General features: G+C 68.0%; 44 protein-coding genes and 1 tRNA gene (2 of these 45 only partly in view). 13 read left to right on the top strand and 32 right to left on the bottom strand.

Going from position 1 to position 57,671, the window contains the following annotated elements; all coding sequences use genetic code 11:
* The 14 genes from C8D93_RS12020 to C8D93_RS11955 form a co-directional block, all read right to left on the bottom strand.
* Positions 1-1,473, bottom strand: the 5' portion of a protein-coding gene (locus tag C8D93_RS12020; RefSeq protein WP_110265571.1) for an acyl-CoA dehydrogenase family protein. Its footprint begins 186 nt before the window's first position; only the first 1,473 of its 1,659 coding nucleotides appear in the window; it begins with the start codon at positions 1,471-1,473; the stop codon falls past the left edge of the window.
* A gap of 34 nt (positions 1,474-1,507) precedes the next feature.
* On the bottom strand, positions 1,508-3,829 hold the full coding sequence (locus C8D93_RS12015; RefSeq protein WP_110265442.1) for an efflux RND transporter permease subunit: 2,322 nt from the start codon (positions 3,827-3,829) through the stop codon (positions 1,508-1,510).
* Positions 3,830-4,055: 226 nt separating this feature from the next.
* The gene (locus C8D93_RS12010; protein WP_110265441.1) at positions 4,056-5,180 is read right to left on the bottom strand and encodes a DUF5938 domain-containing protein; all 1,125 of its coding nucleotides are present in this window, start codon (positions 5,178-5,180) and stop codon (positions 4,056-4,058) included.
* Positions 5,181-5,204: 24 nt separating this feature from the next.
* A complete protein-coding gene (locus C8D93_RS12005; protein ID WP_110265440.1) occupies positions 5,205-6,017 on the bottom strand; it encodes an alpha/beta hydrolase in 813 nt (270 codons plus the stop codon).
* A gap of 4 nt (positions 6,018-6,021) precedes the next feature.
* Positions 6,022-6,792: a glucose 1-dehydrogenase gene (locus tag C8D93_RS12000; RefSeq protein WP_110265439.1), complete on the bottom strand. Its 771-nt coding sequence runs from the start codon at positions 6,790-6,792 to the stop codon at positions 6,022-6,024.
* On the bottom strand, positions 6,789-7,733 hold the full coding sequence (lipP1, locus tag C8D93_RS11995) for a LipP1 family hormone-sensitive lipase (RefSeq protein ID WP_110265438.1): 945 nt from the start codon (positions 7,731-7,733) through the stop codon (positions 6,789-6,791). The genes C8D93_RS12000 and lipP1 overlap by 4 nt, the downstream gene beginning before the upstream one ends.
* A 40-nt stretch (positions 7,734-7,773) precedes the next feature.
* On the bottom strand, positions 7,774-9,813 hold the full coding sequence (locus C8D93_RS11990; protein ID WP_110265437.1) for an acetoacetate--CoA ligase: 2,040 nt from the start codon (positions 9,811-9,813) through the stop codon (positions 7,774-7,776).
* Between the two features lie 21 nt (positions 9,814-9,834).
* Positions 9,835-10,293: a DUF3237 domain-containing protein gene (locus C8D93_RS11985; protein ID WP_110265436.1), complete on the bottom strand. Its 459-nt coding sequence runs from the start codon at positions 10,291-10,293 to the stop codon at positions 9,835-9,837.
* Positions 10,294-10,308: 15 nt separating this feature from the next.
* Positions 10,309-11,139, bottom strand: coding sequence for a hypothetical protein (locus C8D93_RS11980; protein WP_110265435.1), 831 nt, complete (start codon positions 11,137-11,139; stop codon positions 10,309-10,311).
* 4 nt (positions 11,140-11,143) lie between these two features.
* Positions 11,144-11,959 carry a glucose 1-dehydrogenase gene (locus C8D93_RS11975; protein ID WP_110265434.1) on the bottom strand — a complete coding sequence of 272 codons (816 nt, stop codon included), beginning with the start codon at positions 11,957-11,959 and terminating at the stop codon, positions 11,144-11,146.
* Positions 11,960-12,026: 67 nt separating this feature from the next.
* Positions 12,027-14,282, bottom strand: coding sequence for a hydantoinase B/oxoprolinase family protein (locus C8D93_RS11970; RefSeq protein WP_110265433.1), 2,256 nt, complete (start codon positions 14,280-14,282; stop codon positions 12,027-12,029).
* Between the two features lie 16 nt (positions 14,283-14,298).
* Positions 14,299-16,431: a hydantoinase/oxoprolinase family protein gene (locus C8D93_RS11965; RefSeq protein WP_110265432.1), complete on the bottom strand. Its 2,133-nt coding sequence runs from the start codon at positions 16,429-16,431 to the stop codon at positions 14,299-14,301.
* A 21-nt stretch (positions 16,432-16,452) separates the two neighbouring features.
* Positions 16,453-16,887 carry an acetone carboxylase subunit gamma gene (locus C8D93_RS11960; RefSeq protein WP_211307312.1) on the bottom strand — a complete coding sequence of 145 codons (435 nt, stop codon included), beginning with the start codon at positions 16,885-16,887 and terminating at the stop codon, positions 16,453-16,455.
* A gap of 29 nt (positions 16,888-16,916) precedes the next feature.
* Entirely contained in the window at positions 16,917-18,881 is a 1,965-nt protein-coding gene (locus C8D93_RS11955; protein ID WP_245903896.1) for a hydantoinase/oxoprolinase family protein, read from the bottom strand.
* A 312-nt stretch (positions 18,882-19,193) separates the two neighbouring features.
* On the opposite strand from C8D93_RS11955, the gene C8D93_RS11950 reads away from it, so the two are divergent.
* On the top strand, positions 19,194-20,375 hold the full coding sequence (locus tag C8D93_RS11950; RefSeq protein WP_146216584.1) for an OmpA family protein: 1,182 nt from the start codon (positions 19,194-19,196) through the stop codon (positions 20,373-20,375).
* 63 nt (positions 20,376-20,438) lie between these two features.
* Positions 20,439-21,686, top strand: a complete 1,248-nt coding sequence (locus C8D93_RS11945) for an OmpP1/FadL family transporter (RefSeq protein ID WP_170124011.1) — start codon at positions 20,439-20,441, stop codon at positions 21,684-21,686.
* Positions 21,687-21,692: 6 nt separating this feature from the next.
* On the opposite strand, the gene C8D93_RS11940 is transcribed toward C8D93_RS11945, so the two are convergent.
* From C8D93_RS11940 to C8D93_RS11910, 7 genes are all read right to left on the bottom strand, one after another.
* Positions 21,693-23,741, bottom strand: a complete 2,049-nt coding sequence (locus C8D93_RS11940) for a TonB-dependent receptor family protein (RefSeq protein WP_170124010.1) — start codon at positions 23,739-23,741, stop codon at positions 21,693-21,695.
* A gap of 132 nt (positions 23,742-23,873) precedes the next feature.
* Complete coding sequence (locus tag C8D93_RS11935; RefSeq protein WP_110265428.1) at positions 23,874-25,991, bottom strand: PQQ-dependent dehydrogenase, methanol/ethanol family; 2,118 nt, start codon at positions 25,989-25,991, stop codon at positions 23,874-23,876.
* A gap of 68 nt (positions 25,992-26,059) precedes the next feature.
* Positions 26,060-27,436: a DUF1329 domain-containing protein gene (locus C8D93_RS11930; protein ID WP_110265427.1), complete on the bottom strand. Its 1,377-nt coding sequence runs from the start codon at positions 27,434-27,436 to the stop codon at positions 26,060-26,062.
* A gap of 114 nt (positions 27,437-27,550) precedes the next feature.
* Entirely contained in the window at positions 27,551-29,647 is a 2,097-nt protein-coding gene (locus C8D93_RS11925) for a DUF1302 family protein (protein WP_110265426.1), read from the bottom strand.
* Between the two features lie 118 nt (positions 29,648-29,765).
* Positions 29,766-30,725, bottom strand: a complete 960-nt coding sequence (locus C8D93_RS11920; RefSeq protein WP_170124009.1) for a WD40/YVTN/BNR-like repeat-containing protein — start codon at positions 30,723-30,725, stop codon at positions 29,766-29,768.
* An 82-nt stretch (positions 30,726-30,807) separates the two neighbouring features.
* A complete protein-coding gene (locus C8D93_RS11915) occupies positions 30,808-32,202 on the bottom strand; it encodes a DUF1329 domain-containing protein (protein ID WP_110265424.1) in 1,395 nt (464 codons plus the stop codon).
* Between the two features lie 149 nt (positions 32,203-32,351).
* Positions 32,352-34,805 (bottom strand): efflux RND transporter permease subunit, encoded by a 2,454-nt coding sequence (locus C8D93_RS11910; protein WP_110265423.1) that lies wholly within the window; start codon positions 34,803-34,805, stop codon positions 32,352-32,354.
* 375 nt (positions 34,806-35,180) lie between these two features.
* Between C8D93_RS11910 and C8D93_RS11905 the strand changes: the two genes are divergently transcribed.
* On the top strand, positions 35,181-36,527 hold the full coding sequence (locus C8D93_RS11905; RefSeq protein WP_146216583.1) for a hypothetical protein: 1,347 nt from the start codon (positions 35,181-35,183) through the stop codon (positions 36,525-36,527).
* Here the strand turns inward: C8D93_RS11905 and C8D93_RS11900 are convergent.
* The 3 genes from C8D93_RS11900 to C8D93_RS11890 all read right to left on the bottom strand — a co-directional run bounded on the left by C8D93_RS11900 (position 36,509) and on the right by C8D93_RS11890 (position 40,033).
* The gene (locus tag C8D93_RS11900; protein ID WP_110265421.1) at positions 36,509-39,208 is read right to left on the bottom strand and encodes a winged helix-turn-helix domain-containing protein; all 2,700 of its coding nucleotides are present in this window, start codon (positions 39,206-39,208) and stop codon (positions 36,509-36,511) included. The genes C8D93_RS11905 and C8D93_RS11900 overlap by 19 nt on opposite strands.
* Positions 39,209-39,335: 127 nt before the next feature.
* A complete protein-coding gene (locus tag C8D93_RS11895; RefSeq protein ID WP_170124008.1) occupies positions 39,336-39,542 on the bottom strand; it encodes a SlyX family protein in 207 nt (68 codons plus the stop codon).
* A gap of 62 nt (positions 39,543-39,604) precedes the next feature.
* Entirely contained in the window at positions 39,605-40,033 is a 429-nt protein-coding gene (locus tag C8D93_RS11890; RefSeq protein WP_110265419.1) for a hypothetical protein, read from the bottom strand.
* A 143-nt stretch (positions 40,034-40,176) separates the two neighbouring features.
* Here C8D93_RS11890 and C8D93_RS11885 point away from each other — a divergent pair.
* Positions 40,177-40,251 (top strand) — tRNA-Val (locus C8D93_RS11885).
* Between the two features lie 78 nt (positions 40,252-40,329).
* Here C8D93_RS11885 and C8D93_RS11880 read toward each other — a convergent pair.
* Positions 40,330-41,406, bottom strand: a complete 1,077-nt coding sequence (locus C8D93_RS11880; RefSeq protein ID WP_110265418.1) for a WD40/YVTN/BNR-like repeat-containing protein — start codon at positions 41,404-41,406, stop codon at positions 40,330-40,332.
* Positions 41,407-41,578: 172 nt separating this feature from the next.
* On the opposite strand from C8D93_RS11880, the gene C8D93_RS11875 reads away from it, so the two are divergent.
* Complete coding sequence (locus C8D93_RS11875; protein WP_110265417.1) at positions 41,579-42,652, top strand: GlxA family transcriptional regulator; 1,074 nt, start codon at positions 41,579-41,581, stop codon at positions 42,650-42,652.
* Positions 42,653-42,673: 21 nt separating this feature from the next.
* Entirely contained in the window at positions 42,674-43,348 is a 675-nt protein-coding gene (locus C8D93_RS11870) for a nitroreductase (RefSeq protein ID WP_110265416.1), read from the top strand.
* Positions 43,349-43,424: 76 nt separating this feature from the next.
* On the opposite strand, the gene C8D93_RS11865 is transcribed toward C8D93_RS11870, so the two are convergent.
* Together C8D93_RS11865 and C8D93_RS11860 are read right to left on the bottom strand one after the other, a co-directional pair.
* Complete coding sequence (locus tag C8D93_RS11865; protein ID WP_110265415.1) at positions 43,425-43,673, bottom strand: hypothetical protein; 249 nt, start codon at positions 43,671-43,673, stop codon at positions 43,425-43,427.
* Positions 43,674-43,747: 74 nt separating this feature from the next.
* Complete coding sequence (locus C8D93_RS11860) at positions 43,748-44,029, bottom strand: helix-turn-helix domain-containing protein (RefSeq protein ID WP_110265414.1); 282 nt, start codon at positions 44,027-44,029, stop codon at positions 43,748-43,750.
* A gap of 108 nt (positions 44,030-44,137) precedes the next feature.
* Between C8D93_RS11860 and C8D93_RS11855 the strand changes: the two genes are divergently transcribed.
* The 4 genes from C8D93_RS11855 (at position 44,138) to C8D93_RS11840 (ending at position 47,363) form a co-directional block, all read left to right on the top strand.
* The gene (locus tag C8D93_RS11855) at positions 44,138-45,172 is read left to right on the top strand and encodes an AraC family transcriptional regulator (RefSeq protein ID WP_110265413.1); all 1,035 of its coding nucleotides are present in this window, start codon (positions 44,138-44,140) and stop codon (positions 45,170-45,172) included.
* A gap of 80 nt (positions 45,173-45,252) precedes the next feature.
* Positions 45,253-45,801: a nuclear transport factor 2 family protein gene (locus C8D93_RS11850; protein WP_110265412.1), complete on the top strand. Its 549-nt coding sequence runs from the start codon at positions 45,253-45,255 to the stop codon at positions 45,799-45,801.
* Between the two features lie 9 nt (positions 45,802-45,810).
* Positions 45,811-46,791, top strand: coding sequence for an enoyl-CoA hydratase/isomerase family protein (locus C8D93_RS11845; protein WP_110265411.1), 981 nt, complete (start codon positions 45,811-45,813; stop codon positions 46,789-46,791).
* Positions 46,788-47,363: an ACP phosphodiesterase gene (locus tag C8D93_RS11840; protein ID WP_146216582.1), complete on the top strand. Its 576-nt coding sequence runs from the start codon at positions 46,788-46,790 to the stop codon at positions 47,361-47,363. Before C8D93_RS11845 ends, C8D93_RS11840 begins: the two co-directional genes overlap by 4 nt.
* Positions 47,364-47,368: 5 nt before the next feature.
* Here the strand turns inward: C8D93_RS11840 and C8D93_RS11835 are convergent, their stop codons facing one another.
* The 4 genes from C8D93_RS11835 to C8D93_RS11820 form a co-directional block, all read right to left on the bottom strand.
* Positions 47,369-50,134, bottom strand: a complete 2,766-nt coding sequence (locus tag C8D93_RS11835; protein ID WP_170124007.1) for a bifunctional diguanylate cyclase/phosphodiesterase — start codon at positions 50,132-50,134, stop codon at positions 47,369-47,371.
* A 170-nt stretch (positions 50,135-50,304) separates the two neighbouring features.
* Positions 50,305-52,710 carry an amidohydrolase family protein gene (locus C8D93_RS11830; protein WP_110265408.1) on the bottom strand — a complete coding sequence of 802 codons (2,406 nt, stop codon included), beginning with the start codon at positions 52,708-52,710 and terminating at the stop codon, positions 50,305-50,307.
* Positions 52,711-52,833: 123 nt separating this feature from the next.
* Positions 52,834-53,817, bottom strand: a complete 984-nt coding sequence (gene arsS, locus C8D93_RS11825; protein ID WP_110265407.1) for an arsenosugar biosynthesis radical SAM (seleno)protein ArsS — start codon at positions 53,815-53,817, stop codon at positions 52,834-52,836.
* Positions 53,814-54,149 (bottom strand): arsenosugar biosynthesis-associated peroxidase-like protein, encoded by a 336-nt coding sequence (locus C8D93_RS11820; RefSeq protein WP_110265406.1) that lies wholly within the window; start codon positions 54,147-54,149, stop codon positions 53,814-53,816. Before C8D93_RS11820 ends, arsS begins: the two co-directional genes overlap by 4 nt.
* Before the next feature lie 121 nt (positions 54,150-54,270).
* Here C8D93_RS11820 and rimO point away from each other — a divergent pair, with 121 nt between their 5' ends.
* The gene (gene rimO, locus C8D93_RS11815; RefSeq protein WP_110265405.1) at positions 54,271-55,659 is read left to right on the top strand and encodes a 30S ribosomal protein S12 methylthiotransferase RimO; all 1,389 of its coding nucleotides are present in this window, start codon (positions 54,271-54,273) and stop codon (positions 55,657-55,659) included.
* Here the strand turns inward: rimO and C8D93_RS11810 are convergent, their stop codons facing one another.
* Positions 55,660-56,367 carry a TetR family transcriptional regulator gene (locus C8D93_RS11810; protein WP_170124006.1) on the bottom strand — a complete coding sequence of 236 codons (708 nt, stop codon included), beginning with the start codon at positions 56,365-56,367 and terminating at the stop codon, positions 55,660-55,662.
* Positions 56,368-56,515: 148 nt separating this feature from the next.
* Here C8D93_RS11810 and C8D93_RS11805 point away from each other — a divergent pair, with 148 nt between their 5' ends.
* Both C8D93_RS11805 and C8D93_RS11800 read left to right on the top strand, forming a co-directional pair.
* Positions 56,516-57,394, top strand: a complete 879-nt coding sequence (locus tag C8D93_RS11805) for a metal-dependent hydrolase (protein WP_110265403.1) — start codon at positions 56,516-56,518, stop codon at positions 57,392-57,394.
* Positions 57,395-57,525: 131 nt separating this feature from the next.
* On the top strand, positions 57,526-57,671 hold the 5' end (the start) of the coding sequence (locus C8D93_RS11800; protein ID WP_110265568.1) for a flavin-containing monooxygenase. Its footprint extends 1,405 nt past the window's final position; 146 of the gene's 1,551 nt are visible here — the first part of the coding sequence; the start codon lies at positions 57,526-57,528; its stop codon lies beyond the right edge, outside the window.

Below are 57,671 nucleotides of genomic sequence, written 5' to 3'. Positions count from 1 at the left end.
GCGCAGCTCCAGCGTCGTGACGTCATCGAAGGCCGACGACAGCCAGCCGATCTCGCGGTCGAGATCCGCATGCGCGCCCTTGGCCGCCAGCAGCTCGGCGAAGAAGGCCTCGCGCGTCTCCGGCTCCTTGTTCAGCGCACGCAGCACGTCGATGCACTGGATGTTGCCGCTGCCCTCCCAGATCGAGTTCAGCGGCGCCTGCCGGTACAGCCGCGGCAGGTTGCTTTCCTCGACGTAGCCGGCGCCGCCGAGACATTCCTGCGCCTCGTTGATGAAGGGCGGACAGCGCTTGCAGATCCAGTACTTGCCGATGGCCGTGGCGAGGCGTGCGAACGCTGCCTCGCCGGCGTCGCGCGGCGAGGCGTCGACGGCCCGCGCCACGCGCAGCGTCAGCGCGGTGCAGGCTTCCGAATCGAGCGCCAGGTCGGCAAGCACGTTCTTCATCAGCGCATGTTCGGCCAGGCGCTTGCCGAACGCCTTGCGATGCCGCGCGTGGTGGAGCGCCTGCACCAGCGCCTGGCGCATCAGCGCGCTCGATCCGATCATGCAGTCCAGCCGGGTCAGCGCCACCATCTGCAGGATAGTCGCCACGCCGCGGCCTTCCTGGCCGACGATCTCGGCCCGGGCATCGTGGAACTCGACTTCGCTCGAGGCGTTGCTCCAGTCGCCGAGCTTGTCCTTGAGACGCTGGATGCGGATCGCGTTGCGGCTGCCGTCGTCGAGGACCTTCGGCATCAGGAAGCAGCCCAGACCGGCGCCCCCCCCATCAGACGATGTATAGGCCAGCACCAGCCAGGCATCGCACATCGGCGCCGAGAAGAACCACTTGTGGCCGACGATGCGATAACTGCCGTCCGCCTGGCGCACGGCGCGCGTGCTGTTGGCGCGCACGTCGGAACCACCCTGCTTCTCGGTCATGCCCATGCCGATCGTGCAGCCGGTCTTCTCGGCCATCGGCATCACGCGCGGGTCGTAGTCGTAGCTGTTGATCTTCGGCAGCCAGCGCTGGGCCAGCGCGGTGCCGTGGCGCAGAGTCGGCACGGCCGAGTGCGTCATCGTCAGCGGACAGCCGGTGCCGGCTTCGGCCTGCGCGTGCATGTAGGACAAGGCCGCGCGCGCGACGTGGGCGCCGGGCTTGTCCTCGTTGCGCCACGCAAACGCATGCACGCCGTACTGCATGCCCAGCTGCATCACGCGATGGTAGGCCGGATGGAACTCGACCTCGTCGAGACGGTGCCCGTAGCGGTCGAAGGCGCGCAGCTTCGGCTTGTTCTCGTTGGCGACATAGCCCTGGCGCATCAGCTCGCCGCCCGCCACCACACCGAATGCCGCCAGATGCGCCTCGGCCCAGCCGCCGCCTTCGCGCGCGACCCCTTCGCGCAAGACCGTGTCGGTGCCCCATGCGTCGTAGTCGCCGAGCGGCGGCGCCTGGTTCTCGACCTCGTGCGTGAAGAACGGGCTTTCGGGGCTCATGACAGGCTCCTGCGGACCGGTGGAGCGACTATCTTCACACAGGCCGTGCGCCCGCCGGCTGCCGTTGCGCGGACGCGCGGTCGGCACGCATCAGCAGGCCCGGCAGGAACAGCAGGTCGAACACCAGCGCGATGCCGATGATCATGGCCGTCATCAGGCCCATGGTCGCATTCACCGCGAAATTCGACTGCGCCAGGATCAGGAAGCCCAGGGCCAGCGCCACGGTGGTCACCAGCAGCGCCGCGCCCACGGTGGAGAACGCGTAGCGGATCGCCGCCGCCGTGTCCTCCCCGCGCTGCCGCCGCGCGTACAGGTACTTGCTGAAGAAATGGATGGTGTTGTCGACGACGATGCCCAGCGTGATCGAGAACACGCCGGCGGCGGCCAGGTTCACCTTGCCGTCGACCAGCCCCCAGACGCCGAAGGCGATGGCCGCCGGAAACGCGTTGGGCAGCAGCGACAGCAGGCCGAACTTCACCGACCGCAGCGCGACGATCAGGGTCAGGGCGATCAGCACGATGGCGATCAGCGAACCGCGCAGCATGCTGTAGATGTTGTTCTGGCCGATGTGCGCGAACATCAGGCTGACGCTGGAGCCCTGCGCTGCGAACTCCGGCGCGTTCTGCTCGAGCCACGCGGCGGCGCGCTGCTCGAAGGCGATCAGGCCGCGCGAGGCGACGTTGTTGATGCTGACGCTGACGCGTGTCGCCGACTTGTCGAAGGTGATGGCGTCGTTGAGATCCAGCCCCTGCGGCAGTGACAGCTCGTAGAGCAAAACATACTGCGCGATCAGCTCGCGATCGTCCGGAATCCGGTAGTACGCCGGATCGTCGCCGTGCATGTTGCGGTTCAGGCGCTTGACCACGTCGGTGAAGCTGGCCACGTGCGTCACTTCGGGCTGCTGCTCGAGCCAGGTCTTGAACGCCTCCACCTTGTGCAGGTAGGCCGGCTCGTTGATGCCGTTGGGCGCACCGGCATCGAGCGAATAGGCCACGCTGTCCACGCCGGTGAGGTTGTCCTGCACGAAGTCGAAGGCCGTGCGGATCTCCAGCGGCGGCTTGAAGTAGGCGACGGTGTCGTCGTTGAGTTCGTTGCGCGGCATGAACGCGATCAGCACCAGGGCGACGGCGCTGGTGCCGAAGAAGAACAGGCCGTGACGCGCGAGGATGCGGTCGGCCAGACCGGCCAAGTGCAGCTGCTGGAACTGCGTCTGCGCGCGCACCCGCGCCGGCAGCCACAGCATCAGCGTCGGCAGCACCACCAGCGCGAAGAACATCGCCGCGAACACGCCGAAGCCCACCACCGTGCCGAGTTCGCGGAACGGCGGCGAGTCGCTGCTGTTGAGCGAGAAGAAGCCGATGGCGGTCGTCAGGCTGGTGAGGAACACCGGCGCGACGTTGATCTCCAGGGCATGGCGCATCGCGTCCGGCTTGGCCATGCCGCGGCGCAGGTCGTTGAGGTAGTGCACGAGGATGTGCACGCAGTCGGATACCGCCAGCGTCAGGATGATCACCGGCGCCGACACGTTGATCTGGTTGACCTGATAGCCCAGCCAGCCGAGCACGCCGACGGTCGCGACGATGCTGGCGATGATCACCGCACTGGTCACCGCCACCGCCCCCACGGATCGCAGGAACAGCGCCAGCAGCACGACGACGACGAGGAACATCGCCGGCACCAGCGTGCCGGCATCCGCCTCGGCCAGCTCGTTGAAGGCGTGGTTGACGACGACCTGCCCCATCAGGTGGATGTCCAGGTGCGGATAGCGCGCCTCGAAGTCGTCGCGCAAGGCGCGCGCGGCCTGCATGACCTCGAGGTTGACCTCGCTGGTCTCGCGGCTGTCGCCCGGCATCTCCAGGCGCACGTTCACCGAGGCCACGTGTGCGCGCCGCGACAGCAATGCGCCGGCCAGTGCCGGCTCGGCCAGGGCGATCTCGCGCAACTGCGCGATGTCCGTGTCGCTGAGCGTATCCGGGTCGGGGACGAGGTCATTGACCAGCAGGTCGTCCGCCTCTGCGACGGCGTGCTGGAAGTTGGTGATCGAATCGACGCGGATCGAGCGCGGCAGCGTCCACCCGGCCTCGGTCAGTTCGCGCAGGGCCTGCAGCGTGTGCCGGGTGAACACCTCGCCATCGTCCGGGGCGACGACGAAGGCGATGTTGTCGGCCTTGGTGTACGACGCCTCGATCTGGTCGTTGGCAACCAGGTAGGGATCATCGTCGGAGAAGAAGATGCGGTAGCTGCCTTCGAACCACAGATCGCGCGCGCCGGCCGCCAGCACCAGCAGCGACAGCAGGCCGACGACGAACAACACCAGCCGATACCGCACGAGTGCGGCGGCGATACGCGCTTCCATGGACGAAGCCTCCCCGGAGAAGGCTTACATACTATCCGGTATGCATGCTCCTTGGGGGCATAACGCCAGCTCCCCTCGCCCGCAAAGCGGGAGAGGGGTTGGGGGATAGGGCCGCGAAGCGGTTGCGCAACGTTTCCCGGTGACGAACGAACGGCGCTGCGCACCGCCCTCTCCCGCCCTCCGGGCACCCTCTCCCGCAAGCGGGAGAGGGATTCAATGCGCCGTGCTACGGCGCGGCGCGTGTCACCACCGGCGCCGACACCAGGCCGAAACTCTGCAGCACACCGAGCAGCTCGCGATGGCCGAAGGCCTGGCAGCCGGAGGCGAAGCCGTAGCGCTTCGGCGGCGCCTGCAGCAGGTGGTGCGCGGTGTAGGCCTGCAGCAGGCCGGTCTGCTTGTAGTTGCAGTTGCCATGGATCACGCAGTGCACGTGCGCCAGCGGTCCGCTGCCATGCACCGAATCCACCGAGATGTTGATGCGCGGATTCTCGCGTGGCGGCATGCCGGACTGCAGGCTCGCCGCCATGTCGGACAGCGCCTTCTCCTGCTCGGCCTTCGGCAGCTTCTTGATCTTCTCCTCGATCACGCTGGTGATCTGGACCACGCCCTCCATCACGCTGCGCTCGAAGACGCCGCCCATGGCCTTGCAGGTCGACACACGCGGATCGTTCTTGAACCAAACCGGGTGCGCCGTGCCGCCCCAGGGCAGCGCCATCGCCACCGCGTGCTGGCCGGGCACCATGGCCTCGACCTTGGCATCGGGCGCCCACTGCACGTACTGGTTCTGTTCCAGGTGGTAGAAGTTGGCGGTGAGGATGCTGAAGATGGTCTGCGTGGAGGCGTAGGTCGGAAAGCCCTTCCACAGCACCAGGATGTCCAGGGTGTCGATGCCCGGCGTTTCCAGGCAGATGTTCGCGGCGATCTCGCCGGTGGTGTACATCTGCGCGATGCCCGGCGTCAGCAGCAGGTTCTTCTTGGCGAAGGCTGCGCCCCAGGTTTCCTCGGCGTGCATCATCCAGTTCTGCTCGCCGTTGGTATCGGTGTAGTGGCAGCCGGCGGCGAGGCTCGCCTCGACCGCCTCCGGGCCGTACTTCATGAACGGCCCGACCATGTTGCACACCACCTTGGCACCCTTGAACAGCTTGGTCAGCGCCTCGGTGCTGTGCTCCACCTCGGCGACCTCGTAGTCGGCGTTCTCGATGCCCGGCACCTTGTCCATCACCTCCTGCGTGCGCTTGGCGTCACGGCCCGCGGCGATGAACGGGATGCGGTACTCGCGCAGGTACTCCGCAACGAGCCGACCGGTGTATCCGCTCGCACCGTAGATGACGACGGGCTTCTTGCTGCTCATGGGGCACTCTCCTCTTGTATCGGTTCAGGAACGGGCAGCGGAAGCAGGCCCAGTGTGGACATCCAGCCACGCGCGCAGGCCGTCGGCAGCCTCGCGCCAGCGTGTATCGAGCATCACGTCGTGCGCGAGCCCGTCGATCAGTTGCGGCTCGACGTCATAGGCGCGCGCGGTGTCGCGCACCTGCTGCGACAGGAACACCGTGTCCTGTTCGGCACCGAGTACCAGCAACGGCACCCGGCGGACACGCGCGGGCCGCGGCCGGGCGAACGCGAGCATGTCGAGAAAGCCGAGGTACGACTCGTCCTGCAGCTTCGCGGCGTAGCGATCGAGATCGGCCGCCGGCAGGTCGGGCGAGAAGAAATGCTCGCGCGCCTTGTGCGGCGCGTCGACCATGGGCCACAGACTCAACCGCAGGTTCATCTGCAGGAAGGTCAGCGGATGCCGGCGGATCAGGCGCAGCACCGTCGGCAGCACGCCGGCCGGCGGCACCGACGCCAGGATCGCGGCCGCCGGGGCGTCGTGATCTTCCAGATACCGCTGCACGACACAGCCGCCCATCGAATGGCCGATGACGACCGGTCGACGCGGCAACGTGTCGGCCACCTGCGCCACGTCATCGACATAGTCGTCGATGCGCGTCCAGCGCAGCTTGTCGCGGCCCTCGCTGTTGCCGTGTCCGCGCAGGCTCAGCGCGTACGCCGGCCAGCCATGCTCCGCGAAGTACGGCAGGAAATGCTCGTCCCAGCACCAGGCACCGTGCCAGGCCCCGTGCACGAACAGCAGCGGCGGCCGTCCGTCGTCGTGCTGCGGCAGCCGCGAGAGGACTTCCAGTCGCATGCGCTCAGGCGGTCATGCCGCCGTCGACGACCAGGTCGGAGCCGGTGACGTAGCTCGACTCGTCGGACGCGAGGAACAGCACGGCGGCGGCGATCTCCGCGGGCTGGGCAAAGCGGCCGAGCGGAATGCGCGCCAGCGTGCGCGCGGCAAAGGCCTGGGCATCCTCGGCAGCCATGCCGGCCAGTGCACCGGCGACCATCTGCGTCTCGGCAAAGCCGGGACAGACATTGTTGATGCGGATGTTGTACCCGGCGCGTGCGCAGTGGATCGCCGCGGACTTGGTGAAGATCCGTACGCCGCCCTTGCTGGCGTTGTAGGCCGGCACGAGCTGCTCGCCGATGAGCCCCTCGATCGACGCGATGTTGACGATCGAGCCGCCCCTGCCCTTCATGCGCGCGATCGCCGCCTGCGTGCCGTACATGACGCCGGACAGGTTGATGTCCAGCGTGCGCTGCCACTCCTTCGGTGTGAGCTGCTCGACATCCATGATCGCCGCGACGCCGGCGTTGTTGACGAGCACATCGACGGCGCCGAAGGTCTTCTCCGAGAGATCGAGCACGCGCGACCAGTCATCGACATTGGTCACGTCGTGCGTCGTGAACGCGGCGCGCTTGCCACTGGCGTCGAGGTCCAGCGCCGCAGCCTTTCCGGCGTCGGCGTCGACGTCCGTCATCAGCACCTGCGCGCCCTCGGCAAGCAGCCGCTGCGCCGCGGCGAACCCGAGGCCGCGCGCGGCGCCGGTGACGACGCAGACCTTGCCGGCCACACGGCTCATTTCAGCGCCTCAGCCATCTCGCGGGCCAGGGCCTCGATCGCCGGCGTCGCCGCCGGAATCGCGCCGTCCATCGACACGAAGCCGTGAATCTGGTCGGGCAAGGCGGTGAACTTCACCGCAACCCCCGCGCTGCGCAGCTTCTCCGCATAGGCGACGCCGTCGTCGTGCAGCGGATCGAAACCGCAGACGAGGATGCTCGCCGGCGGCAGTTCCTTGTGCGAGGCCGCGAGCAGCGGCGCGAGCCGCCAGTCCTGCAGCGCGGCGGCATTGTCCCCGACGTAGTGACCGACGAAGTACTGCATCAGCTTCGCCGTCAGGAAGTAGCCATCGGCGTTGCGCTTGGCGCTCTCGGTCTCGGCGATCTGCACGACCGGGTAGATCAGCAACTGGTAGCGCAGCTTCGGTGTGCCGGCATCGCGGGCCATCAGTGCGACGACGGCGGCGAGGTTGCCGCCGGCGCTGTCTCCCGCGACCGCCATGCGCTGCGCATCGACCTTCAAGGCGCCGGCCTGTGCGACGACCCATTGCGTCGTCGCCCAGCAATCGTCGACGGCGCCCGGAAACCGGGCGTCCGGCGCGAGCCGGTACTCGACCAGGACCACCGCACAGCGCGCCGCGTTGGCGAGGATGCGGCACAGATTGTCGTAGATCGGGATGTCGCCGATCACGAAACCGCCGCCGTGGAAGTACAGGCACACCGGCAGGATCTCGTCCGCCGTGCTGCCGTGGGGACGGTAGACGCGCACCGGCATCGCGCCACCGGCACCCTCGATCTGGAAGTCGGTGACCGATGCCACCTCCGGCTTCGGCCCCTGCATCGACAGGAAGGCCTGTTGTGCGAGTGCGCGCGCGTCGGCCGGCGGGAGCTGGTCGAGGGTCGGCGCTCCGGAGGCGGCCATGAGGTCGAGTACCTGGCGGGCCTGGGGGTTGAGTTCGCTCATCGGGTCTCCGTGCTGAAGGAAGGAAGGTCGTGTCTGCGGATCACGCGGCACCCGCGCGCCACTGGTAGTCGATCGACTCCTGCGCGAAGCGCACGAACCAGTCGATGGCGCTCGGGTTCATCATCGCGTCGCGGCTGGCCGCCTTGGCCAGCGGCCAACCCATCAGGATCTTGCGCACCGGGATCTCCATTTTCTTGCCGGTGAGCGTGTACGGAATCTGCTCGACGGTGTAGATGCGGTCCGGCACGTGTCGCGGGCTGCAATTCTCACGCAGCGCGGCATTGATGCGGTCACGCAAGCCGTTGTCGAGCGCGGCACCGGGCTTGAGCTTGAGGAACAGCGGCATGAAGAACTTGCCGCCCGGCAGTTCGCAACAGACGATCAGACTGTCGGCAACCTCCGGAATCTGTTCGACCGTGCGGTAGATCTCCGCCGTACCGATGCGCACGCCGAAGCGGTTGAGCGTCGAGTCGCTGCGACCATATATGTAGCATCCGCCCCGCTCGTTGATCTTGATGAAATCGCCGTGGCGCCAGACGCCGGGGAACACGTCGAAGTAGGCCTCGTGATAACGCTTGCCGTCGGTGTCGTTCCAGAAGCACACGGGCATCGACGGGAACGGCGTGGTCGCGACCAGCTCGGCAACCTCGCCGGCCGGCGCCTCGGTCCCGTCGTCGCGCCAGGCGTGCACGTCCATGCCGAGCATCCGCGTCTGGATCTCGCCGGCATGCACCGGCAGCGTCGGCGAAGCGCCGACGAAACCGCTGCAGATCTCGGTGCCGCCGGACTGCGAGGTCACCCAGAGATCCTTCTTCACCGCCCGGTAGAACCAGTCGAAGGTCTCCGGCGTCGACGGCGCGCCGGCGACGACGATGCTTTCCAGCGCCGACAGGTCGAACTTCTCGCCGGGGCGCAGGCCGGCCTTCTCCATCATCTGCACGAAGGTCGGGCTGGCACCGAAGCTGGTCGTGCGCGTGTCGGCCGCGAGCTGCCAGAGGAAATCGGGATTCGGATGCGCGGGGTTGCCGTCGTAGAGCACCGCGGCGCTGCCGGTCAGCAGCGCCGCCAGCAGCAGGTTCCACATCATCCAGCCGGTGGTGCTGTAGAAGAACATGGCCCCGCCGGGCTTCATGTTCAGGTGGAAGTGCATCAGCTTCAGGTGCTCGAGCAGCACGCCGACGTGACTGTGCACGATCGCCTTGGGCAGGCCGGTGGTCCCCGACGAGAACACGATCCAGATCGGGTGGTCGTAGGGCACGCGCGTGAAGCGGAACTCCTCGCGCGGCACGTCCGGCTGCTCGATCAGCTCGGCCCAGCGCACGACGTTGGCGAGTCTCGGCGCCGGCGTGCCCGGGTTGAGGTAGTCGAGCCAGATGACCTGCTTGAGCGTCGGCAGCGCGTCGATGATCTTGCGCACCTCGGCTTCGCGCTTGAAGTCCTTGCCGCCGAAGCGGTAGCCGTCGGCGGCGAACAGCAGCTTGGGCTCGATCTGGGCGAAGCGGTCAACGACCGTCTGCACGCCGAACTCCGGCGCTGCCGACGACCAGATCGCGCCGATCGCCACCGTGGCCATCATCGCCACCGCGGTCTCGGGCACGTTGGGCATGTACGAGACGACACGGTCGCCGGGCTCGACCCCCATCGCGCGCATCTGCGTGGCGAGGATGCGCACCTGGCGACCCAGCGTCTGCCAGTCCATGCGCGCCAGCGGGCGCACTTCCGAGCAATGATGGAACACCGTTTCGCCGGGTGCCGCCCGGGTCTCGTGCCGCAGCAGATGCTCGGCGTAGTTGACCAGGCTGCCTTCGAACCACTTGCCGCCGGGCATGACGCGCCGGTCGAGCACGCGAAGATACGGCTGGTCGGACTGCACGTCGAAGTATTCCCAGATCGACGCCCAGAAGTCCTCCGGCTCGGACACCGACCAGCGCCACAGCGCGTCGTAGTCCTCGAAGCTGCGATGCTTCTTGCGGTCCAGCCAGTCCATGTACCGCGCCACGTGCGAGGCCTTCGCGAAATCCGGCCGCGGCGTCCACAGCCACTCGCCCTCCTCCACCTTGCGCTTGATGCTCTGCGCCATTTCGTCAGTTCTCCTGCGAGCTCAGCCGACGGTGTAGATGTCGTAGCTGACGCTCAGCGTGTCCAGTTGCCCGACGCCGACGCCCACGTGGAGTCGTCGCGCCAGGTCGGCATATGCGGGATGGGTGCTGCGCAGACGCGGCGTGGTGCGCAGCTCCAGGCGCGTGGGCGGATCGCCGGCAAGAAACCGGGCATGGGCGTCCGGGCCGAGATCGGCGATTCCCTCGTAAGCCAGATCGATCAGCGCGCCGTCATCGGTCTCTATCACCGCCTTGACGTTCAGCAGACCGACGCCGTCCGGCCGCAGCGTGAAGAAGTCCGCGCCCTCCGGGCGCAGCTTGCCGGTGATGCGCGGGCCCTTGACCACGCCGCCGGTCACCCAGAAGTTGACGCGGATGCCCTCGACCACGGGGCCGATCACTTCCGGCGGCGCCAGCGTGGCCTCGTAGCTGAACAGGTGCTCGGTCTTCAGCGCATGCATGCGTACTCTCCCGGTTCAACCGCGAAGCTGGCCGAGCTGCCGCAGCACCTGTTCGGGCTGCGTGGGCTCGGGAATGCGGACGTGGCGCAGCGGTGCAGCCGGGCCGGCGTCGCCGCCGTCCCACACCGATGCCGGCAGGCGCAGCACCGTCGGTACCGTCAGCGGCGCATCGGCCACGGCGAAGGCGAAGGCGGCCGGCAGATCCGCCGCGCCCGTCCCCTGCGGACAGGCCAGGCCGACGGCCCACTGGTAGCCGGCGGCAACATTGAGCACGCTCTGGTACAGCGCCAGCGTGTCGGCTGCGGGCATCGGGCCGCTGCCTTCGTCGAGCAGCAGGGCGTCGAGGCCGGCGGAGGAGAACCCGCGCAGGAAATCGGCGACATGCAGTGCCGCCGCGTCGATCATGTCCTCGTCCGCGGCATCCTCGGGCGGCGCGCCGTGCGCGAGCTGCCATGCATGGCCAATGGTCGCGCGCGGCGACGGCAGGCGCAGGCACAGCGGCGCGTTCGGCAGGGCGCTGCGCAGCGCCACGACCCACTCCACCAGCAGTGCGCGCAGCGATTCGTCGGCGAGCAGGGTCTTCAGCGCATACCCGCCGCGCGAGCGGGCGGCCATCGCCGTGCGCAGTTCCAGCCGTGCCGCGCAGGCGGCGTCGACGATGCGCATCGCATCGAGTTCCAGCACGTCGGAGCGCAACAGGTCCTGCGCCTTGCGCAGCCAGGCCACGCCGGCAGTCACGTCCAACCACGGTGCGTCCGCGCCGAACAGGCGCGCGCAGTAGTCCGTACCGTCGATCCACAGCCCCGGTGTGGCGCCCGGCTGCAAGCGCGAGATCAGGGGATTCATCGCCTCAGGCCGCGACCACGCCGCCGTCCACCGACAGCTCCGCGCCGGTGACCCACTTGGCGGCGTCGCTCGCCAGATAGATCACCGCGGCCGCGACGTCGGACGGCTCGCCGAAGCGGCCGATCGGATGCAGTGCGAGCAGCGCCGCCTCGGCGCCTGCGCGGTCCGGGGCGACACCGAGCTCGACGATGCCGTCGAGCAACTGCTCGCCCATCGCCGTGAGGATCAGGCCCGGGTGCAGCGAGTTCACGCGCACACCGGAACCGAGCCGCCCGCACTCGACGGCGGCGGTCTTGGTCAGCGTGCGCACCGCGCCCTTCGACGCACCGTAGGCGCCGTGCGCGATCACGCCGATCATGCCGGCGGCCGAGGACAGGTTCACGATCGAGCCGCCGCGCCCGGACGCACCGCCCGGCGACATCGCCTGGATCGCGTGCTTGCAGCCGAGGAAGGTGCCGGTGACGTTGACGTCCTGGATGCGGCGGAAATCCTCGACCGTGCAGGCTGCGAGCAGCGCACCGGACTCGACGCCGGCATTGTTGACGAGGATATCGATGCCGCCGAACGCCTCGATCGTGCCGGCGATCGTCGCCTGCCACTGCGCCTCGTCGGTGACGTTGTGCACGAAACCCCGTGCCTGCGCACCGGACGCGCGCAGCAGCTCGACGGTGGCCTTCGCACCGTCGTCGAGAATGTCGCTGACCGCGACACGGGCGCCCATCGCCGCCAGTGCCTGCGCGATCTCGCGACCCAGTCCCCGTGCCGCTCCGGTGACCAGCGCGACCTTGCCGTCGAGCCGGAATGCCTTCTGATAGTCCACGCTGCGCTCTCCTCGTTGTTGTGATGCGGCGTTGCAGTTCCGACGTCCGGCAGGCCGCGCCGCGGCGCTAGCCCTTGCCGCCGCGGCAGGCTTCCAGTTCGGCCTCGAGCTGGGCGATGCGCACGTCCTTCGGGTTGGGCATGAACACGCCCTGGATCTGGTCGGACGGCGTCTTCACCCGCATCATGCCGGGGATGCTCGCCCAGGTTTCGGTGTTGTCGTCCCAGCTGCCGAGGTACGGCACGTCGGTGGGCGGCTCGGGCGTGACCCAGTCCTTGCAGAACGCCTCGAAGGGCTTGCCGCGCTGGATGCGCGCCTTGCGTTCTTCGGCACGCGCCTTCTCGGTCGCCTCGACGTCGACGATCAGGTTCTCGCGGTCGTAGACGACGCGGTAGATGTCCCAGGCGTTGTCGTGGCTCATGAGATCCTCGCGCAGGTCCTTCATGACCAGCTCCGGATCGCGTTCGAGCACGTCGCCGTAGCCGCCGCCGGAGCCCTGGCAGATCATGTAGATCTCGCCGTCGTTGCACAGCTCGAAGGTCATGCCCATGTCGTTGCTGGAGTACTTGCCGCCCGGGATCGGGCGCTCGTTCATCAGCCGGACGATGTCGAACTCCTCGACCACCTTCGGGTTCTTGTCGAGCTCCTCGAAGATGTTGATGCCCTTGATCTTCATCAGCTGGTAGCTCGGACACGAGTAGCCCCCGAACAGGCCCTGCGCCGACGGGAACTTGGACCCCTCGCAACCCGTCATGAAGCCCCACATGCCGGAGCCGCGCGCGGTGGCGATCTGCTCGTAGCCCATGCCGCCGCGGTACTTGCCGAAGCCGATGCGATCCTTGGCCAGACGCTGGGCACCGAGACGGATGATCGGCGTGTCTTCCTCGTTGATCTCGTGCTCGCCGGAATCGCACATGAAGCCGAATACCGGCGAGATGCTGTGCTCGCCGTCGGCGTGGCTGCGCGCGCCCTGCCCGTTGCCGTTGATGTCGCCGCAGAAATTGCCGGTGGCGTCGCCGTGCTGGGTGATGCCGCCGTAGATGAACGTGGCCGCCTGGTCGTACTGCGAGGCGATGATCGCCGAGTACCGGTGCGGCACCGAGTAGTTCAGCTTGTTCATCGGAATGGTCCAGCAGACGCAGGCCTTGAACAGCGGCATCAGGCTCATCGCCTGCGGCATCTCGCCTTCGGCATCGATGATCGTGTTGCGGTCGGTGATGACCTCGATCGGCGAGAGCACCGCCATCGTGTGCGGCAGGTCCGGCCAGACGTTCTGCAGCAGGCCGGTACACAGCGCCGCCTTGAACGAGGCGATGTTGGTGTTGACCGAGCGGTTCATGAACTGCGGGGCCGTGCCGCGGAAATCCATGATCAGCCGATCGCCCTTCTTGTGGATCGCCAGGCTGATCTTCTGCAGCACGTTCTCGCGCAGCGAGGAATCCATGAACTGCAGCACGCGCGTGGTGCCGTCCGGCAGTTCCTTGATGCGCCGGCGCATCTCGGTCTCGGTGTCCTCGAGATGCATGCGCAGCGTCGCGACGAAGGCATCCTTGCCGAACTGCTCGATGATGCTGATCATGCGTTCGCGCAGGCGCATCGCCGCGTGCAGCTTGACCTTCATGTCCTCGAGCTGCAGCTTGGGATCGCGCACCGAATTCTGCAGGAAGGTGACGAGATCGCGCTTGAGCTGGAAGTTCTCGACGACCTTGAACGGCGACATCTTGATGCCTTCGTCGTACTTGCTCTCCGCGGCTGCCGGCAGGCCGCCCGGCTCGCAGGCGCCGTTCTCGCCCTCGTGCACCGTCGACGACACCCAGCAGACCAGCTCGCCCTTGTAGAACAGCGGCAGCATCATCGACTGGTCGGTGTTGTGGATGCCGCCGTAGCGCGCATCGTTGTGGATGAAGCCGTCGCCGTCGCGTACGCCGACGGTCGGATCGTCCACCCAGTACTTGATGATGAAGCGGATCGGGTAGAAGCAGCAGGCGGCGAACGCGATGATGCCGTGCGGCGCGATCATCGCCAGGTCGCCCTGCGCGGTGTAGACGCCGGTCACCAGATCGCCCCACTTGGCCCCCGGCGCGGCGCCCATCTGGTTGACCATCTGGAAGCCTTCGGACAGCGCCGCGTTGATCAGGCCGCGGATGTGATGGATCTGGTGCGGGTCCGGGTTCTTCGCGATGGCGGCCTGCTCCATCTGCGAGCGCTCGGTGAGCGTGTGGTTGCGCATGATCTCGGGATCGGGCCCGAGAAACAGCCGGTGTTCGGCGAGGAACTGATCGAGCAGGGCCTTGTCTTCGGCGGAAAGCTTGACGTCATCCATGGGGGTTCTCCTCGATTCAGTGGCCGCCGCGCGTGAACCACACGGCGCCCTGGGCCGCGGCGTAGTAACGCCAGCCCGGCTCGACCAGATAGGTGGTGGCGCGCGTGGTGACCAGCGCCGGTCCTTCGATGCGCGTGCCCTCGGCCAGCGCCGACTCGTCGTAGAGCGGCGTATCGACCGGCTGGTCGTGGCCGACGAAGTGACATTGGCGGCTGCCGACGGGCTGGACGCTCTGGCCGGCGCGGCCGTCGTCCTGGATGCCGCCGAAGGCCATGCGCCGCTGCTCGACATACGAACAGACGCGGATGGTGTTGATGCGGATGCCGGTTTCCGGCGACTGGCTGCCGGCGCCGTAGCGTTCGCCGTAGCGGGTGTGGAACTGATCGATCAGCCGCAGCACGTCGCGCTGGCTGTGCACACGGTTGAGGTCGGTGACCACCGCGGTCTGCACGCGCTGGTTGCCGTAGCGCATGTCCAGCTCCAGCCGGTAGCGGATGTCCTCTGCGGCGAAGCCCTGGCGCGTCAGGTCCTCGCGGCCTCGCTGCTCGAGCGACTCGACGTGCGCGTTGAAACTCGCGTAGTCGTCGAAGAAGCGCTTCTGCGCCGGGTCGAACAGTACCGTCCAGGTGCTCACCTCGTGGATGTGCATCTGGTTGGTGCTGCCGGCGCCCACCGCCGAGAACACCGCCGAGAACGGCGGCGCAAGGATGCGGTCGATGCCCAGCACCTCGGCGATGCCGCAGGCGTGCAGCGGCCCGTTGCCGCCGTAGGCCAGCACGGTGAAGTCGCGCGGCTCGTAGCCCTTGGTGCGCAGCTCGGTGGCGATGCCGTTGGCCATGTTGGCGTCGACGGTCTGCTTGACCAGCTTGGCGACGTCGGCCAGCTCCATGTCGAGGTCGTCGCAAAGCTCCTCGAAGGCCTGCCTGGCACGGCGCGGGTTCAGCGGAATGTGGCCGTTGGCGTAGTTCTTCGGATCGAGATAGCCGAGGATCAGGTCGGCGTCGGTCACCGTCGGCTTCATGCCGCCGCGGTCGTAGCAGGCCGGGCCCGGGTCCGAGCCGGCCGACTGCGGTCCGACCTTGACGGTGCGGAACAGGCGGTCGTAGCTGCAGATCGAGCCGCCGCCGGCGCCCAGCGTCTGCAGATGCACCATCGGGATCGACACCAGCCAGCGGTCGATCACCGGGTTGAAGTCATAGTGCTTGACGCCGCCCTGGTCGACGATGCCGATGTCGAAGCTGGTGCCGCCCATGTCGGTGGCGACGACGTTGCCGAGTCCCGCCGCCAGCATCAGGTGCTCGCTGGCAGCGATCCCCGATACCGGACCGGAGTGCACGGTCTGCAGCGCGTCGGTGGAGTTGAGCTGCGCCATGCCGCCGGAGTTGTGGTTGACCAGCATCGGCTTGTCGTAGCCCTGGCCGCGCAGGTTCAGTTCCAGCGTGCCGAGACCGTGGTACATGGTCGCGTGCAGGTAGGCGTCCATGATCGTGCTCTGCGAGCGCGCGTACTCGCCCTTGCGGCCGGCCACCTGGTGACCGAGCAGCAGCGGGATCGCGCCGAGCAGATGGCCCGGGTACTCCTCGAGGAAGATCTCGCGCACGCGCAGCTCGTGCACCGGGTTCACCACGCTGTTGGTGAACGACACCACCAGCGCCTCGGCACCGGCGTCGACGAGTTCGCGGATGCGCAGGCGCACATCGTCCTCGTCGAGCCGCCAGAAGACCTGGCCGAGATAGTCGATGCGCTCGCGTACCTCGCGGATCATCGGAATCGGCACGATGGGATCCGGACGCTTGGCGTTCGGGATGTCCATCTGCTCTTCTTCCGGCAGACCCTCGCCGTAGCCGCGTGCACGCGACAGCGGAATCGTGTGCTTGAAGCCGCTGGTGACCAGCACGCCGATGCGCGGCCCCTTGCGCTCGATCAGCGCGTTGGTGCCGAGCGTCGTCGCGTAGCGCACCGAGTCGACCTGCGACAGCAGGCCGCCGACCTCGACGCCGAGCTCGCGGCAGGCCTCGGTCAGCGCCTCGTTGAAGCCCTGCGCCAGGTTGTGGTGCGTGGTCAGCGCCTTGGCCTGCACCTGCTGGTCGCCCCAGGCGACGAAGCAGTCGGTGAAGGTGCCGCCGATGTCCACGGAGACTCTTTTCATTTGCTGCGTCATGCGGGTCTCCTAGCCGTGCTTGTGCCCGGCGTGCGCGTGCAGCGCGCGGCCCGCCTTGACCTTGGCCAGCGCCAGGTCCGGCCCCATCGGCGACTCGGTGATCTCCTGCCGGTCCTTCCACTGCGCCTTGAGCGCGTCGATGTCGAGCTCGATGTCGTGCAGCGGTGGGTGGCCCGGCGGCAGGTACTCGGCCTCGAACATCGTTCCGCAGTTCGGACAGTAGTACTCGAGAATCCGGCACCACTTCGGATCGGGCGAATAGGTGCGTTCGTAGAGCCTGGTGTCGAGCAGCGGCTTGTGGATCTCGCGCGGATCGCGGTCGTGCACGAGCAGGCCGCGCTTGTAGTTCTCCCGCGCCGGACCGATCTCGTGCGAGCAGCGACGGCACTCCCACTTCTCGCTGTCGAGATCGATGCGCAGATACTCGGTGATCAGCACTTTCATTGAGGGTTCTCCGTGAGACGGTTGCGCGACTAGGTCCGGGTCAGCAGGACGTCGTGCGCCTCGTTCACCTCGAAACGCCAGCCACCGTCGAGCAGCGCGGTGAAGAAGTCGTCCTCGATCACCGCCGGCCCCTCGCCGCTGGCGCCACCGGCCAGGTGGGCCACGCGGAACAGCGGCAGCTCGGCGCCGGCAACGGTGCGCGAGCCGGCGGCCTTCGCGACGGCGCGGGTCTTGCCGAAACCGCCCTTGAGCTGTGCATGCGTGATCGGCTTGACCGCGAGCAGCGACAGGACGATGCGCGACTTGGCCGAGACGTCGGCCGGCCACGACGGCTCGGCGCCGAGCGCGCGATCCTCCTCGCCGCCGACCTTGAGCGTGAACTGCAGGCTGCAGTCGTCGAGCTCCGCGCCTTCGGCGAACATGCCGCGGCGCGCCCGCTCCACGAGCTGGTCGCGCACGGCCTCGAAGCTCTTTGCATCGGCCTTGGGCAGCGGCAGCTCGTATTCGTGGCCGACATCGGAGAAGCCGATGCCGAAGGCCGAGAACACCGGCGCCAGCGCCGGCACGATGATGCTGCGGATGCCGGCGGCCGCGGCGACGCGGCACGCCAGCAGCGGACCGGCGCCGCCGAACGCGGCGAGCACCGTGTCGTCGCCAATCGTCGCCTGGGCCTTGAGCGCCGCTGCGATCTTCGCCACCCAGGCCTCGATCATCGCCTCGGCCGCCGCGTCGACATCGATGCCCAGCGGCTTGGCGACGTGTTCCTCGATCGCCGCCCGCGCGCGCGCGGCGTCGATCTTCAGCTGCCCGCCGAAGTAGGTCGCCGGATCGAGCAGGCCACGGACCAGCACGGCGTCGGTGATGGTCGCCAGCGTGCCGCCGAGACCGAAACAGGCCGGACCGGGGGCACCGCCGACCGATTCCGGACCGACGCTCACGGCCTTGCCGCCACCGACCTTGATGATCGAACTGCCGCCGACACCGACGGAAACCACCGCGGACAGCGGGAAGGAGGTGGTCACGCCCTCGACCTGGCCACGGCTGTCGACGCGCACCTGGCCGTCCTGCACTTCGAGGATGTCCGTCGTCGTGCCGCCGACGTCCATCGACAGCAGATGCTTGAAGCCGTAGTGCGCCGCCAGCGCACGCGCACCCTCGGCGCCGCCGCGCGGCCCGGAGCTGTAGGTCTTGATCGCGATGGTCTTGGCAACGCGCGCCGAATAGCCGTCGTTGCGGAAGATCAGCAGCGGGTTACGCGTCTTGTAGTCGCGCAGCTTGCGCTCCGCGCTGTACAGAAAACGCTCCATCGCCGGATGCAGGAACGCATTGAGCAATGCGGTCCAGGCGCGGCGCACGTCGTCGCCGTCCTCGACGACTTCGTGCGAGTACAGGACCGGCACCGCGCCCAGCAGATGCTGCGGGAACTTGCGCAGCAAGGTGTGCTTGAGATCGTTCTCGAGCACGTTGCGGCGGGCGCCGCCGCAGGCGACGACGATACGGTTGGCACCGCTCGACGCCAGCTGGGTGACCGCGCGGGTGACCGCGGTATCGAGGGCTTCGCCTTCGAGCTTGGCATCGAGTACGGTAATGCGCTCGCCGACGATCGCGTCGAACAGCCCGCCGTCTTCCGCCTTGCGGATCGCCTCGGCAGCAAGCGTGCCGCCGAGAATCAGACCCAGGCGCGGACCCTTGCGCTCGACCAGGGCATTGGTGCCCTGGGTCGTCGAGTAGCGGATGTACTCGGTCGACAGCAGCAGCGCCTGAATGTCTTCTTCGCCGTAGATCTGCGCCGACACCTTGCTCAGGCCGTCGAGCAGGCACTTCGAAAGATCGTAGGGCGTGGTGATGGTCTTGGTGCGGTAGACCTGGGCACCGTCGATCACGCAGATATCGGTCAGCGTGCCGCCATTGTCGATGTTGATCAGCTTGCCGGCAGCCGCCGGCGCGCGCGCCGGCATCGCGCCGGCCGCGTTCTTTTGCACTGCGGTATTCATGCCCGCCCTCGGGTTGGAAGGAAGTAAGGCAGCGGGTCCATTGCCCGCCGTGCTGGCAATTCGGCCATGTCGTCTCCTCGGAAGCACTCAGCCGGTTGTCTCGTTCTTGGGTCGTGCAGGCCTGAGCCACACGACGATTTCAGACTAGCGAAAGGCCCGTCACCCACCACCACCCCGACGGGTAGTTCCTGTGCGCGGGGAACGCGAGATCATGCGTCGTGCAGGGCCCCGGCCATGCACATCGCGTCGTGCCCGCGCGCCGGGCCGGCCGATGGGCAGGCCCAGAACATCCGCGAACGAGGAGAGCGATACATGAAGCGAGCGACATTCATCGCTGCAACGGCGGCGATGCTGGCGACCGGCGCAGCCGGCGCACAGTCGGACGATGCAACGCCGCGACGAATCGAGAACATGGGCAGACCGGTCTACGTCGCGCCGATGATCTCGTTCACCGTCGACGACAGCGCGCGCCGGACCAAGGTCGGGTATGGCGGCACGCTCGCGCTCGGCACGCGCGTGCTGAGCTTTGCCGCCGTCGAGGCGATGGCCTACTACACCAAGTTCAACGACGAGAACGATATCTACGTCGGTGCCCGCACCGAGGCCACCGGTTACGGCGGCAACCTGCTGCTGTTCCCGCTGCCGGGTGCGATGCGCGACGTGTTCCTGCTCGCGGGCGCCGCCTACAACGACGTGCGCCAGCACCCGTACACGGCCGGCGGTGCGGTGGGGCTCGCCGACTACGACTCCACGGTCTACGACCTGGGCCTGGGTTATCTCGGCGCCTTCGACCTGTTCGGCAACCCGGCGGCCCTGCGCTTCGAGGCCAGGTACCGCCTCGACGACCACGGCGAGGAAGGCCTGGGCGACGGCAGCGACGATCAGTTCGGCGACGTCGTGCTCAGCGCGGGCTTCATGTTCCCGCTGTTCTACAGCCCGCCGCCGCCCCCGCCGGCGCCCGAACCGGTCGAGGTCGTCGCGGTGGCGGATGCCGACTACGACGGCGTGATCGACGACATCGACCAGTGTCCCGATTCGCCGTACGGCGCCACCGTGGATGCGACCGGCTGCACGCCGGCCCCGGAGCCCGAGCCCGAACCGGTCTGCGCGCCGGTCGGCGAGAACGGCGAAGTGGATCTGGCGGGATGCACGACCGGCGACGTCGTCGTGCTGCAGGGCGTCACCTTCGAGTTCGACAGCGAGCGGCTGACCGCCGACGCGCAGACGATCCTCGATGGTGTCGTTGCCGCGCTGCAGGCGGCGCCAGACATCAGCGTCGAGGTCGGCGGCCACACCGATGCCCGCGGCGCCGACGACTACAACCAGCGCCTGTCCGAGCGTCGCGCCGCCAGTGTTCGCGACTATCTGGTGGACCGGGGCATCGACGGCGCGCGCCTGAGCGCGGTCGGCTACGGCGAGGCCAGCCCGGTGGCGGACAACGATACCGATGAAGGTCGCGAGCAGAACCGGCGTGTCGAACTGACCGTGCAGTAGCCCTCCATGCGCAGCCCGGTTCCGTGCCGGGCTGCGCTTCCTCCTCCCATCACACGACTGCCGATGAAAAGAAGAATTGCCGCCCTCGTCTGCCTGTCGGCGTCCACGGGCGCTTCCGCCACCTACGGTCCGTTCGAGCACGGCTACGGCATCAAGTCGATGGGTGCCGGCGGCGTCGGCTTCGCTCATGCCGAGGACGGGTCCACGCTCAACGCCAATCCCGCCACGGCCGCGCTGCTCGGTCATCGCCTCGACGCCGGGCTCAACTGGGTGACGGTGCTGCCCGGCGGTCGGCTGCTCGGCAACGCCGCCGGACCGGATGACACCTTCAAGTCCGACGGCCAGCGTCATTTCCCGATCCCGCAGGGCGCCTACGTGCGTCCGCTGACCGGGCGGGTGACGGTGGGCGCGACGATGTTCGCGGCGGGACTGGGCAGCGACTACAAGCGCAATCCCTACGCGCGCTTCGGCGGCGATCCGCGCGGCGGCCTCGGGCTGAACCAGGCCGGCGTGTCCTGCGTGATCGCGTTCCGGCCGCATCCCGATCACGCGCTGGGTTTCTCGCTCAACCTCGGCTACCGCGAACTGGAGATCGAAGGCATCCAGCCCTTCGCGTCACTGTCCGAGAACCCGGGCAAGTTCACCAACCAGGGGCGCGACGGCGGCTTCGGCGGCAGCGTGACCGTGGGGTGGGTCGGCGATCTCGGCGGCGGCCTGAGCGTCGGCGCCGCGTACCGCAGCCGGACCTGGATCGAGCGGCTCGACGACTACGCCGGCGTGCTGCCCAACCAGGGCCAGCTCGATCTGCCGGCGATCTGGGGAGGCGGCCTCGCCTACCGCTTCACCCCCGACGTGACCGTGTCCGTCGACGTCCAGCACGTCGAGTACGAGCAGGTCGCTGCCTTCGGCAATCCGCTGTCGCGCCTGGACGAAGGCAAGCCGCTGGGCTCGGACGACGGTCCCGGTTTCGGCTGGGACGACCAGACCATCTACAAGATCGGCGTTGTCTGGAAACCGCGCGAGCGCCTGACGCTGCGTGCCGGCTACAGCGAGTCCACCGTGATCGTGCAGCCGTCCGACACGCTGTTCAGCCTGCTGGCACAGGTCACCGGCAAGCGCCACGTCACCGTGGGCTTCACGCAGGAGCTGCGCGGCGGCTGGGAGTTCAGCGGCTACTACGCCCACATGGGGCGCAACGAGGTCGCCGGCGAGAACTCCATTCCCGCCGCGCTCGGCGGCGGCGAAGCCAACGTCTTCATCCGCAGCTACTCCGGCGGCTTCTCGCTGGGCCGGCGCTTCGGCGGGCCCTGATCCCGCTCAGAACAGGACGCCGAGGCCGCCGATGACGACGCGCCCGGCGGCCGGCTCGTAGTAGCGGCCGCCGAAGGCGTTGACCCGCAGGTTGTCGGTGTAGTCGATGTCGAAGACGTTGTTGAGTGCGAGCCATGGCCGCAGCGTGAGCTCGCCGGCGCGCCCCTCCCAGGACAGCCGCGCATTGGCGACGACGTATCCGGGGACGCGTTCGTCGTTGGCGTCCTCGGCGTACACGCGGTCGAGTGCGACGGCCTGCACGCGCGCAAGCCAGCCGGGATGCGGCGTCCACGCAGCCTCGACGAACAACTGCTGGCGCGGAATGCCGGGCAGGTCGTTGCCGCCGAAATCGCTGTCGCCGAGCCGGTAGGCGTCGTAGCGATAGTCGTTGACGCTGTACGCACCGGACACCGTCAGCGACGGCAGTGCCTGCCAGGCGACACTCAGCTCGACACCGTCGCGCTCGGTCGCGCCGGCGTTGCGATAGAAGCTGCGGCCCGGCTGGTCGTCCAGTTCGAAGCGCACCAGCTCGTCGTCGTTGCGCACGCGGTAGACGGCCAGTTCGGCACGCAGGCTCGCGCGTTCGAGCTTGATCCCCGCCTCGAGATTGCGCGACTGCGCCGCCTCCAGGTCTGGGTTGAAGCCGCCGCCGCCCGGATTCGCGAGTTCGTTGTTGGTGGGTGTCTCGAAGCCGCTGCCGTAGCGTGCGTACAGCAGCGTGTCCGCGGCGAGCCGGTAGCCGAGGCCGAGGTTGAAGCTGGTTTCCTCGAAGCGCCGTCGGCCGCTGTCGTCGCCGTCGCCGACGAAGGCATCGTCGACGTCGAGGCGGATCTCGTCGTAACGCAGGCCGAGCGCCGCGAACCAGGCCTCGCCGAGCGCCACCTGGTCGACGACGAAGACGCCCACGCCGCGCGCCTTCTCGACCTGGTCCAGCGTCTGCTCGCCGCGCACGCCGCCTTCGGCATTGTCGAAGCGCTCGCGCGCATCGCGCTGCGATTCGAAGTCGCCGCCGAAACTGAGCGTATGCGCCAGGCCTACGGTCGCGAACCTGCGGTCGAGCTGCGCTCCGACGCCGCCGAAGCGACGGTCGAACACGGTCTGGCCGCCACCCGCGAACGGCAGCCGGTTGGCGAAGTCGCGCTCGCCGAGCCAGCCGCGCACACGCAGCTCGGTCGCGCCATCCAGCGCCCGCGACCAGTTGGCCGCGACGCGCTGCTGCTCGATGCGCTCGCCGACCGCGAACCGCAGTGCCGCCGGATTGGCGGCCGACGATTCGGCGTCGGCTTCCGCCCGCGTCAACGCGCCCGGGTCGAGTGCATCGATCTCCAGCGTGTTGAGCGACAGGTCGAGCACGCCGCCGCCCACTGCGGCACTGAGCCGCCCACTGGCCAGGGTGCTGTCCGCGGCCATGTTGTCGCGATGGCCGTCGAGTTCGCGGCGGGCGATCGACGCCAGCCCGCTGATGTTCTCGCCGACGCCGCCGGCCTCGGCCCGCCAGCGACGCTCGCCGAGTTCGCCCACGACCAGGTCGACGCGCCCGTAGCGGCGCTCCGGCGCACTGCGCGTGCGCAGGCCGACGACGCCGCCGGCGCCGTTGCCGTAGAGCGCCGAGGTGGGGCCGCGCAGCACTTCGACGCGATCGAGCAGGGCGAGGTCCAGCGCATCGAGATCGGTCTGGCCGTCCGGCATGGTCAGCGGCACGTCGTCGAGCAGCACGCGGATACCGCGCACACCGAAGCTCGCGCGACTGCCGAACCCGCGGATCGACAAGCGCAGGCCCTGGTTGAGGTTGTAGCGGTTCTGCGCGTACACGCCGGGCACGCGGACCAGCGCCTCGTCGAGCGCGAGCTGCGGATCGCCGCGCAGATCGCTCGCCGACACGGCGCCGATTGCGGCCGGTGTCTGTGACCACGGCAGGTCAATGCGCGGGCTGGTGACCTCGATCGGATCGAGCGGCTGCTGGGCCTGCGCGGTCGCAAGGACCGCCGGCGCGAGCAGGCCGGCGACGAGACAGCCGGTGGAGAGGCGGCCGGTGGCGAAACAGCGTATGGGCATGGATCGGAATTCCGGGGGCGTGTTCAAACCGAAGGCCGGGCCGCGATGCGGTCCGGCCTTCGGCATGTTAGCGATCGGCTCCGGTCGTGCCTCACCTGTTTGCGGTGCGAGGCATGCGACCTGCCGGCAGCGTCAGTTCCCGGCGGGCGGCGCCAGTGTCAGTGCGGCCCGCTGTTCGATGAACATCTTGATCGCGGCGATCTCCTCGTCGCTGAAGACGTCGCCGTACCTGGGCATGCCGAGCGGCTTCAGCGCACCGTCGCGCACCACGGCGACGAAGTAGTCCGTCACCCCGGGTTCCAGCAGCCGCAGGTCCGGCAGCACGCCGCCACCGACCGCACCGGCACCGTGGCAGACCGCGCAATAGTGCTGGTAGTGCTTCTGACCGAGGGCAAGCGTCGCTTCGTCAGCGTCCGGAGCCTTGGGCGGCGTCAGCGGCTCCGGCTCGGCGCGCGCCGGCAGCGTTGCCTTGCCGCCGAGCTTGAAGACCAGCATGCGGCCGGTGTGCTGCCGCCCCGCGGCCTGGGTCACGCCGCCGCCGAGCAGCGCACCGGCGCCGCCCCAGCCTGCCATCAGCACGACGTACTGTTCGCCGTCCATCTCGAAACTCATCGGCGCGGCGATCACGCCGGACTGCACGTCGTACGACCAGCGCTTCTCGCCGGTGTCCGCGGTGTAGGCCTCGAACTGGCCGGTCGCGGTGCCCTGGAACACCAGATTGCCGGCGGTCGCGAGCGTACCGCCGTTCCAGTAGACCGGACGCGGCGCGCGCCAGACTTCCTTCTGGGCGACCGGATCCCAGGCCAGCAGGGCGCCGGAGCCGAACTCGGCCGGCAGGTCGACGATGTCGGCAAGGCCGGCACCGGTGTTGAAGCCGCGCAGCCCGAAGGTGAAATCCTTGCCCTCGTTGCTGTAGATGCCGGCGAGTTCCTGGTAGGGGATGTAGACCAGCCCGGTATCCGGCGAGTACGACATCGGCTGCCAGTTGTGCGCGCCGAGCGGGCTGGGCCACTGCACCGACGGCGCGGTCACGTAGCGTGCGCCCTCGGCCTCGATCGGTCGGCCGGTCTTCAGGTCGACGCCGGTCGCCCAGGTGACCTTGCCGTAGGGTTCGGCCGAGAGCAGTTCGCCGGTCTCGCGGTCGAGCACGTAGAAGAAGCCGTTCTTCGGTGCCTGCATGATGACCTTGCGCGTCGTCTCGCCCATCGGCAGTTCGGCAAGGATCAGGTGCTGCGTCGCGGTGAAGTCCCAGGTGTCGCCGGGCGTCACCTGGTAGTGCCAGACCAGCTTGCCGGTATCCGGCCTGAGCGCGAGGATCGACGAGACATAGAGGTTGTCGCCGCCGCCGGGGCTGCGCATCTCGCGGTTCCACGGCGAGCCGTTGCCGGTGCCGATGTAGAACAGGTCGAGCTCAGGGTCGTAGGCCATGGCATCCCAGGTCGTACCGCCGCCGCCGTACTCCCAGTACTTGTCGCCGTTCCAGGTCTTGGCGGCGGCCTCCAGCTCGGGATGCTCGTAGGGCTTCGACGGATCGCCGGGCACGGTGTAGAAGCGCCACAGCATCTTGCCGGTCTCGGCGTCGTAGGCGGAGAAGTAACCGCGCACGCCGAACTCGGCACCGCCGTTGCCGATGATCACCTTGTCCTTGATGACGCGCGGCGCGCCGGTGATCGTGTACGGCTTGCTGTTGTCGGTAGTCTGTACGCTCCACACCGGCTTGCCGGTGGCGGCGTCGAGCGCGATCAAACGACCGTCGAGCGTGCCCAGGTACACCTTGCCCTTCCACAGCGCCACGCCACGGTTGTTGACGCCGCAGCAGGCCTGTTCGCCCTTGACCTTCTCGACCTGCGGATCGAACTGCCACAGCAGCTTGCCGCTGCGCGCATCGACGGCGATCGCACGGCTCCAGGCCAGCGTCGCGTAGAGCACGCCGTCGTGATACAGCGGCGTCGACTGCAGGCCGCGCTTGTTGTCGAGATCCAGCGACCACGCCAGACCCAGTTCGCCGACGTTGTCGGCCTTGATCTGCTCGAGCGGGCTGTAGCGCTGCTCGGAGTAGCCGCGACCGTAGTTGAGCCAGTCGCCGCCGCCGTCGGCAAGCGCGACGATGTCGTCGCCGTCGATGTCGGCGACCTGCTTCGCGGCGGGGGCATCCGCCTTCGGGGACTCGGCGTCGCCGCCGGACCGCGAGCACGCTGCCAGCAGGCCGATCAGCAGCGCACAGGCGAGGCTGCGCATCGTGGTGGTCATCAGGATTCTCCTCGGTGCCTTGGTGTTCTGCAGCAGCGAAACTTATGACACAAGCCGGCCGCGCCCCGCTACACCCGGCCCAGCCGTTGCAGGGCGACGTGCGTCAGGTACTTGTCGTAGATCGACTCGTCGTTGACGGAGGTCTTGTGGCCGCCGGACAGTTCGCGCACCTGTTCGAGCCGCGTAATGCGTCCGGTCTGGAATTCGTAGGCGTGCACGTAGGCCCACGACCAGTACGGGTGCGCGCCGTTCATGAAGCGCTGTCCGTCCTTCTCGTAGAGGCTGTAGCAGCCGTCGAAGGAGCGGAACTCGAGGCCCTGGCGGTCGTAGGTCACCATCGCCACCGGCATCCAGTTGCGCGCGTCGAACCACACGCGCTTCTTGCTCACCGGCGCGCGTGTGAAGCCCGTGGGTTCGGCCTCGCAGATGATCGTCTCCGGCACCATCTCGACGACGCTGTCGAAGAAGCTCTCGTTCTTCGGCCCGCCCTGCACCGGATGCTCCCAGTTCTCATGCTCGGGATGCCAGCCGCCGGAGACGCCGGCGAGCAGCGGCTGACGGCCGATGACCTTGTAGTTGCCCCAGGTATGCAGCGGATCGCCCGCCGCCCAGGCATCGGACAGATAGAGCGCGGAACCGGCGACCAGCGGCTCGAAGCGCTGGTTGGTCGGAAACTGGCGCACACGCCGGAAGTGCGGCACGTAGCCGTAGAGCTCGGGAAACTCGTTCTGGTCGTAGGGCCAGATGTTCAGATAGCTCGCGCCGCGTTCGCTTTCCGGCGCGGTGTAGACCACCGTGTTGAAGCGCAGCTTGTCGGCGTGCTTGGTCCAGTACGGTCTGGGCTCGAGTACCAGGCGCCCCACCGGCGACAGCTCGGCCCAGACGAGATCGTAGCGATAGTCCACGTTGCCGCCGGCGGCGACGTTGGACTCGCGTATCGCGAACAGGTTGGCATCGTGCCGTCCCCAGGACAGGGTCAGGCCGGCGAACAGTTCCAGCGCATCCCCGCTGCCGGGAAACGGATGTCCGCCGATCCACGGCTGACCGTCGGCGGTGACGACGTTGCCCTGATCGTCGAAGCGCGCCTGTCCCTGGTGCCTGAGCGTGGCCTCCAGGTACTCCCAGGGACCGAGCTTCATCCAGTCGGTCGTCGTCGGCACCACCTTGAGGCGGCGCCCCATCCTGGCGACGTGGTGATACTTGGCCGGCTCGAGCAGGTCCTTCACGTGCTCGACGTTGTCGGCGGTGATGAAATCACCGGTCTTGATCCGCCCTTTCGTATACGCCTCGATCGACAGCAGCTCGTCGGGATAGGCCCGGCCGATCTCGCCGGTCGCGGCGATGGTCGGCCACAGCGGCGCCAGCAGCCCGGCGCCGGCGACGCGCGCACCGCGCTGCAGCAGCTCCCGGCGACTCAGACGCGACGACCAGCGCAGCGGCGTCATCGCCCTTCCCCGCGTCCTTGCGGAAAAGGAAAGCCGGCGGCATCGCGCCGCCGGCTGGAGGAGGCCGCCTGCTGGGGAGCGAAGGCGGCGGGGAGAGACGGCTCGGACATCGGCTCAGAACTGATACGTCAACCTCAACGTGAACTCCTCGGCGAAATCCAGCGTCGACAGCAGGTTGTCGTTCGGATTGCCCCAGAGTTCGCCATTGATGTAGTTGTAGAAGCCTTCGACGGTCACACCCTTGCCCGGGTTCCAGCGCACGCCGGGCTGGGCGAAGATGCCGCCTTCCGGGTCGAACAGCGTCGCGAACTCGATTTCCCAGATCTTGTTCGGGAACGGCTGCAGGAAGCCGAATACCACGTAGTTGGCGTTGTCGTTCTTGCCGGTGGTCGCACGCGTCGCCGTCGGCTCGAGCTCGTTCAGGGGCTTGCCGCCGTAGCCGGACAGATGGCGGCCGACCAGATCGCTGCGATTCTTGGTCAGCGCCTGGAACACGATGTAGGTGCCCGGGAACTCGGCGAAGAAGCGGTGCCACTTGTCGATCACCAGCGACACCGTGTACTCGTCCTGACGGATGTACTCCTGGCCGAGGGTGATGTTGGTGAAGGTGCGCTCCGGCGTGTACTGCGCCTCGATGTTGAAGATCAGCTGGTTCAGGAAGTCGTTGTCAGACTCGTTGACATAGCTGACACCGAGGGCAAACACGTTCTCCTGAAAGTACTCGCGCTCGATGTGCCCGCGCAGGCTGTCGTTGGCGGCGATGAAGAAGGTGTTGAGCTGCGCGGCGGCCTGTCGGGCATTCTCGACCGGTGTTGCGTAGACGTCCTGGGAGCCATCAAAGTCGGTGATGCTCGCATTCAGACCGGTGATTCCATCCAGCCGCACCTCGGCTGCGTAGCGGAACCACTCGTCGGCCGAGTACACGCCGCCGGGTGACGCCTCGAACGGCGAATTGGCGAGCGCTTCGCCTGAATCGGCATAACGCCGGCACAGCGTCGCGTCGAAGGCACCGCCGTTGCAGAAGCCGCCATCGCCGGCCGGCACCTTGGCCGCGTAGAGCACGTTCACCAGGCTGCCGAGCGGGCCGGTGAGCTGCTTGTTGACGCCGCTCTTGGTCCAGCGATAGACGCCTTCCGGCCCGTAGCGCCGTGATGCCGCCGCCTGCCAGCCCCACTGGCCGTAGTCCGCCTTCAGGCGCAGGCCGTAGACGAGCTCGTCATCGTAGCCGCCCTGCTCGTAGCGGTCCTGGACCGTGAACTGCACCGGGATGATGTTGTACGGCGTGTTCGGGTTGCCCAGCACGGTCGGCTGGAACTTGCCGACATAGCTGTCGAGCAGGATGTTGTCCGTCATCTGGTAGCTCAGACGGGCAGACAGCATCGGCACGCGCTTGTCGGAGAACTCCTCGAGCGCACGATCGAGAATCGAATGGCGTCGCAGATCGAGACCGTTCGGCAGATCGAACACGCGGAAGAAGATCGACTGGCCCCAGGCGATCTGCTGGTTGCCGATGCGGAAGTTGAAGTCGCCGGTGTTGTACTCGAGTACCAGCGCCGGGAAGTAGACCTGATAGTCGCGGCCGGTCCACTCCAGCGGATTGGGTGTGTTGCCGCCGGCCACGATGTAGTCGAAATAGTTCGGCGACCGGGTGTAGAGCCGCTCGTCGAAGTCCTCGCCACCTTCGATGCCGTTGTTGAATTGCTCGACACTGCGCGCGTCCCATTCGTCGTAGAACGTCGGATCGTAGACCGCACGCACACGCGCGATCAGGCGCAACTCGGACGAAAAGCGGATGCCGACCTCACCCTCGGCACGCAGCACCGTGTAGTTGAAGTCGTTGTCGACCGACACGATCTCGTCACCGCGACGGATGTTGTCGCCAAATAATGGAAGCACGACAGAGCCCCACTCGCCGAGTTCTGTGCCCGGCACCAGCACCTGCAGCAGGCCATCTGAGCCGCCAACGACCGGCAGCAGCGCCGGCGGCACGAACGCCGTGCGCCCAACAGACCGATCGTTGAAGTAGTTGCCGCCCTGATTGTTCGGATTCTCCAGCGCCGTCGTGCGCGCCGCCATCTCCGCGCGGACAAAGCCGCCGAAGCTGACGTCCATGTCCTCGAACAAGCCGGCCGACGCCGGAACGCTCAGTCCGAGACCCACTGCAAGGGCGCCGGATTTCAGCAGGTGCTGCCGGACGTGAAAGTCGTTCATTGCCTTAAGTCCTCTCTCTCCAAAGAGACACACCTTGAATGCGGCTCGCTCGATGCCCCGGTCTTGTCGCGCCGGAGTGCGCTTGCGAAACCCCCAAGCGAAAACTAGTTGCGCAGCCTTACTGCTCCACTCTCAGAATCCGTGCGGCATTGCCGACCGCAAGCGGCGCGCTGCCGTCCTGCGGGTGTGCGGCGCCGCTGTACCAGCCGGTGGCGACATCTGCACCTTCGACCCGCGTCCACGTCGCGCCGTTGTCGCTGCTGACCAGCATGTCGCGCATGCCGGTGACGAGCACGCCGCCGGCTGCACTGATGCTGACGCCAAGCAGATTGGCGTGAGTCGGACGCTCGACCGCGGTCCAGCTGACGCCGTCGTCCTCGGTCTTGAGGATGTAACCCTCCTGTCCGACGGCATAGCCGCTGCCGTCGGCGCGCAGGCTCAGGCCGAACAGCGTCGGATCGACTCCGTCGACAGCGCTTTCGCCGGCATGGCCGACCTGCCAGCTCTGGCCACCGTCGTCGCTGCGCAGCGCCAGTCCGAGTTCGCCGACGACCCATGCGCGGCCATCGTCGGCCAGCTGCACGCCGTACATGCTCGGCTCGAAGAAATCCCCGAGCCGTCCTGCGGTGTCCTTGAAGGTGCCGGCCCATTGCGGCGCACTCGGCGCCCAGGTCCGGCCGCCGTCGGCCGAGCGCAGCAGCGCACCGAAGGCGCCGACCGCGAGCGCAACGCCGTCAGCGTTGACGTCGACACCGAACAGGCGTTCCTGGGTGCCGCTCTGGACTTCGCTCCATTTCCCGTCAGCGCCGCGCACCAGCACCGCGCCCATCTGGCCGACGGCGATCGCGCGCTCGCCGCGCACAGCCACGCCGAGCATCGACAGTCGCGTCGGCGTCGCTTCGCGCGTCCAATTCGCGCCACCATCCGTAGATCTGAGTATCTCGCCGCCCGCGCCGACCGCGTAGCCGGTCGCGCCGTCGAAATCGACGTCGAACAGCGCCTCGTGCGGGATACCGCTCGACACTGTGACCGGTGTCGGCGCGGCGGAGCCTGCGCCTGCGAAAACGAGCGCAATCACGATGCTGATCCTGCCCATCCATCCTGCCTGCATGCTGATCTTCCCGAAGTAGCGGGGGCGCTTGCGCGCCCCCGCTCGAGGCTTACACCTGGCCCAGACGCTGCAGGGCCTGCTGGGTGAAGAAGCGGCTGTACATCTTCTCGTCCTCGCCCTGCTTGAAGATGCTCTGGTAACCGCCCGTGCATTCCTTCTGGTGGGCGATTCGGCTCATGCGCCGGGTCTGCGAGTCGAACGACATCACATAGGTCCACGACCACGCCGTGTTCTTGCCGTCCGGGCCCTTGACCTCCTTGTCGCCGGCCTTGTACTGGCCAAAGCCGGCCTCGAAGTTGACCCAGGGCTTGTCCTGACGATCGAAGCGGATGCAGCCGCAGAACAGACTGTTGCGCACGTCGCAGTAGGCGATGCGGCGGCCGACCGGCGAACGCGGATAGCCGACCGGCTTGGATTCGAGCACGACCACTTCGGGTGCGAGCTCGTACTCGACGTCGAAGAAGGTCTCGCCCGTCGGCCCGCCGTGCACGTTGTGCACCCAGTTGTCGGAATCCGCACCGCCCCAGTTCGAGTTGAACGCCCCGAGCATCGGCTTGCGCTCGAGAATCTTGTACTCGCCCCAGGTCCGCATCGGATCGCCGGCGGCCCAGGCATCCGACAGGAACCAGGTCACGCCCGGGATCAGCGGTTCGAAACGCTGGTTGGTCGGGAACTGACGCACGCGGCGGAACTGCGGCAGGTAGCCGTACAGGTCCGGGAACTTGCGCTGGTCGTAGTACCAGGTCGACAGGAACGAGCTGCCGGCCACGTCCTGGGTGGCGGTGAACAGCACCGTCTGCAGACGCACGAGGTCCTTCATGTCGCGGAAGACCTTGCCGTCGCAGCGGCCCTGCACCTGCAGCTCGGCCCAGACCAGGTCGTAGCTGTAGCCCTTCGATCCGTCCGGATTGAACACGGTGTCGTTGATCGCGTACTGATTGTAGTCGCCGCGGCCCCACGACATCGCCATGTTGGCCTGTACTTCGTCGCCGGTCTTCGGGTCCGGGAACGGCATGCCGCCAGCCCAGTTCGAGCCGTCCGGCATGACCACGTTGCCATCGGCATTGAACTTGCCCGCAAGCCCGTTCTTCAGGTTGCGCATCGTTGCATCGTAGTACTCGTACGGGAACATCTTGGTCAGATCCGTTTCCGTCGCGCGGATCTTGATCTTGCGATTCATCGTCTTGATCTGGTCATAGACGATGGGATCGAGCAGCTCCTTGACGACGTCGACGTTCTGCGCGGTGATGAAATCGCCGGGCTTGATCTTGCCCTTGGTGTACATCTCGATCGACATCAACTCGTCGGGGTAGGCCTTGGCGATGCTCTGCTCGGCGGCGAACAGCTTTGACAGCGGCATCAGCACGCCCGCCCCGGCGCCCATCGCCACGTTCTTCATCAGCTGGCGACGTCCGTAGTTGAAGTCATATTTTCTGATATGCATCTGACTCTCCTCTTCTTGCCATCTGTACGGCCCGCTGGAAGCCGGGGGGCGCGTTCCGGCCTACCTCGTCGTGCTCCTGTCGGGCCCGCCGCGGCAGATGACGTGCATACGTCCCTGCCGCGTGCCCGGATGAATTCGCGCTGCTGCCATCATCCCGCTGCCGGCACCGCGCGCATCGCGGACGGCGGGTCAGAGTCCATGAACTGGGTCAGGTCGACCGACTCGCCGACCATCAGGTCCTCGCGCGCCGCGAACTTCGGCTTGATCAGCCACACCAGCAGCGGCAGCACCATCAGCGCCAGCACCATGTTGATCAGCATGATCGCGACCAGCAGCAGGCCCATGTCGGCCATGAACTTCAGATCCGACAGGAAGTACCACGGCAGGATGCCGATCAGCATGATCGTCGCCGTGAACATGATCGCCTTACCGGTCGTCGTCAGCGCGGCGGTGATCGCCTTGCCCCAGTCGTGACCCTGGCTGGTGAACTCCTCGCAGATGCGTGACAGCAGGTAGATGCCGTAGTCGATGCCGACGCCGACGCCGAGCACCGCCACCATCACCGAGTTGATGTCCAGACCGATGCCCATCACGTGCATGGTCGCGGTCAGCAGGAAGTTCGACAGGTTCACCGGGATCAGCACGATGACCGCGGCGACGACCGAGCGGTAGGCGTAGGTCGCGACGACGAAGATCGCGAAGTTCAGCAGGCCGAGGATCAGCCAGTGATAGCGGCTGACGACGACGTTCATCGCCTGCTGCAGCGCGATCGTGCCCGACGCCAGCCGTACGGTGAAGGCCTCATGGTCGGTGCCCACGGCCTCGACCGCGCGGCGCGCGCTGGCCAGGGCGGCGTCGACCGTCTCCTGCTTGTTGTCCTTGTACCAGAGCGAGATCGTGGAGTTCTGGAACTCGAAGTCGGTGATGTGGCTGAAGTTCACCGGATTGGTGCCGAAGACCACCGCGTTGCCGGCGGCGCGCACCGCGCTGTCGGTCGGGTCCAGCGGCAGCCACTTGGGATTGCCGCCGGAGAACAGGCGGTTGCCTTCCATCATGTAGTCGGTGAACGACAGCGTCGCGCGTGGCGGCATGGTCTCGTCGGCCTCGACCATCGCCTGGATCGCCATCGACACCTCGACCACACCCGGCGTGCGCGCGATGCGGTTGTTGATGTCGCGCTCCCGGGCTTCGAGCACGATCTCCAGCGTGTTGACGCCCGGGAAGTGATCGTTGACGGCGCGGATCGCCGTATTGAAGTCCGAGTCCTCCCACAGCAGGTTCGAGCCCTCGACCGGGTTGCCGATCTTGATCTGGAAGCTCAGCGCGATGGCGGCGATGGCGATGATGGTGAACACCGCCGTGGTCAGGCGCGCCTTAGGGCCGTAGGTGCGCGAGGCGATGCGCTCCAGCGCACGCTTCTGCAGCGCGTGGAAACCGGCATCGTCCTTCTCCGCGACGATCGCCTCGATGTTGCGCGGCGCCGGCAGATAGGACAGCAGGATCGAGATCAGGAACACGCCGGTGGGGATGATGCAGAACGCCCAGAAACCGCAGAACAGCGCGAAGCGTTCCATCGCCGGAATCGGCGCCACCGCGATGAAGACGATACCGAGGGCGTCGGTGATGACGCCGAGAATCGACGGCGCCATCATCACGCCCATCGTGATCTCGGCCGCCTTGCGCTTGTCCTTGATCTGCGCGTAGATCTCGTAGAAGCGCTCGGTGAACTGCACGCAGTGCGAGAACGATCGCGCGATCAGCAGCAGCGGCACGATCATCAGCAGCGGCTCGATCGGCGAGGTGATCCAGCCGACCAGCCCGAAGCCCCAGATGGCGGCCGTCGCCGAGCAGACGATCGGCGTCAGCGTGCCGGCGACGTTGCGCATGTACAGCGCCAGCGCGACGACGAGTGCCAGCAGGGTGATGCCGAAGATGGTGTAGGTCTGCTCCTGCAGCTTGTAGACCCAGCCGGTCAGGATCGGCTGGCCGACGACGTAGAGTTCGTGGTGCTCGTCGCGATACTGCTCGGCGAGCTGCTGCACCTGCTCGAAAACCACGTCGTACTCGAGCAGGTTCTCGAGGAAGGCTGCCGTCACCAGCGTGGCCGTCTCGTCACCCGAAACGTAGAACGTGCGCACGTTCGGACTCTGCTCGACACGGCGGCGGAAGTCGGCGATCTCCTCGTCGGTGTCCGGCACACTGTCTTCCATCAGCGGCCGCATGTCGACGCCATCGGGCGTCGCTTCAGCGTAACGCGCCTTCTCGGTCGCGATCGAGATCAGCGAGTCGTGGTTGATGCCCGGCGTCAGGTCGATGTCACGCGTGAACTGCCAGACCTTGCCGAGCGTCTCGGGGTTGTAGATGTCCTGCCCGTCGGTGCGCTTGATCATCACCGTCACGGTCAGCGGATTGCCGAAGTTCGGGTGATCCTTGAACACCTGGACGAAAGGATCGTCCTTGGGCAGCAGGTCGGAGAAGATCGTCTTGATCGTCACGCCGGGAATGCCGGCGGCGAATCCGAGCGTGACCAGCGCAAAGAACAGCGCGGCCCAGCCGCGGTGCGCCATCACCCAGGCGGCAATCCGGAAACGGGTCGAGTTCATCGGCGCGCCGCCTCCATGGACGGACGGACGCCTGCGGTGCGCCTGCGTGGACTTTCGTCGCCGAATACCGGCATCGAGCGGATATCGCCCAGCCCCACTTGCTGCATTTGCACTCTCCTCTCACGCACCGTTCGCTCGGCAGCATCGACATGCTGGCTGCCGGCCTGTGGCTGTGAATCCAGCCTTGATCATCTTCCGTAATGACCGTCTGGCCATGCACGGGCAGGTCTACTTTGTCGGTGCGGCCGAAACCCGTCACCACCCATTCGGGCAGGTTGACGCACTACCCCCCTGCACCAGAATCCGGAGGACCCCGGCAGCATGGATACGAATTCCGTCATGGGCACGATCAGAGCGCGCGCACGAGGTCCGGTCATGCTGTCTGTCTTACTGGCGCTGACCGGTCCGGCACAGGCCCAGACCGAGCGGCCGGCCGACGATCCGCACCAGGCCGTCGCCGAGTTCCTGCCGAGCTGCGCGCCGCGCTTCGCGCAGATCGACGCACGCGTTGCCGAGGCCGGCGTCGGCGATGCCAGCTACCGACGCGTCGAAGGCTTTCCCTATCTGCGCACCGACCGGCTGATGTCCTCGTACGATCGCGAGCTCGACGATCCCGACAAGCTGGACGCATGGCTGCTGCAGTTGCGCGACAACGACAATTTCTCGCGCGACATCGAGCTCCGCAACCTCGGCCTGGATACGCGCGAACGTTCGACGCTGCTGCTCGACATGCGCCTGTGCGCCGTGTGGTTGTCGTTCATGGAGACCGGTGACCCCGAGCGTCTGCGCGCCATGATCCGGGCCGTTCGCAAGACCGCCGAAGCGGCACCGTCGGCAGCGCCGCCGGAGCACGCCGACGCACCGGCATCGGGCCGCGCCACGCAGCGTGTCTGGCGCGCTGCAGCAAACGACGAGGCGCGCGAGCTGCTCGAACGGTTCGCGCGTCTGCCGCGTGACCCGCTGCGGCGGACCGGGCTGACGGTGGACGGCTGGCTGGCACTGGCGACGGAGTTCGCCCCCACGTGGATCATCGGCAGCGGTCGCGGCAACGCGACGCCTTCGGCGCTCGCCTGGCACGACACGCACCTCGTCGCGGATACCGCCAGGCCCACGGTCTATTTCATGCCTGCGTTCGCCCGCGCCGGCGACACGGTCCTGATGCAATTCCACTATTTCGTCTGGTTCGCGGGCGCGGACGGCGACATCGACGGCGTGATCTGGCGCGTGACGCTCGACGAGAACGGCCGGCCGCTGCTCTACGACAGCCTCGGCGCCGATGGCAGCGCTTATCGCATCCATCGTGCGCAGGCACTCGAGGTCCGTCATCCGCGCACGCTGGCGGCTGGCGTGATCGCCGAAGACGTCCTTGGCACCGGGCCGTTGCGCGTCCATGTCGATGCCGATACCGCCGCCGTCACCGCGGTCGAACCCGGCGAGCCGGTATCCGAGACTGCGGTCGCGACCACAGCGCGCGACTATGCGCTGGTGGCCTACGAGGAGTTGCTGGTGCTGCCACGCGGCGAGGGCACGATGAGTGCGTTCGACGCGAGCGGGCGACTGCGCGTGTCTTCCGGTCACCCGGCGCTGCAGCTCGGCCGCCATCCGCCGCTGGCGCCGTTGCAGCGGACCTTCGACGATCCGCGCCTGGTGGAAGCGTATTTCCTGTTGCCGCTGGACATGGCGCCGGAGCGCGTCGCCGGCAATCAGGTGATCAGGCCGTAGCTGCGCGCCGTCGTGATCGCCCGCAGGCGGTTGTCGACGCCGAGCTTGGCGTAGATGTTCTTCAAGTGGAACTTGACGGTGTTCTCGGAGACGAACAGCCGTCGCGCCATTTCCTTGTTGGACACGCCCTTGGCGAGCAGACCGAGGATCGCCTGCTCGCGCTCGGTCAGATCCTCGATCAGGGCGGCACTGCCCTCGCCGGCGCGACTGTCGGCCGCACCGCCGCAGGCCGCGATCAGGCGGGACAGGTATGCGGCGGCATCGTCCACGTCCGGTGGCGGCGTCGCCTGCAGCTTGGTCAGCAGCGGCAGCAGATCCTCGCGCTCCTCGACGAAGCAGCCGATATAGCCGCCGGTGGCGCCGACGCGCAGCGCTTCGACCAGGGCGCGCAGCGCGGCACGCTCGGTTCCGCTGCGCACGTGCCAGCGCGCCTCCAGCAGGCTCAGCCGCATGCGCGCGTAGGGGCGCTGCGCGCAGCGCCCGGACTGCTGCTGCAGCAGCTTCTGCGCATGCTCCGCGCGACCGCCGTGGATCGCGAGACGAATGGCGCCGTAGACCGGGTCGCCGAGATCGTCGGCGAACAGCATCCACGGCGGTGGCTCCGACGGCGGCATCAGCGTCGCCGCGAGCGTCTGCGCATAGGCCAGATGCCCCGAGGACAACGCGCGGCGGACGCGCTCCCAACCCACCTCGCGCAGCATCCGTGTCCAGCCGTTGGCGCGCGCGATCGACTCCATTTCGTCGAGACGCTCGTCGGCCTGCGCCTTGTTGCCGCGCGCGTCGCAGACCCGCACCATGCTCAGCAGGGCCACCGCGGCGAAATCGGGCAGCGTCGACTCGACGATGATGTCGTGATGCCGCTCGAACAGCGCCTCGGCCGTGTCGAGTTCGTTGGCCTCATACAGCACCCACAGGTAGCAGGCGTTCATGGCCGCGGCGGCGACCGAGCGGTCGAGCAGCGGTCGTGCCTCGCGCGCCGCGACGCGGCAGCGCTTGAGCGCGCCCTGCAGATCGCCCTGCAACAGGCTGACGCTGGCCGCGAGCGCGATGTTGTAGCCGCCGCTGAACGGCGACGAACCGCGCCGGGAATGCTCGTGGGCCAGCTCGATCAGGTGCGCCGCGTCGTCGAAACGGTTCTGCGACAGCGCGTGATATGCCGCGAGATTGCCGGCGGCGCCCAGTTCGAAGGCGGTATAGCCGTCGCTGTCGTCGCGTTCCAGCCGGACACGCCGCACGCGGCGGAACGCCTCGGCGAGATCGTCACTGGAGATCGCCGCCATCGACAGCACCACGTCCGGACGCAGCCGGTTGTCGTGCTCCATGCGCTCCAGTGCTTCCTGCAGCGGCTTGAGCGGCCCGCGACGGTGCAGGAACACGTAGGCCCAGGCGATCTTGACGATCAGCGCCGGGCGCCGTTCGATCGCCTCCCACGGAATCTGCGAGGCCCAGCGCTCCAGGGTGATCAGCTGACCGTCCGGCACCAGCTGCAGCGCCCATACATCGAGCGTATCCGCGGCGAGGTCCCAGTCCTGACTGGCGATGGCGTGATACACCGTCTCGGCGTGCATGCCGGCGTCGCGATGCCAGTGCGCGGCGCGGCGGTGCGCGTCGACGAGGGCCTCCGGATCGCGCGCGCCGAGCTGATCGGCCAGGCAGGTCGAAAACAGGCCGTGGTACTTGAACCAGCGCATCTCGTTGTCGAGGCTGCGCAGGAACAGGCCGGAACGCTCGAGCAGTTCGAGCAGGGATTGCGCGCCTGCGGCACCGGTCACCGCCTCGCACAGCGGGGCCGTGAGTCGCGTGAGCACCGCCGTGCGCAGCAGGAAGTCCTGCACGTCCGGCGGTTGCGTGGCCAGCACGTTGTCCGTCAGGTAGTCCGCCAGTTCGCGCGGCCGGTCCACGTCCAGCGCCGCGAGGCTTTCGCGGACACTGCGGCGTCCCAGCGACAGGCGGAACAGCTGCAGCGCAGCCGGCCATCCTTCGGTCTGGCGGTAGATGGCCTCGACTTCGACGCCGCTGAGCGCCAGCTCCGAGGCGTTCGAGAAGAACGCGCGCACCTCGTCGACCGAGAAGCGCAGCTCTTCGGCCGGAATCAGCAGTGCCCGCCCCTCCACCACCGCACGCGACAGGCCGATCTCCGGGACCGAGCGCGAGCCGACGTACAGCGTCACGTTCTCCGGCAGATGCTCGATCAGCTCACGGAAGAATCGCAGCAGCTCGGCGGCGGTCAGTGTCTGGAACTCGTCGAGGAACAGCGCCGTCGGACGCTCCAGCCGGCGCAGGCACTCGATCATCCAGTCCGAGCGCCGGCGGCTGCGCGCCGGTGGCGGATCGATCTCGGCATCCGGATCGAGCCCGCTGACGAGCGCGCGGATGTGCGGAAAGAACCGGCGCGGGTCGTTGTCGGCGTCGTCGAAGCTGAGCCACGCGGTGATGCGCCCTTCGGCCTCGCAGGCCTGCTTGATCTGCTGCAATGCGGTCGACTTGCCGTGGCCGGCGGGGCCCTGCAGCACGATCACGCGCGCATCAGGATGACTCAGCAGGCGCTGGTGCAGGGCACTGCGCTCGACGGCGCGACGCACCGAAGGCGGCGCGAAGAACTTGTGCGGGCACAGCACCGAGTCGCCGAACGGCTCGGCGGCCACGCGGCCGGTATCGATCTGCTTTGTCAGTGTCCTCACAATCGCACCCAGTCCACGAGACGCAGGGCCGCCGCATTGTGCGTCGTTTGCGCGGGACTGACCAGCATGCGCCGGCGTCGCGTCCTTCGCTGCAGTGCAGCGAAAACCGCCGCGACCTCCATCATGTTCAGTAGTGTGGCGGGACTTCGTCGACCGCAGCGCCCTTGTCGGCGCCGTCACCCATGCGCGCGAGACGCGCGGCGAGCTGCCGGCACAGCACCTCCAGATCCGCCACCCGCTGCTGCTGCCCGGCGAGGGCGTCGCTGAGCTGGCGCAGTGCGTCTTCCTGGAACGCGAGCTTGGTCTCGATCTCGATGAGGCGTTGTTCGTCCATGTCGGCCAGCATAACGAAAACGGGCCCGAAGGCCCGTTCGCGTCGTGCAGCCGGATGCAGGCTCAGTCGTCGCAGTACCGGTCGTGGTGGTGGCGACGATCGCCATGACGGTAGCGCTCGTCGCGGCGATGACGGTCGTCGCCGCGCCAGCGACGGTCGTCATCGACGTAGACCACACGGGTCGGCGCCCGATAGCCCCAGGCCGGCGCATGCGGCGGCGGCCCGCGGCGGACGTCGTGATAGCGGCGGTCGTCGTACCGCCGATAGCGGGAATCGTGGCTGTGCCCGCGATCGTCGTCGGCAACTTCGGCCCCGATGACGGCGCCGAGAATCGCGCCGATGGCCGCGCCGCCTTCGCCGCCGAGCTGATAGCCGACCGCACCGCCGGCGGTACCGCCGATCACCGCGCCGATCGTCTTGTCGTCAGCACTCGCGGGCGCGGCCAGACCAAGGCCAAGCACCGCCACACAGGTCCACAATGCCTTTCTCATCGTGCTCGAGCCTCTTTGTGCAGGGAATGATCCGCACGGTATCGCGCCGCTCTGAACACCTCCTGAACCCGCGGCCGCGACCGGCGCCGGACTTGACGACTCGTTGATTTTGCGCAGGGCCGCCACTATCATCTGCGCCCCTCGGACAGTTAGCTCAGCGGTAGAGCACCGCTTTCACACGGCGGGGGTCACAGGTTCAATCCCTGTACTGTCCACCAGGAACATCGAAAGGAGTCGGGCGCAGGCCCGGCTCCTTTTTTGTTGCCGGCGAGCGTACGGCACGCCGGCTTGCCCGGTCAGCCATCGAGCCGGTCGAGATCGGCTTCGTAGACGCCGCCGCCCTGCAGACCGAGGAACAGCCGGGAACGCCCGCCGTCGTCGAACAGCCGCAAGCTCCACACGCCGCCGAGCAGGCGTTCGTCGGCATGCCGGTGCGGCGTCCAGGTACGCCCGCCGTCGGTGCTGGCTTCCAGGATCAGCGGCTGCGGCGAGGTGAAGTCCTTGTTCCAGCCCGCGGTGTAGATCGTGCCGGTGCGCGCATCGACGGCGAGGTCGAAGTAGAAGCGGGCGTCGTCGTTGGCGATCGACGCCTCCCAGCTCTGGCCGTCGTCCGCCGAGCGCATGACACCGCCCTCGCCCGTCGCGAACAGCCGGGGGCCGTCGAGCATGGCCCGGACCACGTTCTTGATCGTGCTCGGGCGGCCCAGCGTGTCCCGGGCTGCGGCCGACCGGTCGGCGACGTTCCGCGTCGCGTAGTCCATACGCTTGAGGACCGGGTCCTCGATGGCGTTCTGGCCGCCGAACCACAGGCTCTGGGTGTCCTGCACCCAGGTGAGCGCGGACAGGCCACTGGCGAGCCCGCACCAGTCGCCGTCGATCACCGACCACGTCCGGCCGAAGTCCGCGGAGACGGCGACGACCGCATTGCCGGTGGCGAACAGCTCGCCAGACCGGTCGTTGAACTGCAGGCGTCGAACCGGATCGCACGGTCCCGCTTCCCCGCTGCCGCCGAAGTCGTGCTCGACGGCATGCCAGCTGTTTCCGCCGTCGAGGCTTTCGACGAGCCGTCCATAGGCACCGCCGTCGTCGACGAACGCCATGATCTGGGATGGGTAGAGCGCCTCGATCGCGCCCACCGACCAGTTCTCCGGCGTCGTCCGGGTCCAGCTATTGCCTCCGTCATACCGATGAATGCCGGTATCGGTCGCGGCCAGCACCGTGGACTCGTTCTCGACGAAACCGACGACGGTCAGCCCCGCCAGACCGCGGGACTCGAAGACGTCTTCCTCCGGGAGCGAGCCGCCGATGCCGCCGCAGCCCAGGATTCCCTGGAGCGCGACGAGCAGGACGACATGGACGATCCGCCTGATCATTGCCTTGAATTCCTCGTGTTCGAACCGTGAACGGCCGCGGTGACCCCGTCGGGGCTCGCCTGCTACGCTCGCGCGCACACGGCCACGGGTCACACCGGCGACGCCTGCCACGATACGGTCGACGGGTTCGCGACGTCAGGTTCGATCCGGACAGCCCCTGTCCTTATCTGCCATGTCCAGTCCGCGCATCAAGGTCGATCTGCTCGCGGTGCCCGAGGTCTCCGCCTCGGCCCTCTACGGCATGCACGACGTCTTCGCCGCCGCCGGACGCGACTGGCCGACGCTGATCGAGAAACGTCCCGCACAATCGCCTTTCGAGGTCCGCGTCGTGGCCTCCGATCCCGGCCCCTTCCGCGTCGCCAACGGCGTCTGGCTCAAGCCCGATGCGACGCTCGGAGACCCGCCGGACATCGTCTGCATTCCGGAAGTGGCCGTGGACCCCGCCAGCCCGCTGAGTGGGCGCTTCGACGCCGAGATCGCCTGGCTGCAGCGCTGTCACGCCGCCCACAGCACGCTGACGACCTCCTGCTCGGGGGCGCTGCTGCTGGGCGAGGCCGGGCTGCTGAAGGACTGTGACGCGACGACCCACTGGCTCTTCTGCGACGTACTGGCGCGGTATCCGGGCGTGCGGGTACATCGGGACCGCGCCCTCGTGCAGAACGATGCCGGGCGCCTGGTCATGGCAGGTGGCGGCACCGGCTGGCAGGACCTCGCGCTGTATCTCGTGGCCCGCTATGTCTCGGTCGACGCGGCCATGCAGGTCGCCCGGCTGTTCCTGATCAACTGGCACGATGTCGGCCAACAGCCGTTCGCCATGCTCAGCTGCAACCGGCAAAAGGAAGATGCCGTCATCGGCGACTGCCAGACCTGGATCGCGCACAACTACGACCGCGCCTCGCCGGTACAGGCGATGATCGAACGTTCCGGCCTCACCGAGCGCAGCTTCAACCGCCGGTTCAAGAAAGCGACCGGCATGACGCCGATGCACTACGTGCACACACTGCGACTGGAGGAATCGAAGCTGATGCTGGAACGCACGGCGGACCCGGTGGAGGCGATCGCCGAATCCGTGGGCTACGAGGACGCCAGCTTCTTCAATCGCTTCTTCCGTCGCAGCGTGGGACTGACGCCGGCGCAGTACCGGCGGCGCTTCGGGGCGATGCGCAAGACGCTTCAGCAGCAGACCGCCCGACTCCCGCCCGGCGGGCAACCCGCCGCAGCCGACGCGGTTAGCATCCGCGACTGATCCCTTTCGAGTCTCCGCCGCATGAACGTCACCGAAGCCGTGCAGTCGCGCCGCAGCGTGCGCGCCTTTCTCGACAAGCCCGTGCCCCAGGCCGTGCTGCGCGAGACCATCGCCCTCGCCGCGCGGGCGCCGTCGGGCGGCAATGTGCAGCCCTGGCACCTGTTCGCGGTGACCGGCGAGCCGCAGCGGCAGATCGCCGAACGGGTGGCGCAGCGGATCCAGCGCGCCGATCCCGACGAACGCCCGGAATACGCGATCTATCCCCCGAAACTGTGGGACCCGCATCGCAGCGCCCGCTTCGAACTCGGCGAGCAGATGTACGCGGCGCTGGGCATCGCGCGCGACGACCGTCTCGGGCGCCTGCAGCAGTTCGCGCGCAACTACCGCTTCTTCGGCGCCCCGGCCGCCGTCTTCTGCTACGTCGACCGGCGCATGGGACCGCCGCAGTGGTCCGATCTGGGCATGTACCTGCAGACGCTGATGCTGCTGCTGCGCGAGCGCGGCCTGGACAGTTGCGCCCAGGAGTGCTGGAGCGTCTACCCGAAGACCGTCGCCTCGGTGCTGCAGCCGTCGCCGGAGCTGATGCTGTTCTGCGGCATGTCGATCGGCTACGCCGACCCGGATGCGCCGGTGAACGGCTTTCGCTCGCAGCGCCTGCCGGAAGAGGCCTTCGCCCACTTCGTCGGCTTCGACTGAAAAGCGGGGCCGTCCAAAACAACGAAGGCGGCCCGCAGGCCGCCTTCGGTGCTCGACCGCGAGTGATGCGACGCCCTTACTGGGCGCTGTCCTCCATCGCTTCGCCCATCTCCTCGGCCTTCTCCTCGACGGCCTCGGCGGCGTTCTCGCCGGCGGACTGCAGGTCCTCCGCGGCGTCCTTGGCCTTCTCGTTCTCGCGCATGTCGAGCGCGTCCTTGGTGCTCTCGACGGCCTTCTCGACCGGCGTCGGTTCTTCCTTCTTGCAGGCCGCCAGCATCAGCGAGGCGCCGAGCAGGGCGGCCAGCGTCACGGACATCTGCTTCATGTGCATGCTCCTTATGCAGTGGGATGACAGCCACACAAGGATAGTGCATCGACAGCCGAACCGACGATACGTCCTCAGTCCCCGCCGACGAGGCCGCGCTGGACCGCGGCAAACACCGCCGCGGCGCGAGACGACACGCCGAGCTTGCCGTAGACGTTCTTGAGGTGGAACTTGACCGTGTTCTCCGAGATCTCCGCGCAGGACGCGATCTCGCGGTTGGAGGCACCGCCGGCCAGCAGGCGCAGGACCCGCAGTTCGCCGCCGGTCAGTTCGTCGGGGCCCGCCGCGAAGTCGAGGGACGGGGGGCGCGTCTCGCGGGCGGGGCCGCGGGTCTGTACATCGATCGAAGCATCCATCTCGATCTCTCCTTCCAGAGCCGGTCTGGGCCGGCGCACGCATCGGAGTATCGACGAGGGGCCTACCCGTTAATTGACAATTGGCGACAGATTCTTAGCATTTGACGTATGGCAGAACTGATCCGCGCGTCGGTACTCGCCGGGTTTCCCGGTCTGGTCACCCGCCTGGGCGGTGATGCCGCCGCGATCCTCGGGCGCTTCCACCTCGAGGGCGTTGCCGCCGAATCGGCGACCGAGTTCGTGCCGTACAACAACGTCGTGCGCATGATGGAAGCCGCCGCCGACGAACTGGACTGCGCGGACTTCGGCCTGCGCCTCGCCGGCTACCAGAGTCTCGACAAGCTCGGGCCGCTGGCCCTGCTGGTCACCAACTGCACCACCGTCGGTACCGCGCTGCAGACGCTGACCCGCAACCTGCACACCTACAGCCCGTCGACGACGCTGCGGCTCAGCGATCCGCCCGGCGGCCCCGTACGTTTCGAGTACGACGTGCTGCAGGGCGTCCCGGGCGTGCCGCACCGCGTGCAGAAGACCGAGTTCTCGCTGGCCTTCATGCACGCCGTGCTGGGCCTGTTCATCGGCCCCGCCTTCCTGCCGCGCGCCATCCTCTTCCGCCACGAACCGAACAAGCCGGCGGACGTCTACCGCCGGCATTTCGGCGTGGTGCCGCGCTTCGGCGCCGACGTCAACGCCATCGAGCTGTCGCGGCGCGACCTGGAGCAGCCGCTGGAGATCGTCGCGCCGATCATGCGTCGCGCGATCGACGAGTACCTGCAGCCGATGATCGACCGGCAGCCCCTGTCGATCGAGCGCCAGGTCGGCGAGCTGATCGCGCGCATGCTGCCGTCCGGCAACTGCCGTCTCGCCAGCGTCGCCGCGCAACTGTCGATGCACGAACGCACCCTGCAGCGCCATCTGTCGCAGGCCGGGCTCGTCTTCGAGGAGATGGTCGACCGCCTGCGCCGCGAACGCGCGCTCGAACTGCTGGGCGACCGTCGCATTCCGCTCGCGCACGTCGCCGGCCTGCTCGGCTACAGCGAACAGAGCACCTTCTCGCGCGCCTGCCGCCGCTGGTATCGCCGCGCTCCGGGCGCGCAGCGGCGCCTGCTGACGCAGTCCGCGACGCCGGCGGTTACCGCCTGAGCCGACGTCACGCATTCGGACGAACCGCGGCACGCCGCGCGCGCCGACACTGCCGTCACCTCCGCAGCCGATGGTGACGCATGACTCCGAAGACCCGCGAACAGCAGCTCGACGAACTGCTCGACCGACAGGCGATCACCGAGCTGATCATGGCCTACTGCAACGCCGCCGACCGCCACGATCACGTCAAGATGCGCACGCTCTACCACGAGGATGCGATCGACGACCACGGCCATTTCGCGAACGGACCGGCGATGGACTTCATCGACCGCCTGCCCGAGATCCAGGCCGGCATGGCGATCCTGCACCACAACGTCACCACGGTGAACCTCAAGCTCGACGGCGACCGTGCCGAGGGCGAGGTCTACATCCTGGCTTTCCACAAGGTGAAGGATCAGGGTGACGGCTATGACGTGCTGATCGGCGGCCGCTACTTCGACCAGTACGAGAAGCGCGGCGGCGTCTGGAAGTTCAGCCATCGCGCCATCGTCGCCGACTGGGCCTATCCGGCGACGCCGTCCGCGGTGCGTCTGGATCACCCGTTCCTGGCCGGCGCGCACATCGGCAGGCCGGGACCCGAGGATCCCTCGTACGCCTTCTTCTCGCTGTTCAAGCGCGGCGAGCGTTAGCATGAGGGCATGAGCGACGAGGTTCTTGGAGCGGACGCCCTGCGCGCGCTGTGCGCGGCCGGCGACGAGTCGCACCACGCCCTTTCGGATACGCCGTACCTGCTGTGCGATCCGGCAGGGCTCGATGACGACGACGCGCTCACCGCCTGGCTGCGCACGCGCCCCTGCCCGGTGATCGGCATCGGCGACGGCCACGCAGCCGATGCCTGCGATGCGATCGCCGCCTGCGACCGTGAACTGGCGGCGATGACCGCAGCGATCCGGCGCACGCCGCTGGCCGCGACGGTCCTGGTGCAGCTGCTGCGGACCAGCGAGGGCCAGCCGCTGGAAGCGGCCCTGATCGCCGAGTCGCTGGCCTACGCGACGCTGCAGGGCGGCCGCGAATTCCGCGCCTGGCTCGCGGGCCACCGTCCGGCGCCGCCGCCCGCATCCGACGACGGCCCCGCCGTATTGCTCGAACGCGACGACGAGCGGCTGCGGCTGACGCTGAACCGGCCGTCGAACCGCAACGCGATGACGGTGGAGATGCGCGACGCGCTGTGCGAGGCGCTGCAACTGGCGCTGCTCGACCCGGGCATCGCGCAGGTCCGGATCGACGCTCGCGGCAAGTGCTTTTCCACCGGCGGCGATCTCGGCGAATTCGGCAGCGCACCGGACACCGCCACGGCGCATGCCGTGCGCAACCTGGCCCTGCCGGGACGCCTGCTGGCGCGCTGCGGCGAGCGCGCGGTGGTGGCGCTTCACGGCGCCTGTGTCGGCAGCGGCATCGAGTTTCCGGCCTTCGCCGCGCGCACCGAGGCGCGCGAGGACGCCTGGTTCCAGTTGCCGGAGCTCAAGTACGGTCTGATTCCCGGCGCCGGCGGCTGCGTCAGCGTGACGCGCCGTATCGGGCGGCAGCGCACCGCGTGGATGGTCCTGAGCGGCCAGCGCATCGCCGCGCGCACGGCGCTCGAATGGGGGCTGATCGACGCGATCATCCCGGCCCCGTGAACTTTCTCGCCCACCTGTGGCTGGCCGACCGCACGGCGACGTCGCTCACCGGCGCGGTGCTCGGCGACGTCGTCCGCGGCGCCGATCTCAGTGCCTACCCCGCGCATCTCGCGCAGGGCATCCGCCTGCACCGCCGCGTCGACGCCGCGACCGACCGCCACGCCGCGATCGTGCGGCTGCGCGAAGGCTTCGCTCACGGCCAGCGCCGCTATGCAGGCATCGTCCTGGACCTGGCGGCGGATCACGCGCTGGCGCTCGACTGGTCGCGCCACCACGCGCGGCCGCTCGCCGAGTTCTGCAGCGATGCGGCCGCGCAACTGGCCGCCGACTCGGCCTGGTTCGTCGAAGCCGGCGGTCGCGCGATCGAGGCCGCGAGCTTCGCACGCCTGCTGCTGTCGTACGCGCATCCCGACGGCATCGAACGCGCGCTGCAGCGCACCGCGCAGCGCCTGCGTGAGCCGCAGCGGCTGTTGCACGCTGCCGAGCGCTGGACCGAACGGCTACCGGATCTGCGTGCCGCGCTGCCCGGCCTGCTCGACGACCTGCAGTCGGCGGCGACGGCCGCGCGCTGATCCGCTCAGAACAGATCGCCGCCATCGACGGCGGCGAAGCGACGGCTGCCCGGCGCGTCGGAGGCCACCGACGGCAGATACCGCGACGGCAGCCTGAAGTCGGCCGCAGGCGTGCCGCGCCCGAAAAAATAGCCCTGCGCCGCATCGCAGCCGCGCTCGCGCAGGAAGGCCAGCTGCTGTGCCGTCTCGACGCCCTCGGCGACGACGGCAATGCCGAGGCTGTGCGCCATCGCGATGATCGCGTTGGCGATCGCGGCGTCGGCCGGATCGTCGATGATGTCGCGCACGAAGCTGCGGTCGATCTTCAGCAGGTCCACCGGGAAACGCGTGATGTAGGCCAGGCTCGAATAGCCGGTGCCGAAGTCGTCGACGGCGATGCGCACGCCCAGATACCGCAGGCGGTCGAGCGTCGCCAGGATCTGCTCGGACCGCTTCAGCAGTGTGCCCTCGGTGATCTCGAGCACGAGGAACTGCGGGTCGAGCCCCCCTTCGCGGCAGGCCGATTCGATCAGTTCGCCGAGGTTCGGCTGCGCGAACTGCCGCGGCGACAGGTTCACCGACACGGCGAGCGTCTGGCCCAGGCGCTGCTGCATGCGGCGCGCCTCGGCGCAGACGGTGCGCAGCACCCAGTCGCCGATGGCGATGATCTGGCCGGTGTCCTCGGCCACCGGAATGAACTCGATCGGCGGGATCATGCCGCGTTCGGGATGCTGCCAGCGGATCAGGGCCTCGGCGCCGAGCAGGGCGCCGGTGCGCAGGCAGACCTGCGGTTCGTAGTGCATCAGGAACTGGCCCGACGACAGCGCCTTGCGCATCGCGCTCTCCAGTTCGAGCTTGCGGTTGGCGCGGCGCATCATCTCGGCGCTGAACATCTGGTAGTGCCCGCGCCCGGACGACTTGGCGTGATACATCGCGGTGTCGGCATTCTTCAGCAGCGTCGCCGCATCGTCCCCGTCGGCGGGAAAGCAGCTCACGCCGACGCTGGTGCTCAGATGCAACTCGTGTCCGCCGACCAGCATCGGCGTGGACACCGCCACGACGATGTCACCGGCGATGCGCGTGATCGCATCGCCGTCGCGCGCGCCGTCGACCAGGACCACGAACTCGTCGCCGCCCATGCGCGCCACCGAATCGCATTCCCGCACGCAGGTCTTCAGGCGCGTGGCGATCTGCAGCAGCACCTGGTCGCCGACCTGATGGCCGAGCGAATCGTTGATGCGCTTGAAGTGATCGAGATCGACCATCAGCACGCCGACGGTCGTGCTCTCGCGGCGCGCCTTCGCGATCGCGACCTCGAGCCGGTGCTGCAGCAGTGTGCGGTTGGGCAGCTCGGTCAGCGCGTCGTGCTCGGCGAGATGCCGGATGAACTGCTGCTGCTGCTTGCTCTCGGTGATGTCGCGGATCACGCCGACGAGTCGCCCGACCGCCCCGCCGTCGTCGACGATGCCGATGGCCAGCGACATCGGGAACTCCTCGCCGTCGCGGCGCAGCCCGGTCACCTCGCGCCGCAGGTCGACGATGTTGCGGCTGCCGCCGCGCTGGAAGTTGGCGACCAGCCCGTCGTGCCGCGCGCGATAACGCTCGGGCATCAGCATCGACACGTTGCGCCCGATGACTTCGCTGGCGCAGAAGCCGAACATCCTTTCCGCGGCGCGGTTGAAACTCAGCACGATGCCGTGCGGATCGATGGTCAGGATACCCTCGGCGCTGCTCTGCACCACCGCCCGATGACTGGCCTCCGAGGTGCGCAGCGCCGCCGTCATCTCGCGCGCCATGGCCGCGGCCCGGACCTCCGCCCGATGCGCGGCATGCAGCAGCGCCCACAGCATCAGGCTCAGCAGCAGGCCACTGCCGAGCGTCAGCGGCGCGAGCGACCGCGGCTGTCCGGCCAGCAGGTCGGTCGACCACATGCGCAGGCGCCAGCGCCGGCCATAGACCTCGACGACGTGCTCGACGGAGAACTCCGCGGACTCGGGCGTCTCGCCGCCGTAGAGCGACGCCCCGGCGAGATCCTCGATGGCCATCTCCACGCCGGGCGCACGCACCGGCATGAGCGTCTCGATCAGGGCGTGAATGCGGATCGCGACGAGGACGTATCCCGACAGCGCAGCCCTGCGGGCGTCCACGGACATTGGCGCGATGCGCGTGCGATAGACCGGCAGGAACATCAGCGTCGCCGGGACAGCCTGGTCGGCATGCGCGCTGACCAGCGTGATCGGCGCCGTCAGAATGGCGCGCGCCTCGTCGCGCGCGCGGTCCATCGCTGCCCGTCGCTCCGGATGGGAGTACATGTCGTAGCCGAAGGCGCGCGCATTGATTGCATTGAACGGCTCGATCAGCGTGGCGACGACGTGGGAGGCACGTTCACCGGGTGGAAACACGCGGTAGTCCTCGAAGCCGCGCTCGCGCATCTCGCTGACATGCGCATCGAGATCGGCCGCCCCGACCTGCAGGCCGTAGGCCACGGCGTCGAGTCCGGGCAGGTGGCGCGACAGGTCCAGCCCGCCCATGTAGGTGCGCCACTGTGCCTCGTCGACGTCGCCACTGACTGCGAACAGGCCGGCGGCGCCCTGCAACAGTTCCTCGTGAACCTCGAAGCGGCGCAGGATCTGCTGCTGCAGGCGTGCGCTCTCGTCGAGAAAATGCTGACGATCGTGCAGGTGCTCGGAGCGGTCGACACAGACGGCCGCCGCGACGCTCAGCGTCGCGCAGAGCAGGCCCGCGGCCAGATGCCAGAGCGCGCGCGTGCGAGCCGCGCGGCTGCTCAGCATCGCTCGGTTCCCGGTTCGGCTGAAAGTACCCGCCCACACATGCCGCGGCATCGACTCGGAATGGTGATGCCGCTAGATCGGCCGCCCGCCGGCGATCCGCCGGGGCCCGGCTACAGGCGGTGCCGTGGGGCCGACCAGCGGATGCCGCCGCGCTCCGCGGGAGGCGCCGGTTAGCGTCGCCATGCCTCCACCGCCTCCCACTGCCGCAGATAGGCCTCGGCCGACGAGAACATCGCGCGCAGGGCCTCTGCGATCTCCGCCTCGCTGCGATCGGCGGAGTAGCGCTGCATGTCCGCGATCTGGTCGGGGTACAAGCCGTAATGCGCGACGCCGCGGCCTTCGTAGAGATTGAAGACGTGATCGCCGGTGACCTGCTCGTCGAACTCGACGCGGCCGTCGACGGAGCGGAACGGATAGAGCGGCATCGGCTCGCTGCTGTTGCGCGGCAGGTGGGCGATGCCGTTGACGTCCGAGGCGACGCCGGTCGACACGACGTCGGCCACCCGGTCACGCGCCGGCCGCGCGTTGGCGCGACGCAGCACGTCGACCCAGCCGTCGCGCTGAGCGGCGAAGCGGCCGATGGTGCCGCCGCCGGCGACGATGCGGTCGAGGAAGCTTTCGACATAGGTCCAGTCGTGGCTGCTGATCACGCCCGGATAGCCGTTGGCCTCCGCGATCTCGAGAATGCGGTCGATGCCCTTGGAACTGGTGTGGTCGACCTCGATGAACATGCCGCGGCGCATCAGCTCCTCGACGAAGTAGCGCCCCAGCTCGGTGAGTCCGCGGATGTTGCACAGGCCGGTTTCGGTCGGCGGCAGCAGCGGCGGCAGCGGCGCCGTGCTGCTGATCTGGCCGTTGAGGTACTCCACCTGGTAGAGCAGCTGGTCGATGATCCCGAGCGGGTTCACGCCGCCCTGCGTCTCGGTCGACGGTCCCTCGTAGTGCTCCGGACAGGCCTCGAACTCCTGCAGATGGCCGGTCTCGGCGAGGTTGCCGACGTGCAGGATCGTGCCGATGCCGAAGCTCTCGGTCGGGTAGACGCCGCCGAAGGCGTTGTCGAACTTGTGCACCGGAAAGACATGGCGCACCCCGGCCGCGTAGGCGGCATCGAGGCGCTCGACGATCTGCTCGCGCGAGCATTCCGGCTGGCCGAGGAATTCGCCGCAGTTGAACACCTTGGAAATCTCGATGCCCTGCACCACGGCGACCTTGCCGTCGGCGATCACCGCGCGTGCATCGGCCGGGTTGTCGACGATGCGCAGCCAGCCCTCGCCCGGACCGCCGTTCTGGGCGTCGATGTAGTCCTGCATCTCGCGCAACCGCTGCGCCTGCAGGCGCCAGTTGGCCTCGAAGTCGCAGTCGTTCTCCTTCTGCGGATTGAGCTGGCACAACAGCTCGTTGCCGGTGTAGTGGTTGACCAGCAGGCGCAGGCCGCCGAGCCAGGCGCGCTCGATCCACTTGTAGTAGGTCTGGTGGTGCTGCAGCGAGTCGTAGCGCGGCCAGAACGGAAAGTCCGGCCAGCCACGCGTCTCGTGCACCGGATTGAAGCCCGAGGTCGCCGTCTCGATGATGCCGAGCAGGCCCTGCGGGCCGTGATTCACCGCGCAGTCGTCGAGCGCATGGTCGATCCCGAACTTGTGGAACGGATCGCCGTAGTTGACGCGACCGCCGATGAATTCGTAGGCCGTGACATGCGCGTGCGCATCGACGTAGCCGAACACATCATCGGCGTCGTAGGCCGGCGCGCCCGGCGCCTGCGTGAACAGCGGCACCTCGCGCAGGTATTTCGCCGGCCCGCGTGCATCGACGAGGCGTGCCTGGGTGCCGACTTCCGGGTAGGCGTCGCAGCCCTCGGCGGCCACCAGATCGAAGTCGGTGTAGATGCCCTCGGTGACGACGCCGGTCAGCGCCAGCACGCCGTTGGATGCGGCGAGCTTCTGCCCGGTGATCGCCGACACCAGGCTGAAACGATCGGTCGTCGCCGGCACCAGGTTCCAGACGGCCAGATCGCTGGCCTCGTCGACCATCGCGAGTCGCGGGTTGACGTTGATGCCGCTGAGCCCGTCACCGATGCCGCCGACCTCGTCGCCGATGGGGCGCACGATGCCGCCGCCGGGCCCGAGCGGATCGAGCACGATGTCGGTGATGTCGCCGACGCCGCCGATCAGGTAGCCGACTTCGCCGACGAAGTTGCCGAGGGTGTCGAGAAACTCGCCCACCGGATCGCTGATGCCGAGCAGCGACTTGCTGCCGCGTTCACCGGGCTCGCGGTGATAGTCCGACAGCAGCAGGTAGGCGCCCAGCGCGCTCGGCTTGAAGTAGAACGAGGTCGCCTGCGAGGCGTCCTCGCTCAGTCCGTAGTCCGCTGCCGTGGCGTCGGCGGTGACGTAGCCGGCGTCCGAGTGCAGCAACCAGCAGGCGTTGGCGACGTTGTGGATGGTCTGTCGCTGCGGGCCGGCCGGCCCGTCGCCGGGGACACCCGTCGGCGCGGAGCTGCTGCCGCAGGCGCCGAGCACCGAAGCCAGCACACCGATCATCACCACACGCGGCACGCCGCCGCCGACTGTCCGACCCATCTCGCCCGTCTCCCGATGTCATGTCCCTGTCATCGAGCTTAGGGTCACGGACGCGCAGCACCGGGCGTAAATCCAGCCCAAGCCGCGATCTGTCGACGATTTCCGACAGCGCCGGACGACGTTCTATACCGTCGCGCCGCCGCAGGACGAACCGCCGCCGGCGCTGCAGCCCAGGCAGTGGTCGCCGAGCCGGATGGAACGCCGCAGCAGGCGCGCCGGATCGAAATCGAAAATCGTCTCGGGCGTACCGTCGTCGCGCTGCAGGTGCAGGCCGAGCTGCTGGTTGAAGTCGCAGTCGTAGAGCCGGCCCAGGTGATCGACGCTGATCAGGTCGCGGCACATCACGTTCCCGGCGGCCGCCGGATTGAACGCCGCGAGCAGCTTGTCCATGTACGCCGCGTACTGGCCGCTCTTCTCCAGGTGCAGGCGAAAGCGGTGGATGGGCATGTTGGTGATCGTGAACAGGTTCGTGAACTGCACATCGAACTGCTGCTCGAGCGCCTTGCGATAGTCGGCCTCGAGACTGGCCTGCGGCGCCGGCAGGTACGGCCCGACCGGGTTGTAGACCAGGCTCAGCACCCGCCCCGTGCCGGGAACGCCGTAGCCGACGGCATTGAGCCGGTGCAGCGCCTCGATGCTCTTGGAGAACACGCCGCTGCCGCGCTGCGCATCGGTGAAGTACTCCTGGTAGTACGGCAGCGACGACACCACCTCGACGCCCTGCTGCGCGAAGAACGCCGGCAGATGATCCATCGGCTGCTTCGTCGCCGGATCACCGTCGAATTGCACCGTGAGGTTGTGGCGCACGATGACGCGGCGATCGAGCGCCCGCGCCCCTTCGACCAGTTGGGTGAACTGCGGGTGCAGCTCCGGCGCACCGCCGGTGAGATCGAGCGTGCCGATCTGCGGGTGGCGTTCGAGCACGTCGAGACAGGCGGCGACGCCCTCGGCCGAGAGCATCTCGGTGCGCGCCGGGGAGGCATCGACATGGCAGTGGCGGCAGGCCTGGTTGCAGCGCCGCGTGATGTTGAGCTGCAGCGTGTCGACCGCCCGTGGCGGCAGGGCAATGCCGCGGCGCTCCAGCTCGCGCGAGAACAGATCAGTCACAGCACCAGCTTGTCGAGGTGATTGTTCATCTGGATCGCATGCGCCAGCGTGATGCCGGCCTTCATCGTCGCCGCCACGTGCACCGCCTCCATCATCTGTTCCGGATTGGCGCCGGTTTCGAGACAGGCCGTGGTGTAGGCGTCAATGCAGTACGGGCACTTCTCGGAATGCGAGATCGCCAGCGCGATCAGCGCCTTCTCGCGCCGGGTCAGGGCGCCGTCGGCGCCGGTGACCATGCCGTAATACTTGAAGAATTCCTCGGCCAGCGGCCCGGCGTGGCGGCCGATGTCGCCGAACTTCTTCAGGTCCTCGGATTCGTAGTAGCTGCTCATCGACGGCTTCCTTCGCGGGTGGCCGGGCCAGCCTAGCACCGCTCGTCGCCGCGCTGCGGCCGGCGCGGAACGAGCCGCTACAATGCGCGCCCGTTTTCGCCCGGCATTTCCGCCGCATCCCATGGCCGCGACCCGAAGCCCGGCAGCAGCCCGCGCCCGCGCACCCAAGCCCGCCAGGGCCGCCCCCAAGGTCGGCTTCGTCTCGCTCGGCTGCCCCAAGGCGCTGGTCGATTCCGAGCGCATCCTCACCCAGTTGCGTGCCGAGGGCTACGAGACAGCGCCCGCCTACGACGCCGCGGACGTGGTGGTCGTCAACACCTGCGGGTTCATCGATGCCGCGGTCGAGGAGTCGCTCGACGCCATCGGCGAGGCCATGGCCGAGAACGGCAAGGTCATCGTCACCGGCTGCCTGGGCACCGGACCGAAGAGCGGCATCGTCCGCGAGAAGTTTCCCGACCTGCTGTCGATCAGCGGGCCGCAGGACTACACCACCGTGATGAACGCGGTGCATGCCGCGGTGCCGCCGGCGCACGATCCGTTCTTCGACCTGCTGCCGCCGCAAGGCATCAAGCTCACGCCGAAGCACTACGCCTACCTGAAGATTTCCGAAGGCTGCAATCACAAGTGCAGCTTCTGCATCATCCCGTCGATGCGCGGCAGGCTCGCATCGCGCCCGGTCGGCGAGGTGCTGCTGGAGGCCGAGAAGCTGGTGAAATCCGGCGTGCAGGAACTGCTGGTGATCTCGCAGGACACCTCGGCCTACGGGGCCGACCTGAAGTACGCGCCGGGCCGCTGGCGCGACACCGGCTACGCGACGCGCATGCTCGACCTGTGCCGCGGCCTGGGCGAACTGGGGGCGTGGGTGCGGCTGCACTACGTCTACCCCTACCCGCACGTCGACGACGTGATCCCGCTGATGGCCGAAAACAAGGTGCTGCCCTATCTCGACATTCCGTTCCAGCACGCTTCGAAGTCGGTGCTCAAGGCGATGAAGCGCCCGGCCGCAGCCGAGGACACGCTCAAGCGCCTCGCCATCTGGCGCCGCATCTGCCCGGACCTGACCATCCGCTCGACCTTCATCGTCGGCTTCCCCGGCGAGACCGAGGCGGATTTCGAGCTGCTGCTCGACTGGCTCGACGAGGCCCAGCTCGATCGCGTCGGCTGCTTCCAGTACTCGCCGGTGGACGGCGCGACCGCCAACGCCCTGCCCGGCGCGGTGCCGGACGAGGTCAAGGAAGAGCGTTACCACCGCTTCATGCAGAAGCAGGCTTTGATCAGCGCAGCCAAGCTGCAGAAGAAGGTCGGCCAGACAATCGAAGTGCTGATCGACGAGATCCACGACGACGCCGCCAGCGTCGGCCGTTCCTGGGCGGATGCGCCGGAAATCGACGGCAAGGTCTACGTGAAGGGGCTCGGCAAAGGGGGCAAGCTCAAGGCCCTGCCCGGCCAGCGCGTGAAGGTGAAGGTCGTCGACGCCGACGAATACGACCTGTTCGCGACGATCGTCTGATCAGCGCGCCCGCGCAGCGAGTACCTGCGGCATGCGCATCGCCATGCCGCCCCACAGCAGCATCAGGATGAAGCGCTGCGCCTCGGTGCGGATCTGGTCGCGCCGCGCCGGCTGCTCGAGGTAGTCCAGCGAGTAGAACGCCATCTCGCGGATCACCACCGCGGCGATGCCGTGCACGGCCTGGGCGTCGACGAACTGCGGCGGCACGATCTCCAGCATGTCCTCGGCCATGTCCGTGGCCAGTTCGTCGAACACCTTGCGCAGCGCTCCGCGCAGCACCGGCGAGGTGCCGTGCAGCTCGCGGATGCCGACGACATAGGCCTGCTGATGCTCGGTGACGAACTCCAGCACCAGTGCCACGGACTCCTGGATGATGCCTTCGGCCCGGCGCATCAGCTCGAGCGGGTCCTTCGCGGCGTCCAGCCGCAGCGCATCGCCGAGCGGCCGCCGCCGGCGCTCGCGCAGGCCCTGCCGCAGCTCGCCGGCCAGCTCTTCGATCACGGCCAGGCCGAGATCGTCGAAGTTCTTGAAATGCCTGTAGAACGTGTTCGGGTTCAGCCCCGCCTGACGTGCCACCTCGCGCAGCCCCAGCGACGCCAGGCTGCGCGTCGTCGCGGCGAGCTGCAGGGCCGCGGCCATCAGTCGCTGACGCCCGGTCTGCGGCGCGGCAGCGGCCTTGCCGCGAAGCGTCGCCGTGCCCGGGGCCACTCCCGAATCCGTTTTCATTTCAGCAGCATGGATAGCGCAGTCGGTGAAACCATGACATCAAGCGTTGACATCGTCGTAGACACTCGTCTACTTTGCCGGTAGACGATTGTACACCTCGCCTTCCGGCGAGCCTCCAGGAGACGCCGACATGAATCCGTCCGCCACCATCTCGAACATTTCCGGCCTGGCCCGCAAGGCACAGGCCGCGATCCTGCCGACGCGCCGCGACATCCGCTTCGACCTGCCGGCCGAGCACATCGCCGACTGGAACAAGGGCAGCGTGCACCTCTCGCAGTTCATGAACACGCTGTCGATCTTCTTCCCCGTCGGCGAGCGCTTCTTCATCGACGCCGTGCGCCAGTACCGCGACCGCATCACCGACCCCGAGCTGCAGAAGGCGGTGACGGCGTTCATCGGCCAGGAGGCGATGCACGGTCGCGAGCACGAGGAATACAACGAGCTGCTGTTCGCGCGCGTGCCCGAGGCCGCGCAGGTCGAGCGCTTCGTCTTCGCCCTGCTGGAAAACCTCAAGAAGCTGCCGCCGCGCATGCGCCTGTCGGCCACCATCGCGCTGGAACACTTCACCGCGATTCTCGCCAACGAACTGCTCAGCGAACCACGCGTGCTGGAAAACGCCGAGCCGCGCTTCGCGCGCCTGTGGCGCTGGCACGCGCTGGAGGAAACCGAGCACAAGGCGGTGGCCTTCGACGTCTGGGATACCGTCATGGGTCGCGGCACCGGCGCCTACCTGGAGCGCACCGGCGGCCTGGTGCTGGCCACGGTGATCTTCTGGTCGATCGCGATTCCGGCCTATCTCGCGGTGATCCGCCGCGAGGGCAGGCTCACGGATCTGAAAGGCTGGCGCTTCTTCTTCCAGCACAGCTTCACCAAGGTGCCGTTCTTCCCGCGCCTGCTCAGGCCGTATCTCGACTACTTCCGTCGCGACTTCCATCCCTGGGATCACGACAACCGCCACTTCCTCGACGAGATCGACAGCACGCTCGGCGAGCTGCGCCCCGCCGCCTGACGGCCGCGCTGCGCACGGCCGCCCTCTCCCACCGATCGCTGCGCGGTCGGTCCCCCCTCCCCCGCAAAGGGGGAGGGTCGGCAAGCGTCGCGACGCGACATCCTGAACCTGGAGCACGAACGACCATGGGCATGTACGAGAACCCCGCGCCGCGCGGACCGACCCGGCATCGCGTCGCCATCATCGGCAGCGGCTTTTCCGGGCTGGGCATGGCGATCCGGCTCAAGCAGTCGGGCATGAACGATTTCGTCGTCTTCGAGAAGGAAGGCGGCGTCGG

The organism is Sinimarinibacterium flocculans (genome assembly GCF_003201205.1).
GTDB classification, from domain to species: domain Bacteria; phylum Pseudomonadota; class Gammaproteobacteria; order Nevskiales; family Nevskiaceae; genus Solimonas; species Solimonas flocculans.
The sequence above is the reverse complement of the archived record's forward strand: the minus strand, read 5'-3'. Positions and strand labels throughout refer to the sequence as shown.

Bases quoted from the DNA above. Each gene is read 5' to 3' on its own strand.
- C8D93_RS11985 (WP_110265436.1), bottom strand. From the start codon at position 10,293: ATGCATGCGCTGAAGACCGAGCACCTGTTCAGCTACGAGGCCACGCTG.
- C8D93_RS11860 (WP_110265414.1), bottom strand. From the start codon at position 44,029: ATGGATGCTTCGATCGATGTACAGACCCGCGGCCCCGCCCGCGAGACG.
- C8D93_RS11925 (WP_110265426.1), bottom strand. From the start codon at position 29,647: ATGAACGACTTTCACGTCCGGCAGCACCTGCTGAAATCCGGCGCCCTT.
- C8D93_RS11980 (WP_110265435.1), bottom strand. From the start codon at position 11,139: ATGAATCCCCTGATCTCGCGCTTGCAGCCGGGCGCCACACCGGGGCTG.
- C8D93_RS11965 (WP_110265432.1), bottom strand. From the start codon at position 16,431: ATGAAAAGAGTCTCCGTGGACATCGGCGGCACCTTCACCGACTGCTTC.
- C8D93_RS12005 (WP_110265440.1), bottom strand. From the start codon at position 6,017: ATGCGACTGGAAGTCCTCTCGCGGCTGCCGCAGCACGACGACGGACGG.
- C8D93_RS11910 (WP_110265423.1), bottom strand. From the start codon at position 34,805: ATGAACTCGACCCGTTTCCGGATTGCCGCCTGGGTGATGGCGCACCGC.
- C8D93_RS11880 (WP_110265418.1), bottom strand. From the start codon at position 41,406: ATGATCAGGCGGATCGTCCATGTCGTCCTGCTCGTCGCGCTCCAGGGA.
- C8D93_RS11890 (WP_110265419.1), bottom strand. From the start codon at position 40,033: ATGAGAAAGGCATTGTGGACCTGTGTGGCGGTGCTTGGCCTTGGTCTG.
- C8D93_RS11830 (WP_110265408.1), bottom strand. From the start codon at position 52,710: ATGGGTCGGACAGTCGGCGGCGGCGTGCCGCGTGTGGTGATGATCGGT.
- C8D93_RS11845 (WP_110265411.1), top strand. From the start codon at position 45,811: ATGAGCGACGAGGTTCTTGGAGCGGACGCCCTGCGCGCGCTGTGCGCG.
- C8D93_RS11945 (WP_170124011.1), top strand. From the start codon at position 20,439: ATGAAAAGAAGAATTGCCGCCCTCGTCTGCCTGTCGGCGTCCACGGGC.
- C8D93_RS11820 (WP_110265406.1), bottom strand. From the start codon at position 54,149: ATGAGCAGCTACTACGAATCCGAGGACCTGAAGAAGTTCGGCGACATC.
- C8D93_RS11875 (WP_110265417.1), top strand. From the start codon at position 41,579: ATGTCCAGTCCGCGCATCAAGGTCGATCTGCTCGCGGTGCCCGAGGTC.
- C8D93_RS11950 (WP_146216584.1), top strand. From the start codon at position 19,194: ATGAAGCGAGCGACATTCATCGCTGCAACGGCGGCGATGCTGGCGACC.
- C8D93_RS11835 (WP_170124007.1), bottom strand. From the start codon at position 50,134: ATGCTGAGCAGCCGCGCGGCTCGCACGCGCGCGCTCTGGCATCTGGCC.
- C8D93_RS11990 (WP_110265437.1), bottom strand. From the start codon at position 9,813: ATGGCGCAGAGCATCAAGCGCAAGGTGGAGGAGGGCGAGTGGCTGTGG.
- C8D93_RS12010 (WP_110265441.1), bottom strand. From the start codon at position 5,180: ATGAGCAGCAAGAAGCCCGTCGTCATCTACGGTGCGAGCGGATACACC.
- C8D93_RS11870 (WP_110265416.1), top strand. From the start codon at position 42,674: ATGAACGTCACCGAAGCCGTGCAGTCGCGCCGCAGCGTGCGCGCCTTT.
- C8D93_RS11850 (WP_110265412.1), top strand. From the start codon at position 45,253: ATGACTCCGAAGACCCGCGAACAGCAGCTCGACGAACTGCTCGACCGA.
- lipP1 (WP_110265438.1), bottom strand. From the start codon at position 7,733: ATGAGCGAACTCAACCCCCAGGCCCGCCAGGTACTCGACCTCATGGCC.
- C8D93_RS12015 (WP_110265442.1), bottom strand. From the start codon at position 3,829: ATGGAAGCGCGTATCGCCGCCGCACTCGTGCGGTATCGGCTGGTGTTG.
- C8D93_RS11970 (WP_110265433.1), bottom strand. From the start codon at position 14,282: ATGGATGACGTCAAGCTTTCCGCCGAAGACAAGGCCCTGCTCGATCAG.
- C8D93_RS11940 (WP_170124010.1), bottom strand. From the start codon at position 23,741: ATGCCCATACGCTGTTTCGCCACCGGCCGCCTCTCCACCGGCTGTCTC.
- C8D93_RS11930 (WP_110265427.1), bottom strand. From the start codon at position 27,436: ATGACGCCGCTGCGCTGGTCGTCGCGTCTGAGTCGCCGGGAGCTGCTG.
- rimO (WP_110265405.1), top strand. From the start codon at position 54,271: ATGGCCGCGACCCGAAGCCCGGCAGCAGCCCGCGCCCGCGCACCCAAG.
- C8D93_RS12000 (WP_110265439.1), bottom strand. From the start codon at position 6,792: ATGAGCCGTGTGGCCGGCAAGGTCTGCGTCGTCACCGGCGCCGCGCGC.
- C8D93_RS11935 (WP_110265428.1), bottom strand. From the start codon at position 25,991: ATGACCACCACGATGCGCAGCCTCGCCTGTGCGCTGCTGATCGGCCTG.
- C8D93_RS11805 (WP_110265403.1), top strand. From the start codon at position 56,516: ATGAATCCGTCCGCCACCATCTCGAACATTTCCGGCCTGGCCCGCAAG.
- C8D93_RS11855 (WP_110265413.1), top strand. From the start codon at position 44,138: ATGGCAGAACTGATCCGCGCGTCGGTACTCGCCGGGTTTCCCGGTCTG.
- C8D93_RS11895 (WP_170124008.1), bottom strand. From the start codon at position 39,542: ATGGACGAACAACGCCTCATCGAGATCGAGACCAAGCTCGCGTTCCAG.
- C8D93_RS11865 (WP_110265415.1), bottom strand. From the start codon at position 43,673: ATGAAGCAGATGTCCGTGACGCTGGCCGCCCTGCTCGGCGCCTCGCTG.
- C8D93_RS11955 (WP_245903896.1), bottom strand. From the start codon at position 18,881: ATGAATACCGCAGTGCAAAAGAACGCGGCCGGCGCGATGCCGGCGCGC.
- C8D93_RS11960 (WP_211307312.1), bottom strand. From the start codon at position 16,887: ATGAAAGTGCTGATCACCGAGTATCTGCGCATCGATCTCGACAGCGAG.
- C8D93_RS11915 (WP_110265424.1), bottom strand. From the start codon at position 32,202: ATGCATATCAGAAAATATGACTTCAACTACGGACGTCGCCAGCTGATG.
- C8D93_RS11905 (WP_146216583.1), top strand. From the start codon at position 35,181: ATGCTGTCTGTCTTACTGGCGCTGACCGGTCCGGCACAGGCCCAGACC.